48 protein-coding genes and 2 pseudogenes (2 of these 50 running past the window's edge) are annotated in these 56,796 nt (G+C 75.1%); 19 read left to right on the top strand and 31 right to left on the bottom strand.

Going from position 1 to position 56,796, the window contains the following annotated elements:
- Both IPO09_06630 and clpA read left to right on the top strand, forming a co-directional pair.
- A protein-coding gene (locus IPO09_06630) for an ATP-dependent Clp protease adaptor ClpS (GenBank protein ID MBK9517023.1) crosses the window boundary here: on the top strand, window positions 1–40 show its 3' portion. 287 nt of this gene lie to the left of the window's left edge; the window shows 40 of its 327 coding nt (coding positions 288–327); its start codon lies off the left edge, out of view; its stop codon occupies window positions 38–40.
- A 2-nt stretch (window positions 41–42) separates the two neighbouring features.
- Entirely contained in the window at window positions 43–2,346 is a 2,304-nt protein-coding gene (gene clpA / locus IPO09_06625; GenBank protein MBK9517022.1) for an ATP-dependent Clp protease ATP-binding subunit ClpA, read from the top strand.
- 108 nt (window positions 2,347–2,454) lie between these two features.
- On the opposite strand, the gene IPO09_06620 is transcribed toward clpA, so the two are convergent.
- Window positions 2,455–2,934, bottom strand: a complete 480-nt coding sequence (locus IPO09_06620) for a hypothetical protein (GenBank protein MBK9517021.1) — start codon at window positions 2,932–2,934, stop codon at window positions 2,455–2,457.
- A gap of 305 nt (window positions 2,935–3,239) precedes the next feature.
- Here IPO09_06620 and IPO09_06615 point away from each other — a divergent pair, with 305 nt between their 5' ends.
- Window positions 3,240–4,598: an HNH endonuclease gene (locus IPO09_06615; GenBank protein MBK9517020.1), complete on the top strand. Its 1,359-nt coding sequence runs from the start codon at window positions 3,240–3,242 to the stop codon at window positions 4,596–4,598.
- 253 nt (window positions 4,599–4,851) lie between these two features.
- On the opposite strand, the gene IPO09_06610 is transcribed toward IPO09_06615, so the two are convergent.
- Window positions 4,852–5,286, bottom strand: a complete 435-nt coding sequence (locus IPO09_06610) for an Hsp20/alpha crystallin family protein (protein ID MBK9517019.1) — start codon at window positions 5,284–5,286, stop codon at window positions 4,852–4,854.
- Window positions 5,287–5,397: 111 nt separating this feature from the next.
- Between IPO09_06610 and IPO09_06605 the strand changes: the two genes are divergently transcribed.
- Entirely contained in the window at window positions 5,398–8,226 is a 2,829-nt protein-coding gene (locus IPO09_06605) for a DEAD/DEAH box helicase (protein ID MBK9517018.1), read from the top strand.
- Here the strand turns inward: IPO09_06605 and IPO09_06600 are convergent.
- The 6 genes from IPO09_06600 to IPO09_06575 all read right to left on the bottom strand — a co-directional run bounded on the left by IPO09_06600 (window position 8,223) and on the right by IPO09_06575 (window position 16,636).
- Window positions 8,223–9,683, bottom strand: coding sequence for a hypothetical protein (locus IPO09_06600; protein MBK9517017.1), 1,461 nt, complete (start codon window positions 9,681–9,683; stop codon window positions 8,223–8,225). The genes IPO09_06605 and IPO09_06600 overlap by 4 nt on opposite strands.
- Window positions 9,680–11,194, bottom strand: coding sequence for a caspase family protein (locus IPO09_06595; protein MBK9517016.1), 1,515 nt, complete (start codon window positions 11,192–11,194; stop codon window positions 9,680–9,682). Before IPO09_06595 ends, IPO09_06600 begins: the two co-directional genes overlap by 4 nt.
- The gene (locus IPO09_06590; GenBank protein MBK9517015.1) at window positions 11,191–11,934 is read right to left on the bottom strand and encodes a DUF4384 domain-containing protein; all 744 of its coding nucleotides are present in this window, start codon (window positions 11,932–11,934) and stop codon (window positions 11,191–11,193) included. The genes IPO09_06595 and IPO09_06590 overlap by 4 nt, the downstream gene beginning before the upstream one ends.
- Before the next feature lie 2 nt (window positions 11,935–11,936).
- Entirely contained in the window at window positions 11,937–12,425 is a 489-nt protein-coding gene (locus tag IPO09_06585) for a sigma-70 family RNA polymerase sigma factor (protein ID MBK9517014.1), read from the bottom strand.
- Between the two features lie 182 nt (window positions 12,426–12,607).
- Window positions 12,608–13,837, bottom strand: a complete 1,230-nt coding sequence (gene odhB, locus IPO09_06580) for a 2-oxoglutarate dehydrogenase complex dihydrolipoyllysine-residue succinyltransferase (protein ID MBK9517013.1) — start codon at window positions 13,835–13,837, stop codon at window positions 12,608–12,610.
- Between the two features lie 3 nt (window positions 13,838–13,840).
- On the bottom strand, window positions 13,841–16,636 hold the full coding sequence (locus IPO09_06575; protein MBK9517012.1) for a 2-oxoglutarate dehydrogenase E1 component: 2,796 nt from the start codon (window positions 16,634–16,636) through the stop codon (window positions 13,841–13,843).
- On the opposite strand from IPO09_06575, the gene IPO09_06570 reads away from it, so the two are divergent.
- Together IPO09_06570 and IPO09_06565 are read left to right on the top strand one after the other, a co-directional pair.
- On the top strand, window positions 16,636–17,856 hold the full coding sequence (locus IPO09_06570) for a class I SAM-dependent methyltransferase (GenBank protein ID MBK9517011.1): 1,221 nt from the start codon (window positions 16,636–16,638) through the stop codon (window positions 17,854–17,856). The two genes, IPO09_06575 and IPO09_06570, sit on opposite strands and share 1 nt — an antisense overlap.
- Before the next feature lie 77 nt (window positions 17,857–17,933).
- Window positions 17,934–19,271: an HlyC/CorC family transporter gene (locus tag IPO09_06565; protein MBK9517010.1), complete on the top strand. Its 1,338-nt coding sequence runs from the start codon at window positions 17,934–17,936 to the stop codon at window positions 19,269–19,271.
- Here the strand turns inward: IPO09_06565 and IPO09_06560 are convergent.
- The 7 genes and pseudogenes from IPO09_06560 to IPO09_06530 all read right to left on the bottom strand — a co-directional run bounded on the left by IPO09_06560 (window position 19,237) and on the right by IPO09_06530 (window position 25,314).
- Window positions 19,237–20,035, bottom strand: a pseudogene (locus IPO09_06560) (1-acyl-sn-glycerol-3-phosphate acyltransferase). The gene IPO09_06565 and the pseudogene IPO09_06560 overlap by 35 nt on opposite strands.
- Before the next feature lie 46 nt (window positions 20,036–20,081).
- Window positions 20,082–21,107 (bottom strand): NAD-dependent epimerase/dehydratase family protein, encoded by a 1,026-nt coding sequence (locus IPO09_06555; GenBank protein MBK9517009.1) that lies wholly within the window; start codon window positions 21,105–21,107, stop codon window positions 20,082–20,084.
- 43 nt (window positions 21,108–21,150) lie between these two features.
- Complete coding sequence (locus IPO09_06550; GenBank protein MBK9517008.1) at window positions 21,151–21,519, bottom strand: response regulator; 369 nt, start codon at window positions 21,517–21,519, stop codon at window positions 21,151–21,153.
- 84 nt (window positions 21,520–21,603) lie between these two features.
- Complete coding sequence (locus IPO09_06545) at window positions 21,604–22,053, bottom strand: hypothetical protein (GenBank protein MBK9517007.1); 450 nt, start codon at window positions 22,051–22,053, stop codon at window positions 21,604–21,606.
- 113 nt (window positions 22,054–22,166) lie between these two features.
- Entirely contained in the window at window positions 22,167–24,158 is a 1,992-nt protein-coding gene (locus IPO09_06540) for a J domain-containing protein (GenBank protein MBK9517006.1), read from the bottom strand.
- Window positions 24,159–24,174: 16 nt separating this feature from the next.
- Window positions 24,175–24,933, bottom strand: a complete 759-nt coding sequence (locus IPO09_06535; protein MBK9517005.1) for a prolipoprotein diacylglyceryl transferase — start codon at window positions 24,931–24,933, stop codon at window positions 24,175–24,177.
- Window positions 24,934–25,038: 105 nt separating this feature from the next.
- Window positions 25,039–25,314 carry a hypothetical protein gene (locus IPO09_06530; protein ID MBK9517004.1) on the bottom strand — a complete coding sequence of 92 codons (276 nt, stop codon included), beginning with the start codon at window positions 25,312–25,314 and terminating at the stop codon, window positions 25,039–25,041.
- A gap of 189 nt (window positions 25,315–25,503) precedes the next feature.
- Here IPO09_06530 and IPO09_06525 point away from each other — a divergent pair, with 189 nt between their 5' ends.
- The 10 genes from IPO09_06525 to IPO09_06480 all read left to right on the top strand — a co-directional run bounded on the left by IPO09_06525 (window position 25,504) and on the right by IPO09_06480 (window position 32,464).
- A complete protein-coding gene (locus IPO09_06525) occupies window positions 25,504–26,694 on the top strand; it encodes a hypothetical protein (GenBank protein MBK9517003.1) in 1,191 nt (396 codons plus the stop codon).
- A gap of 73 nt (window positions 26,695–26,767) precedes the next feature.
- Complete coding sequence (locus IPO09_06520; GenBank protein MBK9517002.1) at window positions 26,768–27,190, top strand: NUDIX hydrolase; 423 nt, start codon at window positions 26,768–26,770, stop codon at window positions 27,188–27,190.
- Window positions 27,191–27,264: 74 nt separating this feature from the next.
- Window positions 27,265–27,795 (top strand): AMMECR1 domain-containing protein, encoded by a 531-nt coding sequence (locus IPO09_06515; protein ID MBK9517001.1) that lies wholly within the window; start codon window positions 27,265–27,267, stop codon window positions 27,793–27,795.
- Window positions 27,796–28,851 (top strand): site-2 protease family protein, encoded by a 1,056-nt coding sequence (locus IPO09_06510; GenBank protein ID MBK9517000.1) that lies wholly within the window; start codon window positions 27,796–27,798, stop codon window positions 28,849–28,851.
- A 4-nt stretch (window positions 28,852–28,855) separates the two neighbouring features.
- Entirely contained in the window at window positions 28,856–29,509 is a 654-nt protein-coding gene (gene moaD / locus IPO09_06505; GenBank protein ID MBK9516999.1) for a molybdopterin converting factor subunit 1, read from the top strand.
- A 112-nt stretch (window positions 29,510–29,621) separates the two neighbouring features.
- Window positions 29,622–29,978, top strand: a complete 357-nt coding sequence (locus IPO09_06500) for a response regulator (GenBank protein MBK9516998.1) — start codon at window positions 29,622–29,624, stop codon at window positions 29,976–29,978.
- A complete protein-coding gene (locus IPO09_06495; GenBank protein MBK9516997.1) occupies window positions 29,975–30,919 on the top strand; it encodes an HD-GYP domain-containing protein in 945 nt (314 codons plus the stop codon). The genes IPO09_06500 and IPO09_06495 overlap by 4 nt, the downstream gene beginning before the upstream one ends.
- Window positions 30,916–31,545, top strand: coding sequence for an HAD-IA family hydrolase (locus tag IPO09_06490; protein MBK9516996.1), 630 nt, complete (start codon window positions 30,916–30,918; stop codon window positions 31,543–31,545). The genes IPO09_06495 and IPO09_06490 overlap by 4 nt, the downstream gene beginning before the upstream one ends.
- Window positions 31,546–31,667: 122 nt before the next feature.
- On the top strand, window positions 31,668–31,985 hold the full coding sequence (locus IPO09_06485; protein MBK9516995.1) for a hypothetical protein: 318 nt from the start codon (window positions 31,668–31,670) through the stop codon (window positions 31,983–31,985).
- 182 nt (window positions 31,986–32,167) lie between these two features.
- The gene (locus IPO09_06480) at window positions 32,168–32,464 is read left to right on the top strand and encodes a hypothetical protein (protein MBK9516994.1); all 297 of its coding nucleotides are present in this window, start codon (window positions 32,168–32,170) and stop codon (window positions 32,462–32,464) included.
- A gap of 147 nt (window positions 32,465–32,611) precedes the next feature.
- Here IPO09_06480 and IPO09_06475 read toward each other — a convergent pair whose 3' ends face one another.
- Window positions 32,612–33,388, bottom strand: a complete 777-nt coding sequence (locus IPO09_06475) for an rRNA methyltransferase (protein MBK9516993.1) — start codon at window positions 33,386–33,388, stop codon at window positions 32,612–32,614.
- A gap of 29 nt (window positions 33,389–33,417) precedes the next feature.
- Between IPO09_06475 and IPO09_06470 the strand changes: the two genes are divergently transcribed.
- Together IPO09_06470 and IPO09_06465 are read left to right on the top strand one after the other, a co-directional pair.
- Window positions 33,418–34,377 (top strand): phosphoribosylaminoimidazolesuccinocarboxamide synthase, encoded by a 960-nt coding sequence (locus IPO09_06470; protein ID MBK9516992.1) that lies wholly within the window; start codon window positions 33,418–33,420, stop codon window positions 34,375–34,377.
- A 32-nt stretch (window positions 34,378–34,409) separates the two neighbouring features.
- Window positions 34,410–35,201, top strand: a complete 792-nt coding sequence (locus IPO09_06465) for an alpha/beta hydrolase (protein MBK9516991.1) — start codon at window positions 34,410–34,412, stop codon at window positions 35,199–35,201.
- Window positions 35,202–35,319: 118 nt separating this feature from the next.
- On the opposite strand, the gene IPO09_06460 is transcribed toward IPO09_06465, so the two are convergent.
- Both IPO09_06460 and IPO09_06455 read right to left on the bottom strand, forming a co-directional pair.
- A complete protein-coding gene (locus IPO09_06460; GenBank protein ID MBK9516990.1) occupies window positions 35,320–38,046 on the bottom strand; it encodes a Tar ligand binding domain-containing protein in 2,727 nt (908 codons plus the stop codon).
- A gap of 31 nt (window positions 38,047–38,077) precedes the next feature.
- Entirely contained in the window at window positions 38,078–38,608 is a 531-nt protein-coding gene (locus IPO09_06455) for a chemotaxis protein CheW (protein MBK9516989.1), read from the bottom strand.
- A 288-nt stretch (window positions 38,609–38,896) separates the two neighbouring features.
- Here IPO09_06455 and IPO09_06450 point away from each other — a divergent pair, with 288 nt between their 5' ends.
- A complete protein-coding gene (locus IPO09_06450) occupies window positions 38,897–39,745 on the top strand; it encodes a YwiC-like family protein (GenBank protein ID MBK9516988.1) in 849 nt (282 codons plus the stop codon).
- Window positions 39,746–39,855: 110 nt separating this feature from the next.
- On the opposite strand, the pseudogene IPO09_06445 reads toward IPO09_06450, so the two are convergent.
- The 13 genes and pseudogenes from IPO09_06445 to IPO09_06385 form a co-directional block, all read right to left on the bottom strand.
- Window positions 39,856–42,581: pseudogene (locus tag IPO09_06445) on the bottom strand (MCP four helix bundle domain-containing protein).
- A gap of 379 nt (window positions 42,582–42,960) precedes the next feature.
- Entirely contained in the window at window positions 42,961–44,277 is a 1,317-nt protein-coding gene (locus IPO09_06440) for an adenylosuccinate lyase (GenBank protein ID MBK9516987.1), read from the bottom strand.
- A gap of 92 nt (window positions 44,278–44,369) precedes the next feature.
- Complete coding sequence (gene dut, locus IPO09_06435; GenBank protein ID MBK9516986.1) at window positions 44,370–44,822, bottom strand: dUTP diphosphatase; 453 nt, start codon at window positions 44,820–44,822, stop codon at window positions 44,370–44,372.
- Window positions 44,823–44,928: 106 nt separating this feature from the next.
- Window positions 44,929–47,085 carry a polyribonucleotide nucleotidyltransferase gene (gene pnp, locus IPO09_06430; GenBank protein MBK9516985.1) on the bottom strand — a complete coding sequence of 719 codons (2,157 nt, stop codon included), beginning with the start codon at window positions 47,083–47,085 and terminating at the stop codon, window positions 44,929–44,931.
- A gap of 275 nt (window positions 47,086–47,360) precedes the next feature.
- Window positions 47,361–47,630, bottom strand: a complete 270-nt coding sequence (rpsO, locus tag IPO09_06425) for a 30S ribosomal protein S15 (GenBank protein ID MBK9516984.1) — start codon at window positions 47,628–47,630, stop codon at window positions 47,361–47,363.
- Window positions 47,631–47,756: 126 nt separating this feature from the next.
- A complete protein-coding gene (truB, locus tag IPO09_06420; protein MBK9516983.1) occupies window positions 47,757–48,677 on the bottom strand; it encodes a tRNA pseudouridine(55) synthase TruB in 921 nt (306 codons plus the stop codon).
- A gap of 8 nt (window positions 48,678–48,685) precedes the next feature.
- A complete protein-coding gene (rbfA, locus tag IPO09_06415; GenBank protein ID MBK9516982.1) occupies window positions 48,686–49,090 on the bottom strand; it encodes a 30S ribosome-binding factor RbfA in 405 nt (134 codons plus the stop codon).
- Window positions 49,087–49,464, bottom strand: coding sequence for a DUF503 domain-containing protein (locus tag IPO09_06410; protein MBK9516981.1), 378 nt, complete (start codon window positions 49,462–49,464; stop codon window positions 49,087–49,089). Before IPO09_06410 ends, rbfA begins: the two co-directional genes overlap by 4 nt.
- A gap of 164 nt (window positions 49,465–49,628) precedes the next feature.
- Window positions 49,629–52,343, bottom strand: a complete 2,715-nt coding sequence (infB, locus tag IPO09_06405; protein MBK9516980.1) for a translation initiation factor IF-2 — start codon at window positions 52,341–52,343, stop codon at window positions 49,629–49,631.
- A gap of 12 nt (window positions 52,344–52,355) precedes the next feature.
- Window positions 52,356–52,622, bottom strand: a complete 267-nt coding sequence (locus IPO09_06400) for a YlxR family protein (protein ID MBK9516979.1) — start codon at window positions 52,620–52,622, stop codon at window positions 52,356–52,358.
- Window positions 52,619–54,280 (bottom strand): transcription termination factor NusA, encoded by a 1,662-nt coding sequence (gene nusA / locus IPO09_06395; protein MBK9516978.1) that lies wholly within the window; start codon window positions 54,278–54,280, stop codon window positions 52,619–52,621. Before nusA ends, IPO09_06400 begins: the two co-directional genes overlap by 4 nt.
- A gap of 2 nt (window positions 54,281–54,282) precedes the next feature.
- Entirely contained in the window at window positions 54,283–54,798 is a 516-nt protein-coding gene (locus tag IPO09_06390) for a ribosome maturation factor RimP (GenBank protein ID MBK9516977.1), read from the bottom strand.
- Between the two features lie 87 nt (window positions 54,799–54,885).
- Window positions 54,886–56,796, bottom strand: the 3' portion of a protein-coding gene (locus tag IPO09_06385) for a hypothetical protein (GenBank protein MBK9516976.1). 84 nt of this gene lie beyond the right edge of the window; only the last 1,911 of its 1,995 coding nucleotides appear in the window; the start codon falls outside the window, past its right edge; it ends in the stop codon at window positions 54,886–54,888.

The following is a 56,796-nucleotide window of genomic DNA, read 5'->3' as shown; positions in this document are numbered from 1 at the left end:
GGCGGAGTACCCGCTCCTCTGCACGCTTGAGCCGGAGTAGCGATGGTGACCGTTTCGAAGGAGCTGCAGCAGACCCTGCAGGCCGCCGTGGCGGAGGCCCGCCGCCGCCGGCACGAGTACGTCACGCTGGAGCACCTGCTCCACGCCATGGTGAAGGACAAGGTGGCCGCCGAGGTGCTGGCGGCCTGCGGCGCCGACCTGCCCCTGCTGGAGCGGGAGCTGGCCGACTACCTCGACCGCACCCTGGAGGCCTCGGCCGGCGAGGCCGAGCCGGAGCAGACCGCGGCCTTCCAGCGGGTGCTGCAGCGGGCCGCCTGGCACGTGCAGGGCACCGGTCGCACCGAGCTCAACGCCGGCGACGTGCTGGTGGCCATCACCCGCGAGAAGGGCTCCCACGCCGTCTACCTGCTGGAGAAGCAGGGGGTCCGGCGCATCGACATCCTGCAGTACATCTCGCACGGCATCTCCAAGGAGGGCGGCGGGGCCGCCCCGCAGCCGCCCGGCGGCGAGGAGGGGCCCCAGGGCGGCGAGGAGGAGGGGCCGTCGCAGTCCGTCAAGGATCCCTTCAAGGCCTTCACCGTCAACCTGGTGGAGCGGGCGCAGAAGGGGCTCATCGACCCGCTCGTCGGGCGTGACGCCGAGGTGGAGCGGACCATCCAGGTGCTGTGCCGCCGCCGCAAGAACAACCCGGTCTTCGTGGGCGACCCCGGGGTGGGCAAGACCGCCATCGTGGAGGGGCTGGCGCTGCGCATCTTCGAGAAGAAGGTGCCCAAGATCCTGGAGGACGCCGCCATCTACTCGCTCGACATGGGGCTGCTGCTGGCCGGCACCAAGTTCCGCGGCGAGTTCGAGCAGCGGCTCAAGGGGGTCATCGCCGGGGTGAAGAAGATCCCCAACGCCATCCTCTTCATCGATGAGATCCACACCATCGTGGGGGCCGGCGCCACCAGCGGCTCCTCGCTGGACGCCTCCAACCTGCTCAAGCCCGGCCTGGCCTCGGGCGAGCTGCGCTGCATCGGCTCGACCACCTACCAGGACTACAAGGCCACCTTCGAGCGCGACCACGCGCTGGCGCGCCGCTTCCAGAAGATCGAGGTCCACGAGCCCTCGGTGGCCGACACCATCCTCATCCTGAAGGGGCTCAAGAAGGTCTACGAGGACCACCACGGGGTGGAGTACACGCCGCGCGCCATCCGGGCCGCCGCCGAGCTGGCCGCCAAGCACATCAACGACCGCAAGCTGCCGGACAAGGCCATCGACGTGCTCGACGAGGCCGGGGCGCGCGACCGCATGCGCCCGGAGGAGAAGCGCCACCGGCGCATCACCGCCCGCGACGTGGAGCGGGTGGTGGCCACCATCGCCAAGATCCCGGCCCGCACCGTCTCCAGCGACGACAAGACGGCGCTCGCCAGCCTCGAGCCGGAGCTCCGCAAGGTCATCTTCGGCCAGGACGCCGCCATCGACGCCATCGCCGCGGCCATCAAGCTGGGGCGCTCCGGCCTGGGCAGCCCGGAGAAGCCCACCGGCTGCTTCCTCTTCTCCGGCCCCACCGGGGTCGGCAAGACCGAGCTGGCCAAGCAGCTGGCCCGCATCCTGGGCGTGGAGTTCCTGCGCTTCGACATGACCGAGTACCAGGAGAAGCACACCGTCTCCCGGCTCATCGGCGCGCCCCCCGGCTACGTGGGGTTCGACCAGGGCGGCCTGCTGACCGACGCCATCCGCAAGACGCCCTACACGGTGCTGCTGCTCGACGAGATCGAGAAGGCCCACCCGGACATCTACAACCTGCTGCTGCAGGTGATGGACCACGCCACCCTGACCGACAACAACGGGCGCAAGGCCGACTTCCGCAACGTGGTGCTGATCATGACCACCAACGCCGGCGCCCAGGAGATGAGCGCCCGGCGGGTCGGCTTCGGCAACGAGGCCCAGCAGGGGCCGGGCAGCGCCCGCGGCGCCATCGAGCGGGCCTTCAGCCCGGAGTTCCGCAACCGGCTCGACGCCTGGGTCTCCTTCGACAGCCTGCCGGCCGACGTGGTGGTGAAGATCGTCGACAAGTTCGTGGCCGAGCTGGCGGCGCAGCTGCTCGAGAAGAAGGTGGCGCTGGAGCTGACGCCGGCGGCGCGGGCCTGGTTCGCCGAGCACGGCTTCGACCCCAAGATGGGGGCCCGCCCCATGGCCCGCCTGGTCCAGAACGAGCTGAAGAAGGCGCTGGCCGAGAAGATCCTCTTCGGCGACCTGCAGGGCGGCGGCACGGTGCGCGTCGAGGTGGACCTGGAGGCCGACAAGCCCAAGCTGGTGGTGGTGCCGAACCAGGCGGCCGCCCCGGTGCCGTCGCCGGCGTAGGTCGGGGCGCCCGCGCGGCCCGCCCGGTGGGGCTGGGAGCGCAGCGGGGAGGTGGGCCGGAGCCCCGGAACGAATCACGGCCCCGCGGGGCGCGTGGCCTTCGGGGCGTCACGCGCTGCGTGACGGCGCGAGCCGCCGCTCGAGCTCGGCGGCCGTCGGATGGGCGTCATGGATTCCCACGAGCCGGCGGGGCGGGATGAAGGCGAAGCGGCGGAGCCGCCCGACCGGCGCTCGCAGCGTCACCGTGATGGTGCGCAGCCTGGAGGCGCGGCTCTCCTTCGCCGACTCGACCAGCGGATACGGGATGAACCACTCGCGCCCGGGCCTCGAGACGAGGAGCCCGGTCCGGGTCGCCACCACATGGCGGAGCGGAACTCCCCAGCGCCACCACGCGAGGAGCGCGACGAGCGGAAGGACGATGAGCGACCAGGCCAGCGGCGCTTCGGCCCTGCCCGCGCGCAGGCCCGCCAGTCCGGCGAGCAGCATGCCCCCCGTCAGCGCCCAGGCCAGCCAGAGGGACAGCGGCTGGGTGAGCTGGCCGGACAGGTGGAGGAGCTCGGTGTCGTCAGAAGGGGGACGCGAATCCATCGAAGAGTCCTGGGCTGGGCGGTCGCTGGCGCTGACCTTGCCACGGCGCCTTTGGAGTGGGAGCACTTCCACACACTGGCGTTCCTCTTGGGTCGCCTCGGACGATTTCACTAGACGTCCTCCATCGCCGAACTCGCTCCTCGTGCGCGGCCGCTGCGCAAACGCAGTCCTGGCGCTGCGCCGTGCCCGGCAGCAGGCCGCGGCGCAGCACCTGAGGGGTCCCGAGCCCCCGCCGCTCGATCGCCCAGCCACGCGCGCCCTGGAGCGCACCAGGAGGGCTCGAGATCGCATGAGACGATGGCGTCATGAACGCCCTCGATCTCCTCGCGACGGCCGCCCGCTCCCACCTTCCCCTCCTCCTCCTCGTGGCCCACGAGCCGACCGCGCCGTGGGCCGCCCGCGCCCTCGACGAGGACGTCCCGCCCGCATCCCTCGGCGACGCCCGGGTCCGGCGCGACGAGCTTCGGGGCCTCCTCTCCCGCGAGCGGGCGGCCGCCGCCGACTTCCTCCTGGCCCTCGCCGACTTCGACCGGCGCCGCGGGTGGGAGCGGCTCGGCCACGCCTCGCTCTTCTCCTTCCTGACGCGGGAGCTCGGGCTCTCGAAGGGGGCGGCCTTCCTCCGCCTGTCGGCCGCCAGGCTCCTGCCGCGCCACCCGGCGGTGGAGGCGGCGCTCCGGCGCGGCGACCTCTGCCTGTCGGCGGTCGGGGAGCTCGCCCGGGTGCTCACGCCGGAGAACGAGGCGGACGTGCTCCCCAGGTACTTCGGCTGCTCGTCGAGGGAGGCGCGCGAGGTGTCGGCGGCCCTCCGGCCGGTCCCGGCGCCGCCGGTTCGCGAGGTGGTGACGCGGCTCCCGGTCCAAGCCGGGGCGGCCTCGCGGGGGACGACGGGGCAGCCCTTGGCGCTGGCGACGCCGCTGGCTTCCGCGCCCGGGGCCGGCGCACTGGCGGAGGTGAATGGCTCGGCGCAGTACGATGCGGTTCGTGCGCACGAACCGCGCCCGGCTCCACCCGCGCCGGTCGCGCCGCGGACGCCGGCGGTCGAGCCGCTCACCGGCGACCTCCGCCGGCTCCACCTCACCGTCTCGAAGGGGTTCCTCGACAAGGTGGCGGCGACGCGGGACGGGCTCTCCCACGCGCTCCCCGGCGCGACGACGGAGCAGGTGCTCGAGGCGGCCCTCGACCTCCTCCTCGCGCGGCAGGCGCAGCGGAAGGGGCTGGGGAAGCGGGCGCGGCGTGCGCCTCCCGAGGCTCGGCACCCCGGCGCGCCTTCGGACCCGGAGGGTGACGGGGCGCCAGCGGGACCCGGCCCGATGGCCGGCGCATCTCCGGCCTCCCCTGACGCGAACCCTGCGGGCAGGGCTCGCGGAGCCTCGACCACCTCCCCGCCTCCCCTCCGCCCCCACGTCCCCACCGCCATCGAGCGCGAGGTGCGCCTCCGCGACGGCGACCGCTGCCAGTTCCCGCTCGACGCGGGCGGCGTCTGTGGATCGACGTGGCAGGTGGAGCTCGACCACCTGGTCCCGTTCGCGCTCGGCGGCCCCACGTCCCCGGCCAACGTGCGCTGTGCGTGCCGGCCTCACAACCAGGCCGCCGCCGAGGAGGCGCTGGGGCCAGCCATCATGCGGGCGGCCCGGGGCCGGCGGGCACGGAAGGGAGGCCCGTAGCGCGCCCTCGCGAGCGAGGGCGGCACCGAGGGTTCGCCCCGGTCCAGGCGCCGGCGCAAGCGGACGAGCGCGATCCAGGAGTCCCGTTCGCGCCGAGCCCTTCGTCTTGGTCCCGCCGCCGCAGCCCGCTGACGGCCGGCGCCCGAGACACGACCAGGGCGCCCCGGGGAGGGGAGCCCGGGCGCCCTGGTCGCTTCCTGCGATGCGCCCGCCAGGAGGGGAGGCCTGGCGCGGCGCGGGGGACGGCTCGGGGCTACCTGATCGTCACCGGGATGGAGCGCGCCTTGGCCTCCTCGCGCTTCGGCAGCTTCACCGTGAGGACGCCGGCCTCGTAGGTGGCCTCCACCCGGGTGGCGTCCACCGACACCGGCAGGGTGAAGCTGCGGGCGAAGGCGCCGTAGGCGCGCTCGCTGCGCAGCACCTCCTCACCCGCGGCCGGCTGGGCGAAGCGCCGCTCGGCCGTCACCTCCAGGGTGTCCTTCTCCACCTGCAGCTTGATGGTGGCCCGGTCCACCCCCGGCAGGTCCACCGCCACGCGGTACTCGTGGGCGGTCTCCAGCACGTCGGCCGGCGGGGCCAGGCCGGTGGCCGAGAAGGCCGGGGTGGCGACGGCGACGTCGTTCATGAGCCGGTTCACCTCGGCGGCGAAGGTGGGCAGGGCGTGGGTGGTCCTCCAGAGCGTCAGCATGGCGGTCTCCTGGTGTGACTCGGGGGTTGGTGTGAGGGCGGCCTTCGGGTGGTGCGCGCTCACCGTCCGGCCGTCGCATCTCCTAGGTAAGGCGCCCTGGGCGGCTGTCAAATGGCCCCCGTCGGGATACAAGGGTCCGCCGTGGACGCCCTCCCCATCGACCCCCTCCTGCCCGAGATCGTGGCGGCGCTGCGCGCCGGGTCCTCGCTGGTGATCGAGGCGCCCCCGGGCGCCGGCAAGACCACCCGGGTGCCGGCGGCGCTGGTGGCGGCCGGGCTGGTGCAGGGCGAGGTGGTGGTGCTGGAGCCCAGGCGCCTGGCGGCCCGGCTGGCGGCCCGGCGGGTGGCCGACGAGCTGGGCGAGCGGCCCGGCGAGACGGTGGGCTACCAGGTGCGCTTCGAGGACGTCACCTCGGCGCGCACCCGCATCCGCTACGTCACCGAGGGGCTGCTGACCCGCCGCCTCCTCTCCGATCCCCAGCTGCGCGGCGTGGGGGCCGTGCTGCTCGACGAGTTCCACGAGCGCCACCTGCAGGGGGACCTGGCGCTGGCGCTGCTCAGGCGGCTGCAGCGGACCAGCCGGCCGGAGCTCAAGCTGGTGGCCATGTCGGCCACCCTGGACGCCGCCCCGGTGGCCGGGTACCTGGGCGCGCCGCGCCTGCGCTCGGAGGGGCGGCGCTTCGAGGTGGCGGTGGAGTACCTCACGCCGGAGGAGGCGGCCCGCCCCGACCAGCGGCTCGAGGACCTGGTGGCGCGGGCGGTCAAGCGGGTGCTGCGGGAGGAGCCGGACGGCCACCTGCTGGTCTTCCTGCCGGGCGCCGCCGAGATCCGCTGGTGCGCCTCGCGCCTGGGCGGCCTCTCCGAGCTGGGGGTGGACGTCCTGCCCCTGCACGGCGACCTGCCCCCCGACGAGCAGGACCGGGCGGTGCGCCCCTCCGGCCGGCGCAAGGTGATCCTCTCCACCAACGTGGCCGAGACCTCGGTGACCATCGAGGGGGTGGTGGCGGTGGTGGACGGCGGGCTGGCCCGCATCGCCTCGCACTCTCCCTGGTCCGGGCTCCCGACCCTGGAGGTCCGCAAGATCTCGCGGGCGGCGGCGGCGCAGCGGGCCGGGCGCGCCGGCCGGACCCGGGCCGGGCGGGCCCTGCGGCTCTACACGCGCCACGACCACGACGGGCGCGCCGAGTTCGAGACGCCGGAGGTGGAGCGGGAGGACCTGGCCGAGCCCTTCCTGGCGCTGGCCGGGCTGGGCGTGCTGGCGGACCCGGACGGCTTCGAGTGGTTCGAGCCGCCGCCCGGGCCGGCCGCCGAGGCGGCCAGGACGCTGCTGGTCCGGCTCGGCGCGGTGGACGCGGACGGGGTCCTGACGCCGACGGGGCGGCGGCTGCTGGCGCTGCCGGTCCACCCGCGCCAGGCCCGGCTGGCCGTGGAGGCGGCCGACCGCGGCGCGGCGGCGGGCGGCGCCTTGCTGGCGGCCCTGCTCGGCGAGCGCGACCTGCGCGACCGCGCCGCCGGCGGGCGCACCCCGCCCACCGGACCGTCGGACCTGCTGGAGCTGGCCAGCCTCTTCGAGGAGGCGGCCCGGGCCCGCTTCGACCTGGAGCGGTGCCGGCGGCTCGGGGTGAACGCCGGGGCGGCCCAGGCCATCGACCGGGCGCGGCGCCAGATCGAGCGGGCGCTCCGGAGCGTCCAGGGCACCCGGCCCGCCAACCGGCCTGCGACCTCGACCGGGACCTCGACTGCGACCTCGACTGCGACCTCGACCGGGACCTCGACTGCGACCTCGACTGGGACCCCGACTGGGACCTCGACCTCGACCGCGACTTCGACCGGGGCCTCCAGGTCTGGACTCCCTCTCCCCTCCGGGGAGAGGGCCGGGGTGAGGGGCGCCTCCTCGACCTCGAAGGCGACCCTCGACCAGGAGCTCGCCACCGAGCAGGCCCTCCTCATGGCCACCCTGGCCGCCTACCCGGACCGGGTGGCCCGCCGCCGCGCCCCGGGCAGCGACGAGGTGGTGCTCACCGGCGGGGGGTCGGCCAGGCTCGACCCGGCCTCGGTGGTGCGGGAGGCGGAGCTGCTGGTGGCGGTGGACGCCGAGGCGCGCCGCGGCGACCGGCGCGCCGCCGGCACGGCCGGGGCGGCGCGCGCCGAGGCGCGGGTGCGGGTGGCCTCGGCGGTGACGCAGGAGCAGCTGCTCGAGCTCTTCCCGGACCTGCTCCGCTACGAGGAGGCGGTCAGCTGGAACGGCCCGGCCGAGCGGGTCGAGGTGGCCGAGCAGCTCCGCTACGAGGACCTGGTGCTCGAGTCGGCCCGCGCCGACCGGCCGGACCCCGCCGCGGTGGCGGCCCGGCTCTTCGAGGAGGCGCTGGCCCGCGGGCCGCGCGCCTTCGCCGAGGAGGGGGCGCTCGACCTCCTGCTGGCCCGGCTCACCCTGGTGGCGCGCCACGCCCCGGCGCTGGGGATCGCGCCGCCCACCGAGGAGGACCTGGTCGAGGCGCTGCGCGACGCCTGCCAGGGGCGGCGCAGCTTCTCCGAGCTGCGAGAGGCCGACCTGCCTGGCGCGCTGCTGGGGCGCCTGCCCGGGGCGGTGCGGGCCGCGCTGGACCGGCTGGCGCCCGAGCGGATCACCCTGCCCGGCGGCCGCGGGGTGAAGGTGAACTACCAGGCCGACCGGCCGGCCTTCATCGAGAGCCGCCTGCAGGACTTCTTCGGCCTGGCCCAGGGGCCGGCCGTGGCCGGGGGCGCGGTGCCGCTCACGCTGCACCTGCTGGCGCCCAACCTCCGGGCCGTGCAGGTGACCACCGACCTGGCGGGCTTCTGGGAGCGCCACTACCCGGCGCTGCGCCGCGAGCTGGGGCGGCGCTACCCGAGGCACGCCTGGCCGGAGGACCCGCGCCACGCCACCCCGCCGGCCCCGCGGCCGCCGCGCGGGCGGGGCTAGCCGCCCACGGTCCCGGGGGCGCCGTCGGGCGCGCCGGCGGGCACGGTGGCCCGCCCCAGCTGCCCCTCGGCGTTGCGCCCCCAGCACTTCACCACCAGGGTGCGGCTGGCCGCCGGTGGCGGGGTGAGATCCACCAGCGCGCAGGCGTGGTCGTCGCCGGCGGACGCCGCGGCCACGTTGCCGCCGAAGGAGACGTCGGCGCCGTCCAGCAGGGGGTCGACCCCGCCCCCCGCCTGGCCCTGGTCGTTGCGCCCGCCGCACTTCAGGCCGAGGGCGTCCTTGCCCATGCAGGTGAAGGCGGTCCCGGCGATGGCCAGGACGGCGCGGGCGTTGTTGTCGAGGCCGATGGAGCGGGTCGGGGCGAGGAGCGGCGAGCCCACCGCGCCGGTGCCCAGCTGCCCCTCGGCGTTCGCCCCCCAGCAGGAGAGCCCGTCGTCGTCCGGCACGGCGGCCCCGGCCACCACCGCGCAGGCGTGCTGGCCACCCACGGCGATGGACGCCGCCGGGCCCGGCAGGCCGGCCACCAGCGTGGGCGTGGTCACCACGGCGGGCAGGGCCGAGCCCGAGCCGACCTGGCCGCTGCCGTTGGCGCCCCAGCAGCGGACCTGGCCGCCCGACCGGGCGCAGGTGGTGTCGGCGGAGGCCGCCAGCTCCTCCACGCCGCCGAGCCCTGCCACCAGCGCGGGCGCGGTCACCGGTCCACCGGCCGCGCCGGTCCCGACCTGGCCCTTCACGTTGGCCCCCCAGCACCGCACCTGCCCGCCCGAGAGGGCGCAGGTGTGGTCGGCGCCGGCGGCCAGCCGGGTCGCGCCGCCGAGGCCGGTGGAGACCGGCGTCGGGCCGGAGGAGGTGGCGGCGCCGTCGCCGAGCTGGCCGAGGTCGTCCGCTCCCCAGCACCAGACCGTTCCGCCCCGGATGGCGCAGGCGTGGCGGCCGCCCACGGCGACCGCGCTGACCCCGCCCACCAGCCCGGCCACCTCACCCGGGGCCGGGCCGCCCACGCCGGTCCGGCCGAGCTGGCCGCTCCCGTTGGCGCCCCAGCACTGCACCGAGCCGTCGCTGGTGAGGGCGCAGGCCTGGTCGCCGCCGGTCGCCACCGCCGCCGGCTGGCAGCAGCCCGAGGCGCACTCGAACAGGCCGGCGGCGCAGGTGTAGCCGCACTGCCAGTCGTTGCCGGCGGGCTGGCAGGTGGCGCTGGCCCCCGGGAAGGTGGTGGTGCAGACGGCGCAGGCCGCGCCGCAGTGGCCCAGGTCGTGGTCCTGGCAGACGTTGCCGGTGGCCGGGCACAGGTGCTGGTCGGCGTTGCACTGGTTGCCGCCCTCGAGCTTCGGCACCCCGGCGGCGTCGTAGAGCGAGCCGCCGCAGGCGCCGAGCACCAGCCCGGCCAGGGCGGCGAGGAGGCCGGCGGCCAGCGGGGCCAGGCGACGGGCGGTGGCGTTCCGGTGGGTGGCGGTCATGGCGCGGCGAGCCCGTAGAGGACGACCAGCGTGGCCCCGGCGGCCGGCCTGAGCGAGCGCTGGTCGTCGAAGTTCATCGAGCGGACGCCGCCGGTGAGGTCCAGCGCGGCGCGCAGCGGCCCGAGCGGCAGGGAGAGGCGCAGCGCCGCCGCGCCGGTGACGTCGGCGGTCTGGAAGTGGCGGCCGTCCTTGAGCCCCTGGGTGTTCCAGCCGCCGCCCACGTCCAGGCCGCCCTCCAGCAGCACCCGGTCGCCCACCAGCGGGTAGAGCAGCGTGGCGCCGCCGCCCAGCCGCGTGTAGCTGGAGGCCAGGCCGCCCACGGTGACGTCGCCCAGCGCGTAGTCGGCGTGCAGCACCAGGCCGAAGGGGCCCACCTCGCGCCTGAGGCCGGCGCGCAGCGAGGGGATCACCCCGGCGTCGGGCAGGCCCACCAGGTGCGCGCCGGCGCCGACCCACCACTCGGTGGGCAGCGGACCGCCCTTGGAGCGGGCCTGCTCGTAGCGGGTGGGGGTGAGGCGGGGCAGCAGGCGGGTCTCGCCGCGGGCCAGCAGGACGTCGCCGCGGGCGCGCCCCTCGCGGGCGCGGCGCTCCACCAGGTAGGCCCCGGCCGGCAGCGCCAGGGCCAGCTCGGACTGGCCGGCCGGCACCTCGGCCATCAGGCCGCGCGGGCCCTTGAGCAGGTAGAGGCTGCCGGGGTCCACCGGCACCAGCAGCTTGGCCTCGGCGCGGCGAAGGTCGGCCAGCACCACGTCGCCGCGGCCGGACATCTTGAAGTCGTAGGTGGGGTGCTGGGCGCCGGTCTGGGTGGCGCTGGTGGCCGAGACGGTGGCCCCGGAGGTGTAGCGGAAGGCCTCCGCCATGGTCACCAGGCCGTCGCCGTCGGCGTCGCCGGCGCCGCGCAGCGCCGTCTCCAGGTGGTGGGTGAAGAAGCTGCCGCCGATGGCGGCCGACTCCTGGGCCTGCTCGCCCACCGCCGTGGAGGCGATGAAGGCGGTGCCGCGCACGTCGTCCACCGGCAGCAGGAAGTCCACCCGGGCCTCGGCGCGGGCGCCCTTCACCTGGGTGAGCAGGCCGGCCTCGCAGGCGTCCACGATGACGATGCGGGCCTCGGCGCTGGAGCCGGCGGCCGCGGCCTTGAGCTCGTCGTAGGAGACCCGATCGTTGCCGAACTCGAGCCCGCCGCCCCCGGCGTGGCCCGAGTAGTAGACCACCAGCAGGGTCTTCTCGCCGGCCGCGCGGGCCACCTTCACCTTCTGCTCGGCGCGCGCCAGCGCCTGCCGGAAGGCCTCGGCGCCCTGGCCCCTCTGCAGCTCCACCTGGTCCGGGGCGAAGTCGCCCAGCTCGCGCAGGGCCCGCTCGAACCGCTCGGCGTCCTTCTCGGCGAACCAGAGCTTGGCCCGGGCCGCCGAGCCGGCGTTGGCGCCCGCCACCACCGCCACCCGGCCGGTGCTGGCCTGCGCCGCCAGGGGCAGGAGGAGCGCGGCGGCCAGCAGGGTGCGGCGCAGGCTCACGGCTTCTTCTCGAGCAGGACGGTGTCCTGCACGGTGCCGGCGGGCAGGCCGGGGATGGTGCGCAGCGCGCGGACCGCCTCCGGGCCGGCGGCGGCGGCGGCGCGGACCGCGCCCTCAACCACGGCGTAGGTCAGGGGGACGGGGGCGCACAGCGCCAGGAACCGCTCCGGGCCGGCCTGGCCGTCGAGCACCGCGCCGCCGGGCAGCTCGGTGACGCGGGTCACCTCCAGGCCACCCTCCCCCTCGGCCGGGAAGAGGCGCGAGACCTGGCCGGTGGCGTCCACCGAGAGCACCCAGAGGCGGCACGGCCTGGCCGGGCGGACCTTGAAGCGCACCGCGGCGGAGGCGGGCACCACCTCGCCGTCCTTGGCCGGGTGCGGACCGGCCGCGCCCTGCAGGAAGACCGCCAGGCCCATCGAGCCCCCGCCCTTGACGCCCAGGTAGTCGTCGGGCGGCGCGCCGGGCCCGGCCACCAGCATGAGGGCGGCGGCGGCGGCCAGGGCGGGCAGCGGGGCCAGCCAGCGCATGAGGTCCCAGGCCGGGCGGCGGGCCGCGGCGGCCTCCACCGCCCCCACCGTGGCGGGGAAGACGTACTGCTGGAACTCGTCGCCCAGCCGCCTCATCTCGGTGAGCCGGTCCCGGCAGGGCTGGCACGCCTCGAGGTGGCCGCGGAGCGCGGAGGCCTCGGGCGCCAGGAGGTGCTTCTCGAGGGCCAGGTCTGAGGGGCAGCGGGCGGTCATCGTCAGCTCCGGGAGAGGTAGGCGCGGGCGGTGTCGAGGAAGCGCTCCAGCTTGCGGGCCACGGTGCGGCGGGAGATGCCGAGCAGCTCGGCCACCTCCTCGTGCTCCATGCCGTCCACCAGGACGCCGACGGCCACGGTCTGGGTGGTCTCGTCGAACTGGGAGAGGACCTGCCGGGCCAGGGTGCGGCTGGGCAGGGCGTCGGGTGAGGTGCCGTCGGCCAGGTCCAGGTCGGGGACGGCGAAGTCCTCGCCGCGCCGCACGGCGTTGCGCCGGGAGTTGAGGCAGTAGTTGGTGGCGACCCGGTAGATCCAGGGCAGCACCGTCTCGCGGTCCTCCAGCTTCGACATGTCGCGGACGAGCTTCACGAAGACCTCCTGCGTCGCATCCTTGGCCGCCTCGGGGTCCTTCAGGATCCTGAGGCAGCGCCGATAGACGATCGGGCCGTATTGCCGGTAGAGCGCAGCGGCCCTCCCGTTCTGGTCCGTCACCGTCGGCCTCCTTCCTCTCTGACACCAGGGTTGCGCAAGACGTGCCACCTGGTCGCGAGCGGAGGACCACGGTACGGCCCAAGCCCGGGAGCTGTCACGGGTTTCGGCGCGCCGCGTCGGCCCCTGGAGGGGCCCCTCGCGGCCGGCGCGGCGGCGCGGCGGGGCCCTGCGGCCCCCGCGCCTCACAGCTCCAGCAGCATCCGCTCCGGCTCCTCCAGGCTCTCCTTCACCTTCACCAGGAAGCCCACCGCCTCCCGGCCGTCGATGAGCCGGTGGTCGTAGGAGAGGGCCAGGTACATCATGGGCCGCACCGCGACGACGTCGCCGTCGAGCACCACCGCCCGCTTCTGGATCTTGTGCAGCCCGAGGATGCCCGACTGGGGCGGGTTGAGGATGGGCGTCGAGAGGAGCGAGCCGTAGATGCCGCCGTTGGAGATGGTGAAGGTGCCGCCGGCCAGGTCCTCCATGGTGATGCGGTTCTCGCGGGCCCGGCGCGAGAGGTCGCCGATGGCCTGCTCGACCTGGGCGAAGGAGAGCCGATCGGCGTCGCGCACCACCGGCACCACCAGCCCCTTGCCGCCGCCCACCGCCACGCCGATGTCGTAGTGGTCCTTGAAGACCACCGCGTCGCCGCGGATCTCGGCGTTCACCGAGGGGAAGGCGCGCAGCCCCTCGATGGCCGCCTTCACGAAGAGCGACATGAAGCCCAGCTTGACGCCGTGCTTCTCCAGGAAGGCCGGGCCGTGCCGGTCGCGCAGGGCCAGCACCCTCGACATGTCCACCTCGTTGAAGGTGGTGAGGATGGCGGCGCTCTGCTGGGCCTCCACCAGCCGGCGCGCCACGGTGCGGCGCAGCGGCGACATGGGGACCAGCCGCTCGCGCTCGCCGGCCGGCCGGGCCGGGGCGGTCGGGGGCGCCGCCGGGGCCACCGCCGGCGCGCCCGGCGAGGCCCGCAGCACGTCCGGCTTGCGGATGGCGCCGCCGGACGCCGCCACGGTGGCGGGGTCGATGCCGTGCTCGGCCATGAGGCGGCGGGCCGCCGGCGAGGCGCGCACCGGGCCGGCCGCGGCCGGCATGGTGGGGGGCGCGGGGGCCGGCGGCGGCGGGGCCGGCGCCGCCTTGGCGGCCAGCGCCGCGCCCGGCGGCGGGGCCGGGGTGGAGGCGGCCGCCTCGGCCCCCTCCTCCACCTCGCCGATCACGTCGCCCACCGCCACCGTCTCGCCGGTCTTGCGGACCTGGCGGCGCAGCACGCCGGCCACCGGCGACGGCACCGCCACGGTGGCCTTCTCGCTCTCCACCTCCACCAGCGGCTCGTCGGCGAGGACCACCTCGCCCTCCTGCTTGAGCCAGGCCCCCACGGTGGCCTGCTGCACCGACTCCCCCAGCGACGGCACCTTCAGCGGCTGCGTCATGGCCTAGCGTTCCTCTCCTGGGGCGGGGGCCTGGTGCGACAGCGGCGTCGGCTCGCCGAGCGCCTCGCGGACCAGCTGCTCCTGCTCCAGCTTGTGTCGGGTGTGGGAGCCGACGGCCGGGCTGGCCGACGGCGGACGGGCCACCAGGGTGAGCCGCCGCCCGCGCGGCAGCACCGGGGTGAGGGTGCGATCGAGGTAGTCGGCGGCGCCCATGTTGGACGGCTCCTCCTGCGCCCAGACCACCTCCACGCCGGGCGGCAGCCGCGCCAGCTCGGCCCGCAGCGCGTCGAGCGGCAGCGGGTAGAGCTCCTCGAGCCGCAGCAGGATCACCCGGCGGTCCTGCGCGGCGTCGCGGGCGGCGGCCAGGTCGTAGAAGAGCTTGCCGGAGCAGAGCACCACCCGCTCGACCCCGCCGGGCTCGGGGGCGGCCGGGTCGGGCAGCAGGGGCTGGAAGCGCCCGGCCACCAGGTCGGCCAGCGGCGAGACCGCCTGCGGGTGGCGCAGCAGGCTCTTGGGCGACATCACCACCAGCGGCTTGCGGACCGGGCCTGCCAGCTGGCGCCGCAGCGCGTGGAAGATCTGCGCCGGCGTGGTGAGGTTCACCACCCGCCAGTTGTCGTCCACCGAGAGCCGGAGGAAGCGCTCCAGGCGGGCCGAGGAGTGCTCCGGCCCCTGCCCCTCCATGCCGTGCGGCAGGAGCAGCACCAGCCCGGAGAGCCGGTTCCACTTGGCCTCGCCGGAGGCCAGGAACTGGTCGATGATCACCTGGGCGCAGTTCACGAAGTCGCCGAACTGCGCCTCCCAGAGGCACAGCGCGTCGGGCATCTCCAGGCTGAAGCCGTACTCGAACCCCAGCGCGGCCGCCTCGGAGAGCAGGCTGTCGCGCACCTCGAAGACCCCCTGCCCCTCGCGCAGGTGGGCCAGCGGCGCGTAGCGGGCGCCGCTGGTCCGGTCGGTCAGCACCGCGTGGCGGTGGCTGAAGGTGCCGCGGCGCACGTCCTGCCCGGCCAGCCGGACGGGCGCGCCGGCCCAGGCCAGCGAGGCGAAGGCCAGGGCCTCGGCCATCCCCCAGTCGAGCGGGCGGGCGCCGCGCCCCATCTCGGCGCGGGCCTCCAGCAGCTTCTGCGCCTTGGGGTGGAGGTCGAAGCCCTGCGGCACGGCGGTGAGGGCGGTGGCCAGCTGCTGCAGCCGCTCCAGGGCCACCCCGGTGGCCGGCTGCTCGCGGGGCAGGCGGCCGCCCTGGTACCCCTTCCAGAAGCCGCTGGTGGGCTGGGCGCCGGCCGGCACCGTCAGGCGCGCCGACTCCTGGAAGGCCTCGTCGAGCGTGGCCCGGTAGCCGCGCCCCATGGCGTCCACCTGCTCGCGGGTGGCGGCGCCGTCCGCCACCAGCGCGTCCGCCAGCGCCTCGCGCAGGGCCCGCTTGCGGCCGATGGCCTGCACCATGAGCGGCTGCGTGAAGGCCGGCTCGTCGCCCTCGTTGTGGCCGTGGCGCCGGTAGCACCACAGGTCGATGACCACGTCCTTGCGGAACTGCTGGCGGAAGTCCACCGCCAGCAGCACCGCCTGCGCCACCGCCTCCAGGTCCTCGCCGTTGACGTGCAGGATGGGGATCTGGAGCATGCGGGCCACGCCGGTGGCGTAGAGCGTGGAGCGGGCGTCGCGCGGCGCGGTGGTGAAGCCCACCTGGTTGTTGATCACCACGTGGACGGTGCCGCCCACGCCGTAGGCCTCCAGCTCGGACATCTGCAGCCCCTCGGCCACGATGCCCTGCCCGGCGAAGGCGGCGTCGCCGTGGATCAGCACCGGCAGGGAGCGGCGCCGCTCGCCGTCGCGGTAGCGGTCCTGCTTGGCGCGGACGCGCCCCTGCACCACGGTGTTGATCCACTCGAGGTGGCTGGGGTTGAAGGCCAGCGACAGGTGCACCAGCACCCCGTCGGGCGTCTCGCGGTCCACCGAGTAGCCCAGGTGGTACTTCACGTCGCCGCCGGCGCCGCTGACGATGCCCTGGTCGCGGAACTCGGCGAAGACGTCGCGCAGCGGCTTGCCGAGCACGTTGGCCAGCACGTTGAGGCGGCCCCGGTGGGCCATGCCGAAGACCACGTTGCGCACGCCGTGGCCGATGGCGCGGTCGATGAGCAGCTCCAGCAGCGGCAGGAGCCCCTCGGAGCCCTCGATGGAGAAGCGCTTGGCGCCCAGGAACTTGGCGCCCAGGTACTGCTCCAGCGCCTCGGCCCGCACCACCTTGTGCAGCAAGAGGCGCCTCACCTCCGGCGCCAGGGTGAGCCGGTTGCGGGTGCGCTCCATGCGCTCCTCGAGCCACCGGCGCAGCTCGCCGTCGCCCAGGTGGGCCAGCTCCACGCCCAGGCTGCGGCAGTAGGTCTCCTCCAGGCGAGCCACCTGCTCGGCCAGCGGGCGGACCTGGCCCTCGCCGGCGGGCACCGGCCGGTCCAGGTCGGCGGCCGACAGGCCGAAGGGCTCGAGGGCGATGGGCGGCAGCGGCCGCAGCAGCTCGAGCGGGTCGAGGCGGGCGCGCAGGTGGCCCTGCTCCCGGTAGTGGCGCGAGAGGGCCTCCACCCGGGCCAGGAAGCCGTCGTCGCACGGCGCGGCGCCGGCCCCGTCGCGGCGCGGCGCGTACGGGCCCGGCGGGGGCGCGGCGCCCGGCGCGGGCTCCAGCGCCGCGAACCAGGCCGCCCACCCCGGCGTCACCGCGGTGGGATCGCGGAGCCACTCGTAGTAGAGGTCCTCGACGAACGGCAGGTTGATGCTGCTCGGCGCGCCCGGCGGGAGCTCGGAGTCCATTGACATCCTCAAGCGATCAAGACGACGGCAGCGCGACCTGGCTCTCGCCCACTGCCCCGGCGCCGGCGCCGGAGCGGCTCGAACAGGCCGACGACCGGACCACCGCCGCCGCGGCGCTGGCGAGGGCGCGCCGCGGGGAGGTGCTCGTCTATCACGGGGACCACCGGAATGCCCGCCAGCTGCTGGCCGCGATGGGGCGGCGCCTCTCCACCCAGGGTGAGCGTCCCGGGCGGGTGGGACAGGACCTCGGCGCCACCTTCCGCGAGGAGCGCCGCCGCCGCCGCGAGGAGCACCTGCTCCTGTCCCGCCTGGTGGTGGTCGTCGAGCCTGGCCCCAGGGTGGCGCTGGCGTCGGCGCCGGACGCGGCCGAGGCGCTGCGCGAGGCCTTCTGGCTCGACCAGCCCGCCGGGCCCGCCGACCCGGCCCGGCTCGGGCGCCACCGGCTGCCCGGCCTGCTGCCGCTGCGCGACCTGCTCGGCATGATCGGGGCGCTGGAGTGGCGCCGCAAGGGCGTGGAGATCCCGGCGCTGGGGGCCCACCTGCACCCGCGCTACGGCGTCTTCGCCCCGGTCCGCGGGGAGCACGTCGAGCTGGTCGCGGCGGCCTGCAAGCGGTGGCCGGTGGCGGGTCGGCGGGCCCTGGACGTGGGCACCGGGACGGGGGTGCTGGCCTTCGTGCTGGCGCGCGCCGGCGCCCTGGTGACCGCCACCGACCTGTCCCCGGGCGCCCTGGCCTCGGCGCGCGAGGACGCCGGCCGGCTCGGGCTGGCGTCGAAGGTCGAGGTGGTGGCGGCCGACCTGTTCCCCGGCGGGGACCCGCCGGCCCCGGCCGGGACCGCGCCGCCCGCCCCGTTCGACCTGGTGGTCTGCAACCCGCCCTGGCTGCCGGCCGAGGCCGTGACGCCCCTCGACCGCGCCATCTACGACCCGGACGGCGCCTTCCTGGCCCGCTTCCTCGGCGGGCTGCGGGCCCACCTGGCGCCCGGCGGCGAGGCCTGGCTCATCCTCTCCGACCTGGCCGAGCTGCTCGGCCTGCGCCGGCCAGGCGAGCTCGAGGCCCAGCTGGAGGCGGCCGGGCTCACGGTGGCCGGCGGCATCGAGGCGCTGCCGCACCACCCGAGGAGCCGCGACCCGTCGGACCCGCTGGCCGCCGCCCGCCGGCGGGAGGTCACCACGCTGCGCCGCCTGGTGGCCGCGCCGGTCGGTTCCGCGCCCAGGTAGCGCCCACCCGTCTCGCGCGGGACGCCCCGACCGGGCCGCTCCGCGGCTGCGCCTTCCGCCCCAGGCGTCGCCAGGCCATGATCTCACCCCCGCCTGCCCCCGCCCGCCGGGAGACCGCCATCGCCACCGAGCTCCTCGTCATCCTCGCGCTCATCCTGCTGAACGGCCTCTTCTCGGGCGCCGAGATCGCGGTGGTGACCTTGCGCAAGAGCCGCCTGGTGCAGCTCACCGAGGCCGGCAGCGGCGCGGCGCGGGCGGTGGCGCGGCTGAGGGCCGAGCCCGAGCGGTTCCTGGCCACCGTGCAGATCGGCATCACCCTGGTGAGCGCCAGCGCGGCCGCCTTCGGCGGCGCCACCATCGCCAGCGAGCTGGCCGTGCCGCTGGCCGAGGTCCCGGCGCTGGCGCCCTACGCCGGGCAGCTCGCGCTCGGCGCGGTGGTGGTGGTGGTGTCGGCGCTCTCCATCGTGCTCGGCGAGCTGGTGCCCAAGTCGCTGGCCCTGCGCGCCGGCGAGCGCTACGCGCTGCTGGCCGGGCGGCCCCTGCTGGCGCTCTCCGCGGCGGCCCGGCCGGTGGTCTGGCTGCTCACCCGGGCCTCCAACCTGGTGCTGCGCCCCTTCGGCGACCGCACCACCTTCACCGAGTCGCGGGTCTCGGCGGAGGAGCTGGAGGCGCTGGTGGACGAGGCCGGCCAGGTGGGCGCGCTGGACGCCCCCACCGCCGAGATCGCCTCGCGGGCCCTGGCCTTCCGCGATCTCACCGCGGCCGACGTGATGGTGCCGCGCAGCCGCATCGTGGGGCTGCCGCTCGACGCCACCACCGAGCAGCTGCGGCGCACCATGCTGGAGCAGGGGCGCAGCCGGATGCCGGTGTACCAGGGCACGCTCGACGGCGTGGTCGGCTACGTCAAGGCCAAGGACCTGGCGGCCATGATCTGGGAGAAGGAGCTGGTGGTGCTGGCGGACCTGATCCGGCCGGCCCACTTCGTGCCGGGCAGCGCGCCGGCGGTGCAGGTGCTGCGCGAGCTGCAGCGGCGCCGCTCGCCCCTGGCCATGGTGGTGGACGAGCACGGCGGCGTGGCCGGGCTGGTCACGCTGGAGGACCTGGTCGAGGAGCTGGTGGGGGACATCTCCGACGAGGAGGAGCGGCCGGAGGTGCTGGTGGTGCGCGAGCCGGGCGGCGCCGCGCTCTGCTCGGGCCAGGCCCCCATCCGCGAGGTGAACCGGACCCTCGACCTCTCCCTGCCGGACGGCGAGGGCTACTCCACCTTGGCCGGGCTGTGCATCGAGCTGGCCGGCGCGGTGCCGGAGCGCGGCGCCAGGCTGCAGCTGCAGGACGCAGAGCTCGAGGTGGTGGACGCCACGCCGCGGCTGATCCGCCAGGTCAGGGTCCGCCCCCGCCAGACCCCGGGGACCTGAGCGCCGGCCCCGCCCCCGGCGCCGGGGGCCGGACCCGCCAGCCCCTCCAGCGCGGCGGCCAGCCGGGCCCGCACCTCCTCGCGCAGCCGGTCCACGTCGGCCACCTCGAGCCCGGCGGTGGGCACCGGCGGCAGGATGCGGACCCGGACGTGGGCCGCCAGCAGCCAGGCGGTGTCGGCCGGCATGGCCTGGCCGGCGCCCCAGATGGCCACCGGGTAGACGGGCGCGCCCGCCTCGATGGCCAGCTTGAACGGCCCCGCCTTGAAGGGCCGCAAGCTGCCGTCGCGGCTGCGGGTCCCCTCGGCGAACAGGCCCACCGGCAGGCCGCGAGCCAGGTAGCCGCGCAGCGTGCCGAGCGCCTTCGACCCGCTCTCGCGGTCGCCGCGCAGCACCGGCACGTAGCCGGCCAGGTGGAAGGCCCAGCCCAGCCACGGCACCAGGAAGACCGAGCGCTTCCCGATCCACTTCAGGTCGCGCGGCAGGAAGGCGATGGCCAGCGCGTCGACCATCGACTGGTGGTTCGGCACCACCACGAAGGCCCCGGTGGCCGGCAGCGTCCCCTCCACCGTGACGCGCCAGAGCGGCGAGCAGGCCACCATCCACTGCCCCAGGGCCCGCATGGCCCGGCTCACCCGGGTGCGGTCCGGGTCGAAGGAGGCGGTGGCCAGGCGCACCACCAGCGCCACCGGGAAGGTGAGCGCCAGGAAGGCGAGCGCCAGCAGGGTGGCCAGTGCCGAGCGGAGGAGCTTCACCGTGGGAGACATACCAACCGGCGGGCGGGCGCGCCGCGGCGGCCCGGCCGGCGGCCGGTCAGGGCGCCGCCAGGGCCTTCAGCTCCGGGGTCGCCGGGTCGAGCTTGCCGCGCGCCAGGTACCACCGCAGGGTGTCGCGCACCGAGTCCTCGAACGGCCGGATGGAGTAGCCGAGCTCGCGCTGCGCCCTGGCGCTGGTCACGAAGGTGTAGAGCCGGCTGGCCTCCAGCAGCTCCCGGCTCACCGCCGGCGGCGGCCCGCCCAGCCGGCCCAGGAGCCCCAGGGCGCGGGTGACCGCCGCCGCCACCGCGTAGGGCAGGCGGAGCGGGGGCGCCACGCCGGCCAGCCGGCAGATGCGCCCGATGGCCTCGTCCATGGTGAGGTTCTGCCCGCCCAGCAGGTAGGTCTCGCCCGGCCGGCCGCGCAGCAGCGCCTCGACGTGGCCGCGCGCCACGTCGCGCACGTCGCAGAACGAGGCGCCGCCCTGCACGAAGGCCGGGACCCTGCCGCGGGCCAGGGCCAGCACGGTGGCGGCCGAGGAGCCGTACAGGTCGCCGGGGCCGAGCACGTAGGCCGGCCGGACCACCACCAGCGGCAGGCCGCGCGCCGCCAGGTCGAGCCCCACCTCCTCGCCCCGCAGCTTGGAGACGAAGTAGTCGAGGCCCAGCGTGTCGGCGCTGGAGGTGGTGTCCTCGTCGGCCACCCGCGGCACGTGCGAGCCGCCCAGCACCGCGGCCGACGAGGTGAGCACCGCCCGCTCCACCCCGGCCGCCAGCGCCGCGCCCAGCACCACCTCCACCCCGCCGGCGTTGACGGCGAAGAGGCGGGCCCGCGACTCCCGCCCCATGGTGGCGATGCCGGCCGAGTGGACGACGGCGTCGCAGCCGGCCAGCGCCCGCTCCACCGAGGCCCGGTCGAGCACGTCGCCCTGGGCCAGCTCGATCCGGCCGGCGGTGGCGCCGCCCAGGTTGGTCAGCTCGGAGGTGGGGCGCACCAGCGCCCGCACCGCCAGCCCGCGGGCCAGCAGCTCCTGGACCACCGCCCCGCCCACCAGGCCGGTGGCGCCGGTGACGAGGACGCGCACCCGGGTGCTGTACGCGAGGGCGCCCGGGCTGGCAAGCGCGCCATCAGCCGCGCCCGTCGAGCCGCTTGACCAGCTCGAGCAGCTCGTCGAGCTCGAAGGGCTTGGGGAGCACGGCGTCGGCGGGCGGCAGCGCCTGGGTCGTGCGGCCGCTGGCCCCGGTCATGAGCAGCACCGGGATGTCGCGCGTGGTGGCGTCGGCGCGCAGCCGGGCCAGGAACTGGTGACCGTTCATCACCGGCATCAGGAGGTCGAGCAGGATGAGGTCGGGCCGGTGGACCGACAGGTGCTCCAGCCCCTCGGCGCCGTTTCGCGCGCCGGCCACGTCGTAGCCCTCACCCTCCAGGCAGTCCGCGAGCGTGTCGCGGATGCCCGAGTCGTCGTCGACGATCAGGATCTTGGTCTTCCCCCCCACGGGTCAGTCATAGCACTCCATCCGGGTGCCTTCGACCCCTGGTCCTCGCTTCGGCGACGACCCGCGGAACCCGCTGGAATGGCTTCAGATGTCGAGCAGCCCGGGCGCGTCGAACACCGGCGCGAGGGGGCGTGCCTGGCCAGCCCTGGAGGCGCGGCCGTGGATGGGGGGGTGGCCCGGCGGCAGGTCCGGCGAGGCGCGGAGGCGGCCCTGCCAGCCCTGGTACCCGGGAACCGGTGGGTGACCTGGCGGCAGCGCCACCTGCCGCTCGTCGCAGGTGGCCTGGGCCCGGACCACGAGCGGCGCCGCAAACGTCCGGGGCTGGCCGGCGGAGGCCAGGCCGGCCACCAGCAGGCCGCCGAGGAGGAGGAGGGACAGCGACCGCCAGAGGACCAGCCCGGAGGCTGCGGGCGCGACCTGGGCTGGTGTGCCCGCGGCGCCCTCCCGCGACTCCGCGCTCGCAGCGGGGTCACTGGCTGGCAGGTGCGGTGCCGGGCGCTCGCCGTGCTGGACTGGCTCCATGGTGGCCTCCACCGGCGGACCCTCGGCCGCCGCTGGAGTCCATCTAAGTGGACCGGTCCGGTCGTGCCCTCTCGACGGTGAGCCCTCGACGGGTCGCGCCCGCGGACCCGGGCGGCTCCGGCTCCTCAGGTGCGCCCGGCGCCCGGCCTGAAGCGCCGCTCGATGCGGGTGCGGAGCAGCTCCACCAGCCCCTCGCCGGCCGCCCCCTCGATGCGCAGCGCCAGGGCGGGCAGCCCGGCCAGGCGGGCTCGCGCCTGCAGCACCCGCCCTCGCGAGGCGACCCGGAGCGCCCCCCGGGGCAAGGCCACCTCGCAGGGCTCGAGGTAGAGCGCCTCGAACCGCGCCGCCAGCCCGCCGGCCGTGAGGCCTGCCAGGTCCTCCGGACGCCCGCCGAACCCCAGGGTGCCGTCGCCGAGCCGCACCCGCACCTCGCCGTTGAAGCCCACGGCCAGCGCCAGCGCCCACAGCGCCTCCAGCCCCTCGGGCTCGCCGTAGCGCCAGTAGGACCGCAGCACCGCGCCGCAGCGCGGGCAGAGGATCCCGTGGCGCTCGTCGAGGCCGCTGGTGCGCAGCACGTGCACGCCCACCACCTCGCGCCGGCACGGGCCGCACCGCTCGGTCGGGCCGAGCGCCGCGAAGACCTGGCGCGCCACCGCCGCCACCGCCGCGTGCGAGAGCGCCAGCTCCACGCCGGCCGCCAGGGACCCCTCGGCGAGTTGCAGCCCCGCCACCACCTCGGCCTGGCCGGCCCGCGCCCCCAGCACCAGGTGGCGCGGCGCCCGCGCCAGCGCCCCCGCCAGGTCCGGCGCGCCGGGCCAGCCTGGCCGCAGCCGCTCCCAGCGCTCCGCCAGCCCGGCGGCGCTGGCCACCGCGGGCGGCGGCCGCTCGCCGGCCGCCTCCAGGAGGAAGGCCAGCAGGGTCAGGCCCGCCTCCCACCGGCTCCCCGCCGCACCGGCGCCCTCCGCCTCGGCGGCCCCCTCCAGCCAGCGGGCCAGCGCCCGGGCCGGCGCGCTGGCGCGCGATCGGGTGAGCCGCAGCGCCGCCCGCCGCACCAGGCCGCTCTCCGCCAGCGGGTCGAAGCCGCCCCGCACCACCCCGCCCCCCTGCCGCCGCGACAGCTCGCGCATGATCCTCCGCCTCTCGCCCGAGAGCGCCCGGGCCGCCGCCTCGACCGCCGCCAGCCGCGCCAGGGCGTCGGCGCGTGCCGCCGCCACCTCCTCGGCCAGCTCCGCCGCGCTCTCGGTGAAGTAGTCCCCGCCCGCCGCGGCCCGCGCCGCCGCCGCCTGGCGCAGCCGGGCGGTCTGGCTGGCCACCAGCCGGCCGCGCTCGCGGGCCAGCGAGGCCGCCACCCGCCGGAGCTGCTCGGTGCGCCGCGCCAGGTGGGCCAGCCGCTCGGCCTCGGTCACGTCGCCGGCCGGCTCGCCGGCGCCGAGCTTCTCGGCCATCAGCTCCAGCGCCTGCAGGTCGCCGGCCGCCAGGGCGGCGTTGGCGCGCGCCATCTGGGTGGAGAGCCGCGCCCGCTCCTCGTCGAGCTGCGCCAGGTCGGGGTGGAGCAGCCGCGCCAGCCGCCGGTAGACCCGCCTCAGCGCCGCGGCCTCGGCCTCGGGACCGTGCGGCCCGGCCCGGTCTTCTCCGGCGCGGCCGGACGCTCCTTCCCCTGGCCCCTGGCCGGGCTGGCCCGGGCCGGCGCCATCCGCGCGCGGGTCGTCCTCCCAGGCCCGGCCGCCGCCGGACGCCGCGCGCGCCGCCCCGCCGCGCCTGGCCCCGGCCACCCCGCCGGCGCGCGCCGGCCGAGCGGGCGCGCCCGCGGCTGCCCCGGCGCCGCGCCCCACCTCGCGGACCCGCGTGAGCTCTCGCGCCAGGCCGTCGGCCAGCGCCTGCAGCCGCCGCACCAGCCCCGCCGCGCGCTGGGCCTCGGCGTCGGCCTCGCCCAGGCCGAGGGCGAGCGCGGCCGCGAAGGCCGCCAGCTCCGCGGCGAGCGCCTCCACCTCGGCGTCGAGCGCCGTGACCTCGGCCAGCGCGGCGTCGCGCGCCGCCCGCGCCAGGAGCAGCGGCTCGTCGGCGCCGGCCGGCGGCGGGGCTCGCGGGGGCGCCAGCGCGCGCGGGTCGGGGGCCATCGGGTCTCGGGTTCTATCAGAGCGCGGCGCGGGGCCGCACCGGGCGGCCGAGCGCCCAGGCGCCCCAGCCGACCAGGAGCAGGCAGGCCCACTGCGCCGGGGTCAGGCCGGCCAGCCGGGGGTCGGCGCCGGGCAGGTCGGTGGCGCGCAGGAAGTCGAGGCCGAAGCGCCCCGCCCCGTATCCCAGCGCCAGCAGGGGCAGGAGGCGCCCGCGGGCCGCGCCCCGCCGGCGCAGCGCCAGCAGGCCGAGCGCCAGCCCGCCCAGCAGGAGCGCCTCGGCGGCCCCCAGGTCGTGGCGCAGGCCGTCGGGGAAGCGGACCGCCAGCGGGGAGGTGGTGAGCCGGCCGGGATGGTCGTGGACCAGCGCGCAGCCCACCCGCCCCACCGCCCACCCCGGCGCCAGGCCGAGCGCCAGCGCGTCGCCGTGCGCCAGCAGCCCCGGCGCGCGGCCGCGGAAGGCTGCGGCCAGCGCGGCGGCCCCGGCCAGGAGGCCGCCCATCGACGAGAGCCCGTCGGAGAGCCGCAGCAGCGCCCAGGGATCGGTCAGCTCCTCCGGGTGGTAGGCGAGCAGGTGGCCCAGGTGGGCGCCCACCAGCCCGGCGCCGACCGCCAGCACCAGCCGGCGGGCCAGCGCCGCCCCGTCGAGGCCGTCGGCCCGGGCGGCGCGCGCCGCCACCGCCAGCCCCAGGAGCAGGCCGGCGGCCGTGAAGAGCCCGGTGGGGCGCAGGGCCAGCGGCCCGAGCTGCAGGACCTCGAGGCCCGTGGTCTGGCTCATGGCGCGAGCCTACGACGGGCCCGGGCAGGCGCCCCCGGAAATGGCGCGGGCGGCTCCCGTCGAAGGGGGCCGCCCGCGGGCGAAGCGTCGAAGGCGAGGCGGAGCCTAGCTCTTCTTCTCCTTGGACTCGCCCTTCTTGCCGTGCACCGGGCAGCCCTCGCAGGCGCACTTCTCGCCGCACTTGCACTCCTTGGTGGCGGAGTGGTCGCAGCCGCAGCCCTTGTGCTCCTTCTTGTCGGCCTCGGCCACCGAGACCTTCTTGTCCACCTGCGCGGTGGTGTCCTTCTTGTGCTGGCAGTCCTTGCAGTCGCCGCAGGCGGAGGCGGGGGCGGCGGCGAGGAGGGCGAGGGCGGCGGCGGCGCCGAGGAGGTACTTCAGCATGGGTCGACTCCTGGGTAGTCGGGCCGCACCGGCGGCCGCGGGGTGGTTGAGGCGAGGGAGACTACGGCCGGCCGGAGCCGTGAGTCAATGCGCCGCGCCCCTCGGACGGGGTACATCCCTCCGTCAAAACGGACGGCTCGCTGGCAGCCCCATTGAGCGCCCGACGGCCTGGGGCTACAGTGCGCCGCCATGCCCGAGACCGACCCCGACCGGCTGCTGGCGCTCCTGCGCGACCCCAACGTGGAGAGCGCCGAGATCGCCGCCGCCGCGGACGTGCCCCGCCCCGAGGCCGGGCGCGCCGCCCGCCTGGTCACCACCATCATCCGGGCCCAGCCTGAGGAGGTGGCCTCGCTGCCCGCCTCGCTGGCCGCCGCGGTCATGCGCGCCGCCACCGCCGCCGGGCGCGTCGACCTGGTGGCCGCCCTGGCGGTCCGCCCCGAGAAGGAGGTGGCCAAGGAGGCCAAGCGGCTCCTCCACCACCTCAAGGCGCGCGGCGTGGCGGTCCCCGAGCCGACCCGCCCGGCGGCCCCTGCCCCGGCGCCGGCGCCGGCCGAGCCTCCGCCGCCCGCCTTCGCCTCCACGGTGGACGGCCTGGGAGAGCGGGCCGTCTGGCTGCCCCGCAACCTGCCCGGCCGCGGCGTCGAGGTGGCGCAGGCGGTCCTCTCCGACGAGCGCGGGCTGCTCGAGCTGCAGGTCGGCGTGCTGGGCCGCAAGGAGTGGCGCGCCTTCGTGAAGGGGCTGCTGGACCGCGGCGCCACCATGGGCGTCGGCGAGCTGCCGCGCGAGCGGGCCCACGGGCTGATCGCCGCGGCCCGGTCGCTGAACGCCGGCGCCGGCACCAAGGTGCCGGATGGGGCCGACCAGTGGCTGGGCCAGCTCGGCCCGGCGCCGGCCCTGCCGCCGCCTGGCCAGGACCTGCCGGCCCTCGACGAGGTGGCCGAGGCGGCGGCCGTGGAGGGCTCGGCGGCGCTGCACCAGCTGCCGCTGCTGCGCGGCTGGATGGCCGAGGAGGCCTACCTGCGCGAGGTGGCCAGGCAGCTCGACCGGCCGGAGGCCGCCACGCCGGAGGGCGCGCCGGAGCAGCGCCGCGACCGGCAGGCCGCGCTGGTGCGCGCCGCGGTGGACGGGTACTTCACCCCGGCCCGGCGCGAGCGGCTGGCCGGCCGGCTGCTCGACGTGGCCGAGCACCTGGCCCGGGCCGGGGCGGCGGCCGAGTCCGCCGCCGCCGCCGCCGTGGCGCGGGCCCTGGCCGCCGGCCGCCCGGCCGCCGCCATCCCCTTCGCCGCCCTGCTGGTGGAGAAGGCCTTCCCGGCGGACACCGCGCCGGCCGGGGCGGCGGGCGTCCTCCCCGCCGGCCCCCCCGCCGGGTCCGCGCCCTGAGAGGCCGTGAAGGAATCCCCTCCCGGCGCCGGGTTTGACCCCGCGCCCCGCGCCGCGCTACGAACCGCCCCGCATGGCCGAGCACCGCACCCCCGCGCCCACCGTCGACGTGGTCATCGCGCTCCCGGGCGACCGGGTGGTGCTGGTGGCGCGCCGCTTCCCGCCGCTCGGCTGGGCCCTGCCGGGCGGGTTCGTGGACGAGGGCGAGACGCTGGAGGCGGCCGCGGTGCGCGAGGCCCTCGAGGAGACCGGCCTCGCGGTGACCCTGACCGACCTGCTCGGCGTCTACTCCGACCCGCGCCGCGACGCCCGCCGCCACACCACCAGCACCGTGTTCATGGGGCGCGCCGCCGGCACGCCCACCGGCGGCGACGACGCGGCCGAGGCGCGGGCCTTCGGCTGGCGCGAGCTGCCCGAGCCGCTCTGCTTCGACCACGCCGAGATCCTGGCCGACGCCCGCCGCTTCCTCCTCACCGGCGCGCGCCCCCGCCCGTGACCGCGCCCCTCGCCCCCACCGTTGCCCCGGCCACCGGGCCCGGCCCCGAGGCCCCGGGGGCGCCCAGCGCCGCGCTGTCCGCCGAGGACCAGGTGGCCCTGCTGGCGCTGGCGCGCGCCGCCCTGCGCCACCGCCTCGGGCTCGGCGCGGCCCCGCAGGCGCCCGCCAGCGGGCCGCTGGCGGCGCTGCGCGCGGCCTTCGTGACGGTGCGCCTGGCCGGCGAGGTGCGCGCCTCGCTCGGCGCGCTGGCCCCGGCCGGCCCGCTCGCCGCCGAGGTGATCCGCCTGGCCGCCGCCGCCGCGGACCACGACCCGCGCACCCCGCCGCTCGCCCCGGCCGACGAGCCCGCGCTCGGCCTGCGCCTGGCGGTGCTCGGCCCGGGGCGGCGCATCTCGGGCGCCGGCGACGTCAGGCCCGGCCTGGACGCCCTGGCCGTCACCCAGGGCTGGCACCGCGGCCTGCTGCTCCCGTCGGCCGGCGCCGGCAAGGGCTGGGACGCCGCCACCTTCCTGAAGCACGCGTGCCTCGCGGCCGGCCTGCCGGCCCGCGCGCACCTCGAGCCGGACGTCGTGCTCGAGGCCTTCGAGGCGGAGGAGTTCCCCTAAGTGATCACCGCCCTGTCGATCGTGGCCGCGGTGCTGGCCGTCTCGGCGCTCATCGTGCTGCACGAGGCCGGCCACATGTGGGTGGCCCGCGCCCTGGGCATGAAGGTGGAGAAGTTCAGCGTGGGCTTCGGGCCGGTGCTCTGGTCGGCCACCCGCGGCGAGACCGAATACGCCGTCTCGGCGCTGCCGCTGGGCGGCTACGTGCGCATCCGCGGCATGGCGGCGGGGGACGACGTGGCCGCCGACGACGCCTCGGCCTACTGCAACCAGGCCGCCTGGCGGCGGGTGCTGGTGCTGGTGGCCGGCCCGGGCGCCAACTACCTCATCGCCGTGGTGCTGGCCGCCGGGCTGCTCGGCACCATGGGCCTGCCCACCCCCGACGGCGCCGCGCGGGTGGGCGACCTGGTGGCGGGCATGCCGGCCGAGCGGGCCGGCCTGCGCCCCGGCGACCGGATCCTGGCGGTGGCCGGCGCGCCGGTGGCCACCTGGACCGAGCTGGTGGGGGCGCTGCAGAAGGCCCCCGGACGGACCATCGAGCTGGCCGTGGAGCGCGGCGAGGGGCCGGCGGCCGAGCGGCTCACCCTGCCCATCACCCCGGAGGATCGGGGCGGCGTGGGCCGGGTGGGGTTCACGCCCTACGCGCCGCGGGTCCGGCTGGGGCCGCTGGACGCGGCGGTGGCAGGCTTCACCCGCACCAACGCGGCGGTGGGCCAGACGCTGGCCATGCTCGGCGCCATGGTGAAGCGCGAGACCAAGGCCGAGCTCTCCGGGCCGGTGGGCATCGCGCAGGAGCTGGTGCGCGGCGCCAGGGTGGGCGCCGACCGCTTCCTCACCATCGTCTGGAACATCTCGGTGGCGCTGGCCCTCTTCAACCTGCTGCCCTTCCCGGCGCTGGACGGCGGGCGGCTGGTCTTCCTGGGCGTGGAGATGGTGACCCGCCGGCGGGTCAACGAGAAGGTCGAGTCGTACGTCCACGCGGCCGGCTTCATCGCCCTCATCGCGCTCCTGCTGGGCGTCACCATCTTCGGCGACCTGGCGCGCCTGTTCGGGAAGTAGCCCGGTGCCGGTCACCGTCCTGTACTTCGCCGCCGCCCGCGAGGCCGCCGGCGTGGCCCGCGAGGCGCTCGACCCCTGGCCCGCCACCGTGGGCGCGCTGCGGCGCCACCTGGCCGAGGCGCGCCCCGGCCTGGCCAGGGTGCTGCCCCGCTGCCGCCTGGCGGTGGACCAGGAGTTCGCCCGCGACGAGGACCCGGTGCGCGACGGGGCCGAGGTGGCGGTGGTCCCGCCGGTGGCCGGCGGCGCGCCGTGCTTCCGCGTCACCGACCAGCCGCTCTCGCTCGACGAGGTGGCGCGGGCGGTGGAGGCGCCCGGGCGCGGCGGCCTGGTCACCTTCACCGGCACCGTGCGCGGCGAGACGCGCGGCCGACGGGTGCTCAGGCTGGAGTACGAGGCCTACGGCCCCATGGCCGAGCGGGTGCTGGCCCGCATCGGCGCCGAGGTGGGCCAGGCCGAGGGGTGCGCCGTGGCGGTGGTCCACCGGGTGGGCGTGCTCCAGCCCGGCGAGGCCGCGGTGGTCATCGCCTGCGCCGCGCCGCACCGGGCGCCCGCCTTCCGGGCCTGCCAGGCCGTGCTGGAGCGGCTCAAGCAGGACGCGCCGATCTGGAAGCGCGAGGTCTTCGAGGACGGCTCGGTCTGGGTGGGGCTGGGGCCGTAGCGGCCGGGTCGCGCCCCCCGGACGGTGGGTGCGCGGCGCGCCGCCGCGCCCGGGGTGCCCCCGCCCCCCGCGTTCGGGTATCCTCCCCCGAGCCAGCGGGGGCGGTCACCACGTGAAGATCCTCATCGCCGACGACGATCGCCTGGTCCGCGCCATGCTGACCGACCTCCTCTGCGAGATCGGCCACGCGGTGGTGCAGGCCGAGAACGGCGCCGAGGCGGTGCTGCTGTGCGCCCGCGAGGCGCCCGACCTGCTCATCCTGGACTTCCTCATGCCCAAGCTGTCGGGCCTGGACGCGCTGCTCCAGATCCGGCGCACCCGGCCGGTCCCGGCGGTGCTGCTCACCGCCATCAACGAGGGCAGCCTGCGGGGCGTGGACGGGGTGGAGCAGGTGCAGGTGCTGCTGCAGAAGCCCTTCAGCCGCCGCACCCTGGAGCGGGCCATCTCCACGGCGGTCGGGGCGCGATGAAGCTCTTCCGCACCTTGCTCCTGGCCACGGTGGCCGCCGGGGTGGTGCCGCTGGCCCTGCTGGTCCTCCTGCTGCGGGTCGGGGGCGTGGAGCCGCCTTTCGCCATGCTGGGCGCCGCCGTGGCGGCCTCGGTGGCCTCCTCGCTGGCCGTGGCGGCGCTGGTGGCGCGGCGGGTCACCTCCCCGCTGGGAGAGCTGGTGCACGGCGCCCTCGACATCGCGCGCGGCCGCTTCGGTCGCGAGGTGAAGGTGGCGGTCCGCGACGAGCTCGGCGACCTGGCCTACACCTTCAACCACATGAGCCGGGAGCTGGCCTCCTACGACGGCGAGAACCGCCGGCTCATCGCGGCCCTGGAGCGGGGCTACCTCGACACCATCCGGGCCCTGGCGTCGGCCATCGACGCCAAGGACCCCTACACCCGCGGCCACTCGGAGCGGGTGGCGGCCCTCTCGGTGGAGATCGCCCGCGAGTTCGCCTTCGACGAGGCCTCGCTGGTGGCGGTGCGCTACGCCGGGCTGCTGCACGACATCGGCAAGATCGGCGTGCCGGAGCAGGTGCTGCGCAAGCCGGCCCGCCTCACCCCCGAGGAGCTGACGCTGGTGCGCAGCCACGCGGTGGTGGGGGCCGAGATCGTGGAGGGGATCGACTTCCTCAAGGCGGCCGAGCCCGGCATCCGCCACCACCACGAGCGCTGGGACGGCGCGGGCTACCCGGACGGCCTGCGCGGCGAGGCCATCCCGCTGGTGGCCCGCATCGTCAACGCCGCCGACACCTGGGACGCCTGCACCAGCGAGCGCCCCTACCAGCGCGCCTACTCGGCCCCCGAGGTGGTGGCCATCCTGGCCACCCTGCGCGGCGCCCAGGTCGACCCCGCGGTGCACGACGCCATCTCGCGCGTCCTGGCCCGCCGCGGCACCATGACGGGAGCCCCCACCACGTGACCCGCCTCGCCATCCTGGACCTCGACGGCACCCTGCTCGACACCCTCGACGACCTGGCCGCCTCGGTGAACGCCGCCCTGGCCGCGGTGGGGCGCCCGGCCCGCAGCCGGGCGGAGATCGAGTCCTACGTGGGCGAGGGGGCGCGCCTGCTGCTGGAGCGGGCGGTGGCGCCGCACCAGGAGCTGGCGGCCCCGGCGCTGGCGGCCTGGTGGCGCCACTACGACCTGCACTGCCTCGACCGCACCCGCCCCTTCCCCGGCATCCCCGAGCTGCTCACCCGCAGCGGCCGGCTGCTGGCGGTCCACACCAACAAGCCTGGCCGGGTGGCCCGCCGCATCCTGGCCGGGCTGGGGCTGCTCGACCGGTTCGCCCTGGTGACCGGCGGCGACGAGGCCCCCCGCAAGCCGGACCCGGGCGGCACGCTGGAGCTGATGCGCCGCCTGGGGGCCCGGCCGGAGGACACCGTCTTCATCGGCGACAGCCCCATCGACGTGCGGACCGCGCGCCAGGCCGGCGTGCCGATGGTGGCCGTCACCTGGGGCTTCCGGCCGCGCGCCGAGCTGCGGGCGGCGGGCGCGGTGCGGCTGGTGGACCGGGTGGCGGAGCTCCGGCCGTGGCTCGAGTGAAGCGCGGCGGCGGCGCCGCGGCCGGCCGGAGCGGGAAGGGCGGCGCAGGCGGGAAGGCCGCCGCGGGCGGCCGCGGCGGCCGGAAACTGGCTCGCCGGGCGGGCGGCGGTACCCTCCCGTCCATGTGGAGCCTCGTGAAGGCCGCGGTCCTGCTGGGCGCGCTGGCCGCCTTCCTCTTCCTGGTGCCGTTCGGTGGGCGCACCCTGGCCGACCGCTGGCGCGCCGCCGACGACGCCACCGACTTCGCCGCCCGGACCTGGGCCGAGATGCGCGGCGGCGGCGCCCCGGACAGGGCGCCGGCGCGCCCCGGGAGCAAGGCCCAGGCGCGCACCGGGGCGAAGCCGGCCGGTCCGGCGCCGGTGGAGGGGCACACCGAGGCGGACCGGCGGGCCCTCGACCGGCTGCTCGACCAGCACCTGGCCGACGCGCCCAGGCGCTGAAAGGCCCGTCGGACCGGACCGTTCGAGGTTGCCATCGGCACGCCAGGCGAGGTAAGGAGTGCCCCTTTCCCGCGGCCCGCTCCGTGCAGCGGCCGCGACGGACATTGAGAGAACGCAGCGCTCCGGGGCACGTCCGCCTCGCAGCAGACAGCCTCGCAGCAGGCAGCCTCGAAGGAACAGACATGGCCGAGACCAAGACCGAGACCAAGACCAAGAAGACGGCGCCGAAGGCGAAGGCGGCCGGCAAGAAGGCCTGCACCGTGGCCGGCTGCAAGCGCGCCTTCCGCGCCAAGGGGCTCTGCTTCTTCCACTTCAAGAAGTGGCGGTCGGGCGAGCTCGAGGCCAAGCCGGCCCGCTACAAGACCTGCTCCAAGCCGGACTGCAAGAAGAAGGTCTTCGGCCACGGCCTCTGCGAGACCCACTACGACGCCTGGAAGAAGAGCCGGAAGAAGAACCAGGTGGCGGCCCCCGCGGCCTAGCCACCCGGCCGGTCCCCCCGGGGCCACGCCCCAGCCGGTCGACGCGCGCCCGCTCCCTCCCACGAGGGGGGCGGGCGTCGTCGTCTCGGGGCACCCGGCCCGCGCCCGGTCCCCGGCCGCTCGCCCTGCCGGGTGGACCCCCGCCCGTCAGCGGCCGCCGGCCTCCAGCTTGAGCTGCCGCTCCAGGGTCTTGGCCGCGGCCAGCAGGAGCTCCACCTCGCGCTGGGTCGGCTCGGCGCGGGTGAGCAGGCGCCGCCACTCCGCCAGGATCAGCTCGGGGTTCTGCGGGTTCAGGTAGCCGGCCCCGGCCAGCACGGCGCCGAGCCGCGCCCAGAGGGCCTCCACCGTGGCGTGGCGGGCCGGCTCGCCCGGCGGCGCCACCGGGGCCAGGGCCGCACCGGCCGCCAGCGCCAGCTCGTAGGAGACCACCGCCACGGCCTGCGCCAGGTTCATGGAGTCGTAGGCCGAGGTGGTGGGGATGGTGCAGACCGCCTGGCACAGCTCCAGCTCGGAGTCGGAGAGGCCGCGCTGCTCCTCGCCGAACACCACCGCCACCTCCCCCGCTGCGGCCCGGCGCACCACCTCGGCCGCCAGCTCGCGAGGGGAGAGGCGCGGCCGCCCGTCGATGGTCCGCGAGCTGGTGCCGCAGGTCCAGGTGGCCGGCGCCAGTGCCCCGGACAGGTCCTGGTGGACCTCGGCGCCCGTGAGCAGGTCGCTGGCGTGCCGGGCCAGGCGGCTGGCCCGCTGGAAGACGTCGTCCCGGACGGTCCCCTCCCCCCCGCTGCGGGGCGACCCCTCCCAGGCCGCGGGGGCCACGATGGCCAGCCGGGACAGGCCGAAGTTCTTCATCACCCGGGCCGCCGCGCCGACGTTCTCGGCGCTGGCGGGCCGGTGGAGGACGAGCCGCACTTTTCCCAGAGACATGGATGCGCCGACGTATAACATCCCCGCCCATGATCCCCGACGCCCTCCTGCACGCCCAGCTGCCGCACACCCTCCGCCAGCTCGACCTGCCCGCCCTCGGCGAGCTCTACCGAGGCAAGGTCCGCGACAACTACTCGCGCGGTGACCAGATCGTGATGGTCACCACCGACCGCATCAGCGCCTTCGACCACGTGCTCGGCACCATCCCGTTCAAGGGCGAGGTGCTGTCGCGGCTGACCGCCTTCTGGTTCGACAAGGTGAAGGACATCGCGCCCATCCACCTCCTGGCCGCGCCCGACCCGAGCGTGATGGTGGTGCGGCGGGCCAAGGCGCTGCCGGTGGAGGTGATCATCCGCGGCTACATCACCGGGTCCCTGTGGCGGGACTACCAGGCCGGCAAGGCGGGGGACTACGGCATCGACTGGCCGAAGGACCTGAAGAAGGACCAGAGGTTCGCGGCGCCCATCCTCACCCCCTCCACCAAGGCCGAGTACGGCCAGCACGACCTGCCCATCTCCGAGAAGGCCATCGTGGAGCAGGGGCTGGTGCCGGCCGCGGTCTGGCAGGAGGCCACCGCCATCGCCCGGCGGCTCTTCGCCCGCGGGCAGGAGTGGGCGGCCTCGCGCGGGCTCATCCTGGTCGACACCAAGTACGAGATGGGGATCGCCGACGGCAAGCTGGTGGTCATCGACGAGATCCACACGCCGGACAGCTCGCGCTACTGGGTGGCCGACGGCTACGAGCAGCGGTTCGCCGCCGGTCGGGATCAGGACATGCTGGACAAGGAGAACGTCCGGCAGTGGCTCATCAAGGAGCACGGCTTCTCCGGCCACGGCACGCCCCCGGCGCTCACCGACGAGGTGCGGGTGATGCTGGCCCGGAAGTACATCGACGTCTTCGAGCGGCTCACCGGCGAGACCTTCACCTCGGCGGTGGGGTCGGTGGCGGCGCGCATCGAGCAGAACCTGAAGGCCAAGGGCTACCTGTAGGGGGCTGGCGCCGTGGACCGGGCGGAGCGCGCGTGAGGGCGGCCGCACGGCTGCCCACCCTGCTCCTCCCGGGCATCGACGGGAGCGGGCGGCTCTTCGACCCGCTGCTGGCGGCGGGGCCGCGCGGCTTCGCCCCCCGGGTGGTGCCGCTGCCGGCCGACCGGCCGCGCTCCTACGACGAGTACCTGGAGCTGCTGCTGGAGGCGTTGCCGCGCCGCGGCTCCTTCGGGCTGCTGGCCGAGTCCTTCTCCGGCCCGCTGGCGGTCCGGCTGGCGGCGGCCCGCCCGCGCGGGCTGACCGCCCTGGCGCTGGTGGCCACCTTCCTCGACCGGCCGCTGCAGCCCTGGCTGGCGCCGTTCTCCCCGCTGGTGGGCCCGGCCCTCTTCGCGGCGCCGCTCCTGCCGGCGGTCGTCCGCCTCCTGCTGGCCGGCGGCGACGCCCCGGACGCGGTGGTGGCGGCGCTGCGGGCGGCGACGGCGGCGGTCCCGGCGGCGGTGCTGGCGCGCCGGGCCCGCGAGGCCCTGGTGGTGGACGTGCGCAGCCTGCTGGCCTCCACCACGCTCCCCCTGCTGTACCTGGGCCCCACCGGCGATCGGCTGCTGCGCACCGACGTGATCGACGACGTGCTGGCGGCCCGCCCGGACGCCGAGACGGCCCTGCTGGACGGGCCGCACACGCTGCTGCAGGTGCGGCCGCAGGCCTGCCTGGCGCGGCTGGACCCGTTCTTCGGCGGGACGGCCGGACGGGCGACTGGGCGGACGGTCGGGCGGACGACGAGCCGGGTGGCGGGCCCGGAATCCAAGGTCCGTTCGCACCGAGCGTAGCGCCGCAGGCGCGGAGTCGAGGTGCGCCCCTCACCCCGGTCCTCTCCCAACGACAAAGCGCCCCACCCCACCTCTCGGTGGAGCGGGGCGCCGGGTCATTCACTCGAGCCGGGGCGGGCTAGAAGTCCCTGACGTCGTCGGCCTGGTCCATGGGGAAGGCGTCCGGCATGGGCTTGCCCTTGAGCGCCGCGCTGGGCTTGCGGGCCGGGGCGGCGGCGCGCGGCTTCTGGTAGCTGGCGCCGGCGTGGACGGCCGGGCGCTTGGTGACCACGCTGGCCGAGTGGCGGGCCAGCTGGAAGGCGCCGACCATGGCGGCCAGCTCCTCGGCCTGGCCGTTCAGCTCGCTGGCCGCGGAGGAGGACTGCTCGGCCGAGGCGGCGTTCTGCTGGGTCACCTTGTCCATCTCGCCCACGGCCTGGTTGACCTGGTCGATGCCGGACGACTGCTCCTTCGCGGCGGCGGCGATCTCCGAGACGATGTCGGAGACCTTGCTGATGCCGCCCACGATCTCGGTGAGCTTGCCGGCCATGTGCTTGGCCGTCACCTCGCCCTCGCCGGCCTGCTTGACCGACTGGCGGATGAGCTCCTCGGTCTTCATGGCCGCCTCCTTGGCGCGGAGCGCCAGGCTGCGGACCTCCTCGGCGACCACCGCGAAGCCGCGGCCCGCCTCGCCGGCCCGGGCCGCCTCGACGGCCGCGTTCAGGGCCAGCAGGTTGGTCTGGAAGGCGATGTCGTTGATGTCCTTGATGATCTGCGAGGTGCTCTCCGCGGAGGCCTTGATCTTGCCCATGGCCCCCTGCATCTGCTCCACCGCCGCCGCGCCGTCGGTGGCCGCGGTGCGGGCCGTGGTGGCCAGCGTGTTGGCCTGCTGCGCGTTGTCGGAGGCCTGCTTGGTGATGGAGAGGACCGACTCGAGGGACGAGCTGGTCTCCTCGAGGCTGGAGGCCTGCTCCGAGGCGCCGGAGGCCACCGCCTGCGACGAGGCGGCGATCTGCTGGGAGGCGCTCGAGACCTGGTCGACGGCCTCGGCCACCTGCAGCATGGCGTCGTGCAGCGCCACCGCGGTGGCGTTGACCGAGTCCTTGATCTTGGCGTGGTCACCCTGGAAGGTGCCGTTCACCCGGGCGCGCAGGTCGCGGTTGGAGAGCTTCTCCAGCACGCCGGCCGACTCGTTGATGGGCGCCAGCACCGCGTCCAGCGTCTGGTTGACGCCGTCCACCACCTTCTTGAAGTCCCCCTGGTGCTTCGAGGCGTCCGCGCGGGTGGCGAGCCGCCCGGCCACCGCCGCGTCCACCAGGGTGCCGGCGTCGGAGACCAGCCGGTTGACCGCGTCGATGCAGGTGTTGAGGTTGTTCTTGATGGTGTTGAAGTCACCGGCGTAGCTGTCGGTGATCTTCTGCGGGATGGCCCCGCGCGAGATCTCGTCGACATACTTCGCCGCCACGTTGAGCGGCCCGATGACCGCGTCGAGGGTCCTGTTGACGCCCTCCACGATCTTGCGGAAGTCCCCCTCGTGCTTGGAGGCGTCGGCCCGGGTGGCCAGCCGCCCCTCCACCCCGGCCTGGGCCAGCGCGCCGGCGTCGGCCACCAGCCGGTTCACCGCGTCCACGCACCGGTTCAGGTTCTCCTTGATGGTGTTGAAGTCGCCGGCGTAGCTGGCCGTGATCTTCTCCGGGATCTGCCCCTTGGAGATCTGGTCCACGTACCGGGCCGCCACGTTGAGCGGCCCGATGACCGCGTCCAGCGTGTCGTTGACGCCGGCCACCACCTTGCGGAAGTCGCCCTGGTGCTTCGAGGCGTCGGCCCGGGTCGCCAGCCGCCCCTCCACCCCGGCCTTGGCCAGCGTGGACGCGTCCGCCACCAGCGCGTTCACCGCGTCGATGCAGTCGTTCAGCGAGCCCTTGATGAGGTTGAAGTCGCCCTCGTACCGGTCGGTGATCTTCGGCGGGATGTCCCCCTTGCCGATCCGCGAGACGTACTCCGCCGTGACCTTCACCGGCCGCTCCACCGCCGCCATGGTCTCGTTGATGCCTGCGATGATGGGCCGGAACTCCCCCTCCACCGCGCCCTCGTCCCCGCGCACGCCGAGCTGCCCCGCCTGCACCGCCTCGCGCAGCTTGCCCGCCTCCCCCACCAGCGCCGTCACCGTGCCGCCGATCTTCTTGCCCAGGAAGACGCCCAGGGCGAGCAGCAGGACGGCGCCCACCACGATGCCGATCACGATGCCGGTGGTGGCGGTGCTGCCGGCCGCGGCCCCGGCCTCCTTGGACGCCTCGGTGTCCTTCTTGGTCCGCTCCAGCAGGTCCTCGAGCGCCTGCTCGAAGGGCGGGAGGGCGGTGCGGACCACCAGGAACTGGTCCCAGACGACCTGGTCGGCGGCCTTGGCCTCCGGCGCTTCCTTGTCCACGCCGGCGTCGGCCAGCCGGTTGCGAGCCTCCACCGCCGAGACCACCCCTTCGGCCTTCTGGTGCCAGTCGGCCTGGGTGCTCTTCACCTTGGCCCAGAGCCGCATGGCCTCCTCGCCGTGCGGGATCTCCTCGTAGGCCTTGATCGACCCGTCCATCGCGTCGAGCCCCTTCTTCATGCCCTCCATGGCGGCGCGTCGCATGTCTGCGTCGGCCCGGCGGAGCAGGCTGGCGTTGACGTTGCGGGCCACCATGAACATGTCGACCTGCATCTGGCCCAGCGTCAGCGCGCTCGGCAGCTTGGCGTCGGTGACGTCGTGCAGGGCGGTGGAGAGCCCGCTGGCGCCCGACCAGGCCACCCCGCCCACCGCCAGCAGCACCACCACGGCGAGCCCGAAGCCCGCCAGGATCTTGGTGCCCATCTTCATCTGTCCGAACATGTGGTCTCTCTCTCGAGGGTGGGGAGGGGGCCTAGGCGTGCGCCACGGCGCCGCTGAGCTGGGTGACGTCGGTGCCCGACAGGATGCGGGCGGTGTCGAGCAGGAAGGCCACGCCGTGGCTGGTCTTGCCCACGCCGCGGATGAACTGGCCCTCGATGGCGGCCGAGCCGAGGTCAGGCGGCGGCTCGATCTGGGCGCCGTCGATGGTGACCACCTCGAGGACCAGGTCCACCAGCAGGCCCATGGTGAGGGCGCGGCCGGCCACCTGGCACTGCACCACGATGATCACCGTCTGCTCGGTGGCCTCCACCGGGGCCATGCCGAACTTGATGCGCAGGTCCACCACCGGGATGACCCGCCCGCGCAGGTTGATGATGCCGCGGATGAACTCGGGCACCCGCGGCACCCGGGTGATCTCCATCAGGCCGATGATCTCCCGGACCGCCAGGATCTCCAGGCCGTAGACCTCCTTGGCGAGCTGGAAGGTCATGTACTTGCCGCCGAGCTGCTCCATCGCCGCCACGTCGCTCTCGAGCCGGACGGTCGTCGCGTGCTGTTCCATGAGCTCCCCCGAAGTCCCACGGGTGAGGAGGCGTCCTCACCCTGCCCCGGGGCCTCACTGCACCGGGCGGACCAGCAACCTCCCGGGATGGTGAGGCAAATCGCCCTGGCCAAGGTCAAGCCAGGGAGGGTCCGGAATGGCGAGTGGATCCGCACCTCGCAGGGCGCGCTGTCGGCAGATCTGCCTACGGCGACCACCGCCCCCCGCCTCCGGCCCTGGCCCGTCCGTGGCCCCACTCGGTCCGGGGTGTGACACACCCCAGGGTTCCAGCGGCCGGGTCGGCAGGCCGTGCACCACCGGCTCGCCCCGGGACCCGTTCCCTGCTATCCAACCGGCCCCGTGTCGGACGAAGCCGCCAGCGCCCCGCGCCCTCGCTCGCTCCTGCCCCAGGAGCACGGCGCCTGGGGCCAGCTCGCCCTGCCGCTCCTCTCGGCGCTGGCCCTGGGCGGCCCCACGCCGGCGGCCCTGCTGCTGGCCTTGGCCACCGTCCTCGGCTTCCTGGCCCATGAGCCCTGGCTGGTGCTGCTGGGCCACCGCGGCGCGCGCGCCCGGGAGGTCGAGGGTTCCCGGGCCAGGCGGGCCATGTGGGGCGGGCTGGCGGCCGCGGCGGCGAGCGGGCTCACGGGCGCCTGGCTGGCGCCCCCGGTGGCCCGCCTGGCGCTGCTGCTGCCGGCCACGCTGGCCGCCGCGGTGGTGGCCTTCGTGCTGGCCCGCCGCGAGCGGACCATCCCCGGGGAGCTGACCGTGGTGTCGGCGCTGGCCTCCTCCGGCTTCGCGGTGGCGCTGGCCGGCGGCGCCTCGCTCACGGTGGCGGCGGCGGCCACCGCCACCTGGGTGCTGGCCTTCGCCACCTCGGTCTTCGCGGTGCAGGTGGTGCTGGAGCGGTCCCGGGCGCGCGGCGGGCGCGACATCGGCGCCCGGAGCGCCCTGGTGGTGGGGGCCATCTTTGCGGGCGGCGCCGCGGCGGCGCTGGCGGCCGGGCTCGGCTGGGTGGTCCCGGCCGCGGCCGCCCCCACCGCGCTGCTCTCGCTGGTGGTCTGCCTGGGCGGCTTCTCCCCGCGGCAGCTGAAGACGCTGGGCTGGGGGCTGGTCGGCGCGACCAGCGCCTCCTTCGGCCTGCTGCTCCTGCTGGCCTGACCGGCCGAGGGGCACCGCCGCCGAGGCGACCCTCGGCTCGGCCGGGCCGCCTGGACGGCGAGGGGCCGGCCCACCCTGGCGCCGGCCCTTCGCCTCTCCCACCGCGCTGGCTAGAAGTCCTTGAGCTGGGTCTCCTCGTCCATCGGGAACGGGTTCACGGGCGCCATGGCCTTGTCTCCGCCGTGGCCGTTCCTGCCGGGCTTGAGCGCCTTGTTCGGCCTGGGCGGCGCGGCCTGGGCCAGCCGGACCGCGCCGGCCGGGCGGCGGGCCGCCGGGGCGCTGGCCTTGCCGAGGTTGAAGGCGCCGACCATGGCGGCCAGCTCCTCGGCCTGGCCGTTCAGCTCGCTGGCCGCGGAGGAGGACTCCTCGGCCGAGGCGGCGTTCTGCTGGGTCACCTTGTCCATCTCGGCCACCGCCTGGTTCACCTGGTCGATGCCGGACGACTGCTCCTTCGCCGCCGCCGAGATCTCCGCCACGATGTCGGTGACCTTGCCGATGCCGGTCACGATCTCGCCGAGCTTCCCGGCCACCTGCTTGGCCGAGGCCTCGCCCTCCACCGCCTGCTTGACCGACTCCTTGATCAGCTCCTCGGTCTTCATGGCCGCCTCCTTGGCGCGCAGCGCCAGGCTGCGGACCTCCTCGGCCACCACCGCGAAGCCGCGGCCCGCCTCGCCGGCCCGGGCCGCCTCGACGGCGGCGTTCAGGGCCAGCAGGTTGGTCTGGAAGGCGATGTCGTTGATGTCCTTGATGATCTGCGAGGTGCCCTCCGCCGCCGCCTTGATCTTCACCATCGACCCCTGCATCTGCGCCACCGCCGCCGCGCCGTCGGTGGCCGCGCCGCGGGCCGACTGGGCCAGCGTGTTGGCCTGCATGGCGCTGTCGGTGGCCTGCTTGGTCACGGTGAGCACCGACTCGAGGGACGAGCTGGTCTCCTCCAGCGAGGAGGCCTGCTCGGACGCGCCCGAGGCCACCGCCTGCGACGAGGCGGCGATCTGCTGCGACGCGCTCGACACCTGCTCCACCGCCGAGGCCACCTGCGACAGCGCCTCCAGCAGCGCCTCGCCGGTGGCGTTGACCGAGTCCTTGATCTTGGCGTGGTCCCCCTGGTAGCTGCCGCCCACCCGGGCCCGGAGATCCCGCTGCGAGAGCTTCTCCAGCACCCCGGCCGACTCGGTGATGGGCGCCAGCACCGCGTCCAGCGTCTGGTTGACGCCGTCCACCACCTTCTTGAAGTCCCCTGGTGCTTCGAGGCGTCCGCCCGGGTGGCGAGCCGTCCGGCCACCGCCGCGTCCACCAGGGTGCCGGCGTCGGAAACCAGCCGGTTCACCGCGTCGATGCAGGTGTTCAGGTTGTTCTTGATGGTGTTGAAGTCGCCGGCGTAGCTGTCGGTGATCTTCTGCGGGATGGCCCCGCGCGAGATCTCGTCGACGTACTTCGCCGCCACGTTGAGCGGGCCGATGACGGCGTCCAGCGTCTTGTTGACCCCCTCCACCACCTTCTTGAAGTCGCCCTCGTGCCGGGAGGCGTCGGCGCGGGTGGCCAGCCGCCCCTCCACCCCGGCCTGGGCCAGCATCCCGGCGTCGGTCACCAGCCGGTTCACCGCGTCCACGCACCGGTTCAGGTTCTCCTTGATGGTGTTGAAGTCGCCGGCGTAGCTGGCCGTGATCTTCTCCGGGATCTGCCCCTTGGAGATCTGGTCCACGTACCGGGCCGCCACGTTGAGCGGCCCGATGACCGCGTCCAGCGTGTCGTTGACGCCGGCCACCACCTTGCGGAAGTCGCCCTGGTGCTTCGAGGCGTCGGCCCGGGTCGCCAGCCGCCCCTCCACCCCGGCCTTGGCCAGCGTGGACGCGTCCGCCACCAGCGCGTTCACCGCGTCGATGCAGCCGTTCAGCGAGCCCTTGATGAGGTCGAAGTCGCCCTCGTACCGGTCGGTGATCTTCGGCGGGATGTCCCCCTTGCCGATCCGCGAGACGTACTCCGCCGTCACCTTCACCGGCCGCTCCACCGCCGCCATGGTCTCGTTGATGCCCGCGATGATGGGCCGGAACTCCCCCTCCACCGCGCCCTCGTCCCCGCGTACGTCCAGCTTGCCCGCCTGCACCGCCTGGCGCAGCTTGCCCGCCTCCCCCACCAGCGCCGTCACCGTGTTGCCGATCTTCTTGCCCAGGAAGACGCCGATGACCACCAGCAATCCGCCGCCCACCAGGATGGCGGCCGCCAGCAGGAAGAAGGCGGAGCTGGCCGCCGCCTCGCCCGCGGCGGCGGACCTGGCGGCGTCCTTGGCGGTGAGCTCGGCCAGCTCGGCCAGCCGGTCCTCGGCCGCCTTGAACTCGCCGCGGGCGGCCAGGAAGCCGTCCCAGACCCGCTGGTCGGCGGCCTTGAGGACCTCCTCGGCGGCGCCGGCGCCCACCCGGTCCTTCTCCTCGGCGGCCCGCAGCACCTCCTCGGCCTTGCCGCGCCATGCTCCCAGCGCCGACTTCACCTCTCGCCACTTGGCCAGGGCCACCTCACCGTGCGACAGCGCCTCGTAGGCCTTGGCGTGCTCGTCCATCCGGGCGAAGGCGGCCTTGACCCCGGCGAAGGCGCTGGCCCGCAGCTCGGGGGTGGCCCGGCGGAGCAGCAAGGTGTTGATGTTCCGCGCAGCGGCGGTCTGGGCCTCGTTGACCACGGCGATGGCCTCGCTCGAGGGCATCTTGGCCCTGGAGACGTCTTCCAGGGCGTCGTTGACGGCCGAGGTGCCGCGGTAGGCCACGCCGCCCACCACCAGCATCACCAGCAGCGCCAGGCCGAACCCGGCCAGGATCTTGGTGCCCATCTTGAGCTGTCCGAACATGTGAACCCCCGGGGAGGAAGCGAGCGGCCTGGTGGCCGTCTGCCAGGGGGTTGCATGGCGCGATCCAGGCAGTCCGCCGGAAAAGCTGGCGGATTTCACCTCGGGTCGATCAAGCGCGGGGCGTCGGGCGGATCCGCCGTGATCCCGGGCCTGGCAGCGCCTGCGGCCACGCGGCGTGCCCGCCGACGTCAAGCGGCGGGGCAGACGCTCGGTCGGCGAGCGCCGCGGACGCTGGGCGCGAGGCCATCGGCACCCCGGGTCGTCCGCCACGGGTGGCGCCGACCGGCGGCGGCGCACCAGGCGCTGCGCCGCCCGCGAGCGGCCGGCGGCCCGGCCCTTCCGTGGCGCGGCGGGGCCAGGCGCCCCGCCGTCCGGCCCCCTACTCGCCGAAGACCCGGCGGAAGACCGTGTCCACGTGCTTGAGGTGGTACTCGAGGGCGAAGCAGGCGTCGATCTCGGTGCCGCTCAGCAGGGCCGCCACCTCGGCGTCTCCCTTCAGGGCGGTGCGGAAGTCCACCCCCTCCTCCCAGACCTTCATGGCGTTGCGCTGCACGTAGACGTAGCCCTGCTGCCGGCCGACCCCCTTGGCGACCAGGGCCAGCAGCACCCGCTGCGCCTCGTAGAGGCCACCAGTCTGGTCCAGGTTCTCCTGCATGCGCTTCGGGTAGACGCGCAGGTTCTCGATCATCCCGGCGAAGCGCTGCAGGCTGAAGTCCAGGATGATGGTGGCGTCCGGGCCGATGACCCGCTCCACCGACGAGTGGCTGATGTCGCGCTCGTGCCACAGCGCCACGTCCTCCAGCGCCGCCAGCGCCCAGCCGCGCAGCAGGCGGGCCATGCCGGTGAGGTTCTCCGAGAGGATGGGGTTGCGCTTGTGCGGCATGGCCGACGAGCCCTTCTGCCCGGCCGTGAAGGGCTCCTCCGCCTCGCGCACCTCGGTGCGCTGCAGGTGGCGCACCTCGGTGGCGTGCTGCTCCAGGGTGGCGCCGCACAGCGCCAGCGCCGTGAAGAACTCGGCGTGGCGGTCGCGGTTGACCACCTGGGTGGGCGCCCCCTCGGCGCCGGCCAGGCCGAGCCGGGCCATCACGAAGGCCTCCACCTGGGGGTCCACGTTGGCGAAGGTGCCCACCGCCCCGGAGATGGTGCCCACCGCCACCACCTGGCCGGCCCGCTCCAGGGCGGCGCGGCGGCGCCCCCAGGCGTCGTACCAGCCCGCCAGCTTGAGGCCGAAGGTGACCGGCTCGGCGTGGATGCCGTGGCTGCGCCCCATCATGGGGGTGCGGCGGTGCTCCAGCGCCCGCTTCTTCACCGCCGCCATGACCCGGTCCACGCCGCCCAGCAGGAGCGCGGTGGCCTCCTTGAGCTGCACCGCCAGCGTGGTGTCGAGCACGTCGGAGGAGGTCATGCCCTTGTGCAGGTGGCGCGCCGCCGGGCCGCCCTTCTCCTCGGCCCAGGTGAGGAAGGCGATGACGTCGTGCTTGACCGTCTTCTCGATCTCCTCGATGCGCGCCACGTCGGCGGCGTCGAGCTGGTAGCCGTCGAAGACCCGCCTGAGGGCGGCCAGGTCCTCGGCCGGCACCTCGCCCAGCTCCACCATGGCCTGGCAGGCCAGCAGCTCCACGTCGAGCCAGATGCGGTAGCGGCGCTCGCTGGTCCAGATGCGCCCCATCTCGGCGCGGGTGTAGCGGGGGATCATGTGGTCCTCCTCGTCGTCGGAGCTGCCGTGGTGCGGCCCTGTCCGGCCGCGTCGAGCCAACCCTGCCTGCTGCTGCCGTGCCGCCGCCCTGATCAGCGCCCGGTGGACCCGAAGCCGCCGGCGCCGCGCCCGGTCTCGCCGAGCGCCTCGGCCACCACCAGGGTGGCGCGCGCCACCGGGGCGATGACCAGCTGGGCGATGCGCTCGCCCCGCTCGAAGCGCACCGCCGCCTGGCCGTGGTTCACCAGGATCACCTTCACCTCGCCCCGGTAGTCGGCGTCGACCGTGCCGGGTGCGTTGAGCAGCCCCACGCCGTGGCGCGCCGCCAGGCCGGAGCGCGGCCGCACCTGCCCCTCGAAGCCGGGCGGGATCTCCAGCGCCAGGCCGGTGGGCACCATGGCCCGCTCGCCCGGGGCCAGGGCCACCGGCTCGTCGGCGCGCAGGTCCAGGCCGGCGGCCAGGTCCGTCTCGTAGCGCGGCAGGTCGAGGGGCGCGCCGCGCCCGCCCACCCGCGTCACCTTCAGCGTCACCTGCGTGCCGGCCATGCCTGCTCCCGGTTGAACGAGGAGGGGCGGCGCGCCGTGTGCCGGCGGGCCGCCCCGGGTCCTGGCGTGGCGCCGACGCCCGTGGGGGCCCCGGCGCCGCCGGCCGCTAGGCCTTGGGCGCCTCGCCCGCGGGGGCCTTGCCGGCCGCGTCGGCCAGCGCCTCCTTGCGGGAGAGCCGGATCTTGCCGGCGCGGTCCACCGAGATGACCTTGACCATCACCTCGTCGCCCTCGGAGAGCACCTCGGAGACGGTCTTGACCCGCTTGTCCGAGAGCTCGGAGATGTGGATCAGGCCGTCGGTGCCGGGGAAGATCTCCACGAAGGCGCCGAACTCCGCGATCTTCCGGACGGTGCCGGTGTAGATGCGGCCCACCTCGGCCTCCTGGGTGAGGTTCTGGATCATCTTGATGGCCGCCAGCACCGCCTCGGAGTTGGAGGAGGCGATGGCGATCTGGCCGGTGTCCTCGATGTTGATGGAGCAGCCGGTGCGGGCGGTGATGTCCTTGATGACCTTGCCGCCGGGCCCGATGACGTTCTTGATGAACTCGGGGCGGATCTTGATGGTGGTGATGCGCGGGGCGTACTTGGAGACGTCCGGGCGCGGCTCGGAGATGGTCTTGGCCATCTCGCCGAGGATGTGCTTCCGGCCGGCGGCGGCCTGGTTGAGCGCCGTCTCCATGATCTCGCGGGTCACGCCGCCGATCTTGATGTCCATCTGGATGGAGGTGATGCCGGCGGCGGTGCCGCACACCTTGAAGTCCATGTCGCCGAGGTGGTCCTCGTCGCCGAGGATGTCGGAGAGGATGGCGATCTTCTCGCCCTCCTTGATGAGGCCCATGGCGATGCCGGCCACCGGGGCCTTGATGGGCACGCCGGCGTCGAGCAGCGCCAGCGAGCCGCCGCACACCGAGGCCATCGAGGAGGAGCCGTTCGACTCCATGATGTCGGAGACCAGGCGGACCACGTACGGGAACTTGGCGACGTCGTCCGGGAGGACCGCCTTGAGGGCCCGCTCGGCCAGCACGCCGTGGCCGATCTCGCGGCGGCCGGCGCCGCGCAGGAACTTGCACTCGCCCACCGAGAACGGCGGGAAGTTGTAGTGGAGCATGAACCGCTTGTAGGTCATGCCCGTCAGCCCCTCGATGCGCTGATCGTCGGTGGCGGTGCCGAGGGTGGCGCCCACCAGGGCCTGGGTCTCGCCGCGGGTGAAGAGCGCCGAGCCGTGCACGCGGGGCAGCAGGCCGACCTCGCAGGTGATCTTGCGGATGTCGGTGGTGCCGCGGCCGCCGATGCGCTTGCCCTCGTCGGTGATCATCTTGCGCATGTACTCGTACTTCACGTCCTCGTAGTAGCCCTTGATCTCCTTCTCGCGCAGGGAGATCGAGGCCAGCCTGGCGGCGTCGCCGGCGGCCTCCTCCTTGAGGGCCTTGAGCAGCTCCTTCTTGATCTCGGAGAGCCGGCCGTAGCGGTCGTGCTTCTCGTGGCGGCCGTAGGCCTCCTTGACCTTGTCCCAGGTCAGCTGCTTGACCTTGGCCTTGAGGGCCTCGTCCGAGGTGGGCGGCTCGAAGGACTTCTTCTGCTTGTTGCCGGACTTCTGGTGCAGCTCGAGCTGGGCGGCCAGCAGCGGCTGGGCGGCGGCGTGGCCGAAGAGCAGCGCGTCGACCATGACGGCCTCGCTGACCTCGCGGGCCCCACCCTCCACCATGGTGATGGCGTCCTTGGAGGCGGCCATGATGACGTCCAGGTCGCACTCGGCCCGCTGGGCCAGGGTGGGGTTGGCGACGAACTGGCCGTTGAGCCGGCCGACGCGCACCCCGGCGAACGGGCCGTTGAACGGCACGTCGGAGCACTGCAGGGCGGCCGAGGCGGCCGTCAGCGCCAGCACGTCGGTGTCGTTCTCCTGGTCGAAGGAGACCACCGTGGCGATGATCTGGGTCTCGTTGGCGTAGCCGTCCGGGAAGAGCGGCCGGCAGGAGCGGTCGATGATGCGGGAGATGAGCGTCTCGCGCTCGGTGAGCCGGCCCTCGCGCTTGAAGTAGCTGCCGGGGATGCGGCCGGCGGCGTAGAGCTTCTCCTGGTAGTCCACGGTGAGGGGGAAGAAGTCGATCCCCTCCTTCTTCTCGTTGGCCGAGACCACCGTGACCAGCACGATGGACTCGCCCATGCGCGTCCAGATGGAGCCGTGGGCCTGCTTCGCGACCTTGCCGGTCTCGAGGGTGATGTCCTTGTCGCCGACCTTGGCGGTGACCTGGATGGGAGTCATGTGCGCCTCTTCCTGGAAGGGGTGGCCGGCGCCTGGAGCACCTGCCGCCCTGGTGGCCCGTGCCGCGCGTGCGCTCGAGGGCCTGGAAGAAGTGCCTCTGTTCCTCACTCCGGCGCCCCTCCTCGAAGGAGAGGCGCCCCAGTCGGAAACGGAGGCGCGCCTGACAGGTTCCCCGAAGGCCCGTGTCGCACGGGTGCTTCGGCTGCGCCCCGCCCGCTGCGGGCCGGAGGCGCGAGCGCCCCGGCCAACCGCGGCCGGGGCGCCGAGACGGCGTGTTACTTGCGGATGCCCAGCTGCTCGATGAGGGTCTTGTAGCGGGCCACGTCGATGGTCCGCAGGTAGTCGAGGAGCCGCCGCCGCTGGCCGACGAGCTTGAGGAGCCCGCGCCGGCTGTGGTGGTCCTTCTTGTGGGTCTTGAAGTGCTCCGTCAGGTAGGTGATGCGCTCGGAGAGCAGCGCCACCTGCACCTCGGGGGACCCGGTGTCCTTCTCGTGCCGCTTGAACTTCTGCACGAGCTCCGTCTTCTTCTCCTGCACCATCGCCATAGTCGCTCCTGTTCCTGGTTCGCCGAGTCACCGCCGCGGGGGCGAAGGCGTGCGCCGCGGGCGGCCGTGAACGGCCGTGAGGGCGGGTACTTAAGCCATTCCGTGGGGGGAGTCAACGGACGCCCGTCAGGGCCGATCCAGGTCTCCCGGGGTGAGCATGACCCGCACCGGTCGCACCGCCCCGTCGCGCAGTTCGGCCACCGCCAGGAGCCTCCGGCCGGGGCCGAGGACCTGCACCAGGCCGTCCTGGCCGGGCGCCGTGATCTGCTTCCCCTGGGCCACCGCCCGGGCCCGGGCGGCGTCCACCTCGACGACCGGGAAGGTGAGTGTCTCCCCCGGAGGGATGAGTCGCGCCAGGAGCGCCGCACGCCCCTCCTTGCCCCCGGCCGCCAGCCCCTCCAGCTCCGCCAGCGGGAGCGCCTGCGCCACCTCGAAGGGGCCGGCCGCGGTCCGCCTGAGCGCCCCGAGGTGGGCCGGGACGCCCAGCGCCACCCCCAGGTCCACGGCCAGGGTGCGGACGTAGGTCCCCTTGCCGCAGCGCACCGACAGGACCGCCTCGCGCAGCCCGTCCGGGCCGGCCGGCGCCAGGCCGAGCAGCTCGAGGGCGTGGACCACCACCGCGCGCGGCTCGCGCTCCACCACGTCGCCGGCCCGGGCCGCCTCGTGGAGCCGGCGGCCGCCCACCCGCACGGCGGAGAACATGGGCGGCACCTGGAGCAGCTGGCCGGTGAGGGCCGGCAGGGCGCCGCGCACCGCGGCCTCGGTGAGCCCGGCCGGGTCGCCGCGCCCGGTCACCTGGCCGGTGGCGTCCTCGGTGTCGGTGGCGGCGCCGAAGGCCACCGTGGCCAGGTAGGCCTTGTCGCCGTCGGTGAGCCAGCGCTGCAGCTTGAGCGCGTCGCCCAGGCAGACCACCAGCAGGCCGGTGGCGGCCGGGTCGAGCGTGCCGGTGTGGCCCGCGCTGGGCGCCCCCAGGGCGCGCCGCACCCGCAGCACCACGTCGTGCGAGGTGGGGCCGGCCGGCTTGTCGACGAGCAGGACGCCGTGCAGCGGGGCGGTCACTCCTGCTTCTCGCCCTCGCCCGCTTCCTTCTCCGCCAGGGTCATGGTGTCCCTGGCCCGGGCCTCCCGCAGCAGCCGGTCGATGCGGTCGCCGCGCTCCACCGACTCGTCGAAGACGATGCGCAGGTGCGGCGTCCAGCGCAGCGCCAGGTTGCGCGCCACCTCGCGCTGCAGCCAGGCGGTGGCCGCCTTGAGCCCCTCCAGCGTGGACTTCTTCTGCGCCTCGTCGCCCAGGATCGAGACGTAGGCCGTCACGTCCTTCAGGTCCGGCGCCATCTTGGCGCCGGTCACCGTCACCAGCGCGTTGATGCGCGGGTCCTTGAGGCCGCGCCCCAGCACCTGCCCCAGCTCGTGGGCGAACTCGCTCGCCACCCGCGCCGGCCTGTCGTGTCCGCTGCTCATCGGTCGTCCTCCTCGGGCGGGTCCCAGGGGATGGCCCCCTCGGCCTCGGCCAGCGTGCGGGTCCCCTCCGAGAGCCCGTCCTCCCAGTGCTCGATGCTGAGGTCGCGCCCGGTCAGCAGGATCTGCCCGCCGTGCACCCCGGCCACGAAGCCGGCCACCTTGTCGAGCGTCTCGTTCACGAAGGCGTGGTCGTTGGCCACCGCGGTGACCCCCAGCACGCTCCGCTGCCACAGGTCGTTCTCCGCCACCTCGGCGATGGAGACGTTGAAGCGCGCCTTGACCCGGTCGATGGCCGAGCGGACGAGGTGGCGCTTCGACTTGAGCGAGCCCGGCGAGGGCAGGTGCAGGGTCAGCCTGAGGACGCCGACGAACATCCCGCCACTCCTAGCGCACCTGGTCCACCTCGGCCGCCGGCGCAGCAGCCCGAGCCGAGGTCGGGCGCGCGAGGAGCGAGCAGCGCAGCCGCGCTCCAGGTACGGCGAGCAGGCGCGGCGACGGATCCGACCGGGGCCGGCCGGAATCCTGCGCCGCCACGGGCCTAGTCGAGCGACTGCTTCAGCTCCTCGAGCTCGAAGATGTCGATGATGTCGCCCGCCTTGAAGTCGGTGAAGCCGTCCACCCCGATGCCGCACTCCAGGGGGGCCAGCACCTCGCGGACGTCGTCCTTCAGCCGCTTGAGGCTGACGATCTTGCCGGAGTGGACCACCTTCTTGTCGCGGGTGACGCGGCCCAGGGCCTGGCGCCGGATGGCGCCCTCCAGCACCGCCGAGCCGGCGATGACGCCGACCTTGGTGATGTTGAAGACCTGCCGGACCTCGGCCTTGCCGAGCGGCTTCTCGCGGATGATGGGCGGCAGCAGCGCCACCATCTCCTCGCGGATCTTGTCGACCGCCTCGTAGATGATGTCGAACTGCAGGATCTTGACGCCCTGCTGGCTGGCGATCTGCTCGACCTTGGTCTCCATCCGCGTGTGGAAGCCGACGATGATGCCCTTGCCGGCCGCGGCGGTGAGGACGTCGGACTCGGTGATGACGCCCACGCCGGTGTCGAGGATGCGCACCCCCACCTTCTTGGTGGCGCACTTCTCCAGGGCCTGGGTGACGGCCTCGGAGGAGCCCTGCACGTCGGCCTTGACCACCACGTTGAGGACCTTGCCGCCGGACTTGGCCTTGGCGAAGAGGTCCTCCAGGGTGGCCCGCTTGACGTTGGAGAGCTCCTTGGTGCGGGCCTTCTCGGCGCGGTGGCTGGCCACCTCCTTGGCCGACTTCTCGTCCTCCACCACGTCGAACTCGTCGCCGGCGGTGGGCACGCCGGAGAGGCCGAGCACCTCCACCGGGTAGCCGGGGCCGACCTCCTTCACCTGCTCGCCGCGCTCGTTCATCATGGCGCGGACCTTGCCGTACTCGGAGCCGGTCACCAGGGCGTCGCCCACCCGCAGCGTGCCCTCCTGCACCAGCACCGTGGCCACCGGGCCGCGCCCCTTCTCCAGCTTGGCCTCCACCACCACGCCGGCCGCCAGCGCCTCGGGGTTGGACTTGAGGTCCAGCACCTCGGCCTGCAGGGCGATGTACTCGAGGAGCTCGGGCAGCCCCTGCTTGGTGCGCGCCGAGACCGGCATCATGATGGTGGTGCCACCCCACTGCTCGGGCACCAGCTGGTACTCGGTGAGCTGCTGCATGACCCGCTCGGCCGTGGCGCCCGGCTTGTCGATCTTGTTGATGGCCACCAGGATGGTGACCCCGGCCGCCTTGGCGTGCTTGATGGCCTCGGTGGTCTGCGGCATGACGCCGTCGTCGGCCGCCACCACCAGCACCACCAGGTCGGTGACCTGGGCGCCGCGCTGCCGCATGGCCGTGAAGGCCTCGTGGCCCGGGGTGTCCAGGAAGGTGATGGGCCCGTGGGTGGTCATCACCGAGTAGGCGCCGATGTGCTGGGTGATGCCGCCGGCCTCGCCCGCGGCCACGTCGGCCTTGCGGATGGCGTCCAGCAGCGAGGTCTTGCCGTGGTCGACGTGGCCCATGACGGTGACCACCGGCGGGCGGTTCACCAGCTTGGACTCGTCCACCTCGAGCTCGGGGATGAACTCCTCGACCTCGAAGCCCTGCTTCTCGACCTTGTACCCGAAGCCCTCGGCCAGCGTCGCGGCCAGCTCGGCCGGGACCAGCTGGTTGATGGTGGCCATGGTGCCACCCTGCATCAGCTTGCGGATGATGTCGGAGGCCTTGACGCCCATGGCCTGCGAGAGCGCCGACACCGAGATGGACTCCTCGATGCGGATCACCTTCTTGTGCTCGGCCCGCTCGGTCACCTGCGTCTTCGCCCCCTTCTTGGTCGGCTTCTTCTTCTTGCCGCGGATGGGCACGTAGGTGCGGTCCTGCATGGCGGCGTTGAGGAGCGCCTGGGGGTTGAGCCCCTTGGCGGCCTCGTCGGCCGGCCGGCCCGACGTCTTCTTGCCCTTGTTCTTGTCGCGGCTGACGTCGATGAACTCGCGCTCGCGGCCCAGCGTGCCGGGCACCACCTTGAGCTCGCGGACCTCGCCGAGGGCGCGCGGGCCCGGAGCGGCCGGGAAGCGGGAGCCGGAGCCGGTAGGCGGCGTGACCCGGCGCACCGGCACCAGCGGCCGGGAGATGACCACCGCCTGGGTGGAGGTGGGGCGCATGGTGCGCGGATCGACCGGGCGCGGCGCGGGCGGCAGCGTGCCGACGGCGCCCGGGGCGGCGGGCGGACGGGCCGGCGCGGTCGGCAGGCCCGGGGCGGGCGCGGCGGCGGCGGGAGCGGCGGCCGGGGCCGGCGCGGCGGCGGGGGCCGGCGCGGCCGGGTCCACCGGCGCGGCGGCGACCGCGGCGGCCGGGGCAGGCTCGGCGGCGACGGCCGCCAGCGGCTCGACCGCGGGGGCCTCCTCGGGCGGGGCCTCCTCGAGCGGGGCCTCCTCGGGCAGGTAGGCCGGCTCCTCTTCGACCGGCTCGGGGGGGGGCGGCGGCGCGACCACCGGCGGCGGCGGGGGCGGCGGCAGCGTGGACTTCTTGCGGACCACGAAGCCGGGGCCAGCCGGCCGCGGCGCGGGCGCCTTGGGCTTCTTCTCCCCGACGATCCGCTCGAAGGCAGCCTGGGCCTGGTCGTCGTCCAGCGACGACGAGTGGCTCTTCACGTCGAAGCCGAGCTGGTGGAGCTTGTCGACCAGCTCCTGATTGGAGAGCTCGATCCCCTGTTCCTTCAGCTGCTTCGCGAGCTCGTGTACGCGCTTCTTGGACATTGGTCTCGACTCCTAATCCCTGCCGCAAACTGCCGTCAACCCGCGCCGCAGCGCGTCCGCGTCACATCCGAGGTCGGAGCGGCGGAAGGCGCGCGCGAAGGCGCGCCGCTTGAGGGCCCGCTCCAGGCAGGCCTCCGCGGGGTGCAGCCAGCCACCCCGCCCACCGCTCTTCCGCTCGTCCACCACCACCGTGCCTCCGTGCGAGACCTTGAGCCGGACCAGCCCCTGCCGGGCGCCCCTGGCGCCGCAGCCGAGGCAGGTCCGGACTGGCTCGCTCACCCCAGGACCTCGTTGCGCGCCTTCTCCTTGTCGAGCTCGACGCGCAGCCTGGCCTCTTCCTCGAGGTACACGCCCACCGCGTGCTTGAGCTGGCGGGCCTTCTTGACGCCCAGGCCGGAGGAGTCGCCCAGCTTGGCCACGTCGGCCTCGGCGTTGATGGTCTCCACCGTGGGGTAGCCGGCCAGCTTGAGCGCCTCGATGGTCTTCTCGCCGACGCCGCGGACGCGCGCCATGCGCTCCTCCTGCGACAGGCTGTCGGGGTGGCGGCGGGCCTCGGCCAGCCGGGCCGCCTCGCGCTCCGCCTCCAGGACCATCTCCTTCTCGGCGTCCACGATGGCCTGCTCGCGGGCCCGCTTCTGCAGGTCCGGGATCATGTCGAGGGTGAACCCGGGGAACTGGGTCAGCATCTCGACCGCGGCGTTGGCCACGTCCTGCGACTTGCGGAAGCCGTGGGCGTACAGCATCTCCTGCGTCGCCTCCGGCACGCCGATGGCCTCGAAGCTCTCCTTGGCGAACTCGTGCATCTCGCGCACGCGCGTCTCGGAGTTGATGTCGAGCTTCCAGCCGGTCAGCTGGGAGGCCAGGCGCACGTTCTGGCCGCGCCGCCCGATGGCCAGCGAGAGCTGGTCGTCGGGGACGATGATCTCCATGGCGTTGTTCTGATCGTCGAGGAGCACGCGGCTCACCTCGGCCGGGGCCAGGGCGTTGCAGACGAAGCGCGCCGGGTCCTCGTGCCAGGGCACGATGTCGATCTTCTCGCCGCGCAGCTCCTGGACCACCGCCTGGACGCGGCTGCCCTTCATGCCGACGCAGGCGCCCACCGGGTCGACGTCCGAGTCGCGCGAGCTGACCGCGATCTTGGCGCGGCCGCCCGGCTCGCGGGCGGCGGCCTCGATGACCACCACGCCCTCGGCGATCTCCGGCACCTCCATCTCGAAGAGCTTCTTGAGCAGCTCGACGGTGGCGCGGGAGAGGATGATCTGCGGGCCCTTCGACTCGCGCAGCACGTCCACCACGAAGGCCTGGATGCGGTCGCCGGCGCGGTAGCTCTCGCGCGGCACCTGCTCGCGCACCGGCAGGACGGCCTCGGCGCGGCCCAGGTCCACGATGACGTTGCCGCGCTCGAAGCGGCGGACGATGCCGGTGATGACCTCGCCCTTGCGGTCCTTGTACTCGTTGAAGACGTTCTCGCGCTCGGCGTTGCGGGTGCCCTGGATCATCACCTGCTTGGCGGTCTGCGCCGCGATGCGGCCGAAGCCGCGCCGGAAGGTCTTGAGCTTGAGCAGGTCGCCCCACTGCTGGTCCTGGGCGCGCGCCTCGTCCTCGTCCTCGGGCCGGTAGAAGATGGGGAAGTCGAGCTCGTCGCCGACCTCGGCCTCGATCCCCTTCTCGTGGGCGAAGGCGATGGGGATCATGTTGGCCGGATCCGGGATGGGCGCCTCCTCGGTCCCCTCGTCCACGATGGTGAGCACCTGGAAGAGGTCGATCTGGCCGCGGTCCTCGTCGTACTTGGCCTTGAGGTTGCGCTCCAGGCCGAAGTGCCGCTTGGCGGCCATCTGGATGGCCTCCTCGAGGATCTCGATGAGCTTGGGGCGGTCGATGCCCTTGTCCTTGGCGACCTGGTCGAGGATCAGGTTCAGGTTCACGCTCTGCTGCATGGTCAGTCCTTCCTGCGGAGATCGGCCTCGAAGTCGTACTCGAGGTGGGCCTTGGCGATCTGGTCGTGCGGGATGCGGTGGAGGACGCCGTCGACGTCCACCTCGACGGCCTCGTCCTTGAAGCCCGCGAGGATCCCGGACCAGTGCTTGCGGCCGGGGCTGCCGGGGGCGGTGCCGGACACCGGCCCGAAGGTCTTGACGCGGGCGCGCTGGCCGGCGAAGCGCTGGAAGTCGGCGGGCTTGCGCAGGGGGCGCTCCAGCCCGGGCGACGACACCTCGAGGTCGTAGGCCGGCTCGATGAAGCCGGCCACGTCCAGGATGGGATCGACCAGGTGGGAGACCGCCTGGCAGTCCTCGATGCCGGTGCCGCCCGGCTTGTCGACGTAGAGCCTCAAGACCCAGCGACCTCCGCCGCGGACCCACTCCACCTCGACCAGCTCGAAGCCGTCGCGCTCCAGCACCGGCTCGAGGAGCCGGCGGACCTGGTCCGTGACGTTTTCTTGGGCGATGCCAGCCATGTCCTCGATTCCAGAAAAGAAAAAAGCGGGCGCTGCTGCGGCCCACTTTCGTGCCCGGTCGCCCGGGGTCCTCGAAAATGTGGGGGGTTAGGTAACAGAACGGCCGGTCACGGTCAAGGCACCGCCCGGCGGCGGAGTCAGCGTCCGCCCCTCCGGCTGGCGCGGTGCGCCACCGGCCGGCAGCCAGACCTGGAAGGTGGCTCCCTGGCCGGGCGTGGAGGCCACCTCGACGAACCCGCCGTGCGCCCTGGCCACCCCGTCCACCACCGAGAGGCCGAGCCCGGTGCCCTGCCCCTCCCCCTTGGTGGTGAAGAAGGGCTCGAAGATGCGCGCCCGGGTCGCCTCGTCGAGGCCCGGCCCGTCGTCCGACACGCTCAGCTGCACCCACTCGCCGCCGGCGTGCCCCCCGGCCCCCTCGGCCCGGGTGAGGCGCCGCGTGGCCACCACCACCCGGCCCCGCCCGTCGCAGGCGTCCCGGGCGTTGAGCACCAGGTTGAGCACCACCTGCTCGAGCTGCACCGGGTCCGCCACCACCGTGCCGGTGGCCGCGTCGAGCTCCAGCTGCAGCGCCACGCCCTTCATCAGCCGCTCCAGCAGCCGCACCAGCTCCTGGACCAGGCCGTTGAGCGCCACCGGGTGGGGCTGGAGTGGCTGGCGCCGCGCCACCTGGAGCAGGCTGCGGGTCAGCTCTCCGCCCCGCCGCACCAGCCCCCGGATCTCCTGCAGCGCCGGGCCGGCCGGCGCGCCAGGGGCCCCGCCCTCCTCGACCTCGCCGACGCTGGCGGCGATGGCGGTCAGCAGGTTGTTGAAGTCGTGGGCCACGCCGGCGGTGAGCCGCCCCACCGCCTCCAGCCGCTGCGCCGCGCCCAGGCGAGCCACCGTGGCGTCGAGCGCCCGGGTCCGGTCGGTCACCGCCGCCTCGAGGTAGTCCAGGCCCTGCAGCTCCTCGGCGCGGCGCTGCGCCCAGAGCGCCAGGGCCACCGCCAGGCCCGTGAACAGGAAGGTGGCCTGGAGGGCCAGCGGGGCGGCCGGGTGCGGTGGGAACTGGCCGCGCACCATGCCGACGTACCAGCTGCCCGCCAGGGCGAACGGGACGAAGCCCACCAGGTAGTCCTTGGCGGCCCGGTTGCCGCGCACCGCCTCGGCCACGCTCAGGACCAGGCAGAGGCCCACCGCCACCCCGCCGGTGACCGAGGTCAGCTGGTTGGCCACCACCACCGCCCCGACCAGGACCGGCGCGGAGGCCACCCCGGAGACCCAGCCCAGGACCCGCAGCAGGGCGTCGAGGCGCGGCAGGGACCTCCCCAGGCCCAGGTACCGGCGGGTGAAGGCGACGCCGGCCGCCGCCGCCGCGCCGCCGAGCACCGGCTCCAGCCAGACCGCCCACGGCGCCAGCCAGGGCACGGCGGCCGGCAGCACCCCGGCCATGTCGAGCTGGTAGGCGCCGAAGGTGAGGCCGAAGGCGGCGTAGACCACGTTGGCCGGGTCGCGGTGGACGCGCCACGACCAGAGCGATGCGGCGATGAGCAGCGCCAGCGCCCCGGACCATGCCCCGAACCAGAAGAGCTCGGTGGCCCCCTGGCGCACCACCTCCGCCGGCTGGACGAAGCCGCCCTCCAGCAGCATCGGGCCGCGCGTCTCGACCCGCACCCAGGCGTCCAGCGCCTCGCCGGGGCCGAGCCGGTAGAAGCGCAGGTGGCTGCGGGCCGCCTGGGTGATGGTGCGCTCCTCCAGGGGCACGGCCAGTCCACCGACGTGGTGCAGGAACCCGCCCCGCCCGTCCGGCACGAAGACGTCCAGCCGCTCCACCAGCGGCCACTCCCAGGCGAGGACGTGCTCGGCGGCGACCTCCAGCCGGTTCTCGGTGCGCAGGCGGACCCAGGCCGGCCGCCCGGTGAAGCCCAGGCTGCGGGGGGCGGACAGCGGCTCGAGGCCGGCCGCCACCACCCGCCCCACCGAGAGCGGCGCGGTCTCCTCGAGCACCTCGACCGCCGGGAC

This window comes from Anaeromyxobacter sp. (genome assembly GCA_016718565.1).
Classification (GTDB): domain Bacteria; phylum Myxococcota; class Myxococcia; order Myxococcales; family Anaeromyxobacteraceae; genus JADKCZ01.
Note: the sequence above shows the minus strand (reverse complement) of the source record. Positions and strands in the feature narration are given on the sequence as shown.

What these genes read in the sequence shown, in the direction of transcription:
- clpA (MBK9517022.1), top strand. Translation starts at nt 43, where the DNA reads ATGGTGACCGTTTCGAAGGAGCTGCAGCAGACCCTGCAGGCCGCCGTG.
- IPO09_06620 (MBK9517021.1), bottom strand. Translation starts at nt 2,934, where the DNA reads ATGGATTCGCGTCCCCCTTCTGACGACACCGAGCTCCTCCACCTGTCC.
- IPO09_06615 (MBK9517020.1), top strand. Translation starts at nt 3,240, where the DNA reads ATGAACGCCCTCGATCTCCTCGCGACGGCCGCCCGCTCCCACCTTCCC.
- IPO09_06610 (MBK9517019.1), bottom strand. Translation starts at nt 5,286, where the DNA reads ATGCTGACGCTCTGGAGGACCACCCACGCCCTGCCCACCTTCGCCGCC.
- IPO09_06605 (MBK9517018.1), top strand. Translation starts at nt 5,398, where the DNA reads ATGGCCCCCGTCGGGATACAAGGGTCCGCCGTGGACGCCCTCCCCATC.
- IPO09_06600 (MBK9517017.1), bottom strand. Translation starts at nt 9,683, where the DNA reads ATGACCGCCACCCACCGGAACGCCACCGCCCGTCGCCTGGCCCCGCTG.
- IPO09_06590 (MBK9517015.1), bottom strand. Translation starts at nt 11,934, where the DNA reads ATGACCGCCCGCTGCCCCTCAGACCTGGCCCTCGAGAAGCACCTCCTG.
- odhB (MBK9517013.1), bottom strand. Translation starts at nt 13,837, where the DNA reads ATGACGCAGCCGCTGAAGGTGCCGTCGCTGGGGGAGTCGGTGCAGCAG.
- IPO09_06575 (MBK9517012.1), bottom strand. Translation starts at nt 16,636, where the DNA reads ATGGACTCCGAGCTCCCGCCGGGCGCGCCGAGCAGCATCAACCTGCCG.
- IPO09_06565 (MBK9517010.1), top strand. Translation starts at nt 17,934, where the DNA reads ATGATCTCACCCCCGCCTGCCCCCGCCCGCCGGGAGACCGCCATCGCC.
- IPO09_06540 (MBK9517006.1), bottom strand. Translation starts at nt 24,158, where the DNA reads ATGGCCCCCGACCCGCGCGCGCTGGCGCCCCCGCGAGCCCCGCCGCCG.
- IPO09_06535 (MBK9517005.1), bottom strand. Translation starts at nt 24,933, where the DNA reads ATGAGCCAGACCACGGGCCTCGAGGTCCTGCAGCTCGGGCCGCTGGCC.
- IPO09_06530 (MBK9517004.1), bottom strand. Translation starts at nt 25,314, where the DNA reads ATGCTGAAGTACCTCCTCGGCGCCGCCGCCGCCCTCGCCCTCCTCGCC.
- IPO09_06525 (MBK9517003.1), top strand. Translation starts at nt 25,504, where the DNA reads ATGCCCGAGACCGACCCCGACCGGCTGCTGGCGCTCCTGCGCGACCCC.
- IPO09_06520 (MBK9517002.1), top strand. Translation starts at nt 26,768, where the DNA reads ATGGCCGAGCACCGCACCCCCGCGCCCACCGTCGACGTGGTCATCGCG.
- IPO09_06495 (MBK9516997.1), top strand. Translation starts at nt 29,975, where the DNA reads ATGAAGCTCTTCCGCACCTTGCTCCTGGCCACGGTGGCCGCCGGGGTG.
- IPO09_06485 (MBK9516995.1), top strand. Translation starts at nt 31,668, where the DNA reads ATGTGGAGCCTCGTGAAGGCCGCGGTCCTGCTGGGCGCGCTGGCCGCC.
- IPO09_06480 (MBK9516994.1), top strand. Translation starts at nt 32,168, where the DNA reads ATGGCCGAGACCAAGACCGAGACCAAGACCAAGAAGACGGCGCCGAAG.
- IPO09_06475 (MBK9516993.1), bottom strand. Translation starts at nt 33,388, where the DNA reads ATGTCTCTGGGAAAAGTGCGGCTCGTCCTCCACCGGCCCGCCAGCGCC.
- IPO09_06470 (MBK9516992.1), top strand. Translation starts at nt 33,418, where the DNA reads ATGATCCCCGACGCCCTCCTGCACGCCCAGCTGCCGCACACCCTCCGC.
- IPO09_06460 (MBK9516990.1), bottom strand. Translation starts at nt 38,046, where the DNA reads ATGTTCGGACAGATGAAGATGGGCACCAAGATCCTGGCGGGCTTCGGG.
- IPO09_06455 (MBK9516989.1), bottom strand. Translation starts at nt 38,608, where the DNA reads ATGGAACAGCACGCGACGACCGTCCGGCTCGAGAGCGACGTGGCGGCG.
- IPO09_06440 (MBK9516987.1), bottom strand. Translation starts at nt 44,277, where the DNA reads ATGATCCCCCGCTACACCCGCGCCGAGATGGGGCGCATCTGGACCAGC.
- dut (MBK9516986.1), bottom strand. Translation starts at nt 44,822, where the DNA reads ATGGCCGGCACGCAGGTGACGCTGAAGGTGACGCGGGTGGGCGGGCGC.
- pnp (MBK9516985.1), bottom strand. Translation starts at nt 47,085, where the DNA reads ATGACTCCCATCCAGGTCACCGCCAAGGTCGGCGACAAGGACATCACC.
- rpsO (MBK9516984.1), bottom strand. Translation starts at nt 47,630, where the DNA reads ATGGCGATGGTGCAGGAGAAGAAGACGGAGCTCGTGCAGAAGTTCAAG.
- rbfA (MBK9516982.1), bottom strand. Translation starts at nt 49,090, where the DNA reads ATGAGCAGCGGACACGACAGGCCGGCGCGGGTGGCGAGCGAGTTCGCC.
- IPO09_06410 (MBK9516981.1), bottom strand. Translation starts at nt 49,464, where the DNA reads ATGTTCGTCGGCGTCCTCAGGCTGACCCTGCACCTGCCCTCGCCGGGC.
- infB (MBK9516980.1), bottom strand. Translation starts at nt 52,343, where the DNA reads ATGTCCAAGAAGCGCGTACACGAGCTCGCGAAGCAGCTGAAGGAACAG.
- nusA (MBK9516978.1), bottom strand. Translation starts at nt 54,280, where the DNA reads ATGCAGCAGAGCGTGAACCTGAACCTGATCCTCGACCAGGTCGCCAAG.
- IPO09_06390 (MBK9516977.1), bottom strand. Translation starts at nt 54,798, where the DNA reads ATGGCTGGCATCGCCCAAGAAAACGTCACGGACCAGGTCCGCCGGCTC.